50 protein-coding genes are annotated in these 57,671 nt (G+C 45.2%); 20 read left to right on the plus strand and 30 right to left on the minus strand.

The window, feature by feature from the left end; translation table 11 throughout:
- Positions 1-159: 159 nt before the first annotated feature.
- A complete protein-coding gene (locus tag R7P67_RS18505; protein ID WP_213867535.1) occupies positions 160-1,404 on the minus strand; it encodes an NADH:ubiquinone reductase (Na(+)-transporting) subunit B in 1,245 nt (414 codons plus the stop codon).
- 159 nt (positions 1,405-1,563) lie between these two features.
- Here R7P67_RS18505 and R7P67_RS18510 point away from each other — a divergent pair, with 159 nt between their 5' ends.
- The 3 genes from R7P67_RS18510 (at position 1,564) to R7P67_RS18520 (ending at position 4,540) form a co-directional block, all read left to right on the plus strand.
- Positions 1,564-2,952 carry a cytochrome ubiquinol oxidase subunit I gene (locus tag R7P67_RS18510; protein ID WP_258451747.1) on the plus strand — a complete coding sequence of 463 codons (1,389 nt, stop codon included), beginning with the start codon at positions 1,564-1,566 and terminating at the stop codon, positions 2,950-2,952.
- A 10-nt stretch (positions 2,953-2,962) separates the two neighbouring features.
- The gene (cydB, locus tag R7P67_RS18515; protein WP_054574502.1) at positions 2,963-3,961 is read left to right on the plus strand and encodes a cytochrome d ubiquinol oxidase subunit II; all 999 of its coding nucleotides are present in this window, start codon (positions 2,963-2,965) and stop codon (positions 3,959-3,961) included.
- A gap of 174 nt (positions 3,962-4,135) precedes the next feature.
- Positions 4,136-4,540 (plus strand): hypothetical protein, encoded by a 405-nt coding sequence (locus tag R7P67_RS18520; protein WP_064369498.1) that lies wholly within the window; start codon positions 4,136-4,138, stop codon positions 4,538-4,540.
- Between the two features lie 47 nt (positions 4,541-4,587).
- Here R7P67_RS18520 and lhgO read toward each other — a convergent pair whose 3' ends face one another.
- From lhgO to R7P67_RS18535, 3 genes are all read right to left on the minus strand, one after another.
- On the minus strand, positions 4,588-5,814 hold the full coding sequence (gene lhgO, locus R7P67_RS18525; RefSeq protein WP_213867533.1) for an L-2-hydroxyglutarate oxidase: 1,227 nt from the start codon (positions 5,812-5,814) through the stop codon (positions 4,588-4,590).
- Between the two features lie 8 nt (positions 5,815-5,822).
- Entirely contained in the window at positions 5,823-7,946 is a 2,124-nt protein-coding gene (locus R7P67_RS18530; RefSeq protein ID WP_318086032.1) for a TRAP transporter permease, read from the minus strand.
- A gap of 88 nt (positions 7,947-8,034) precedes the next feature.
- Positions 8,035-9,045, minus strand: a complete 1,011-nt coding sequence (locus tag R7P67_RS18535; RefSeq protein WP_005374185.1) for a TAXI family TRAP transporter solute-binding subunit — start codon at positions 9,043-9,045, stop codon at positions 8,035-8,037.
- Positions 9,046-9,881: 836 nt separating this feature from the next.
- Between R7P67_RS18535 and brnQ the strand changes: the two genes are divergently transcribed.
- Together brnQ and R7P67_RS18545 are read left to right on the plus strand one after the other, a co-directional pair.
- Positions 9,882-11,192 carry a branched-chain amino acid transport system II carrier protein gene (brnQ, locus tag R7P67_RS18540; protein ID WP_318086033.1) on the plus strand — a complete coding sequence of 437 codons (1,311 nt, stop codon included), beginning with the start codon at positions 9,882-9,884 and terminating at the stop codon, positions 11,190-11,192.
- 103 nt (positions 11,193-11,295) lie between these two features.
- The gene (locus R7P67_RS18545) at positions 11,296-12,504 is read left to right on the plus strand and encodes a GGDEF domain-containing protein (protein ID WP_182015785.1); all 1,209 of its coding nucleotides are present in this window, start codon (positions 11,296-11,298) and stop codon (positions 12,502-12,504) included.
- 43 nt (positions 12,505-12,547) lie between these two features.
- Here the strand turns inward: R7P67_RS18545 and R7P67_RS18550 are convergent, their stop codons facing one another.
- Complete coding sequence (locus R7P67_RS18550; RefSeq protein WP_318086034.1) at positions 12,548-13,897, minus strand: sigma-54 dependent transcriptional regulator; 1,350 nt, start codon at positions 13,895-13,897, stop codon at positions 12,548-12,550.
- A 177-nt stretch (positions 13,898-14,074) separates the two neighbouring features.
- Between R7P67_RS18550 and R7P67_RS18555 the strand changes: the two genes are divergently transcribed.
- The 3 genes from R7P67_RS18555 to R7P67_RS18565 all read left to right on the plus strand — a co-directional run bounded on the left by R7P67_RS18555 (position 14,075) and on the right by R7P67_RS18565 (position 19,070).
- On the plus strand, positions 14,075-16,147 hold the full coding sequence (locus R7P67_RS18555) for a sensor histidine kinase (RefSeq protein WP_318086035.1): 2,073 nt from the start codon (positions 14,075-14,077) through the stop codon (positions 16,145-16,147).
- 212 nt (positions 16,148-16,359) lie between these two features.
- On the plus strand, positions 16,360-17,487 hold the full coding sequence (locus tag R7P67_RS18560) for a conjugal transfer protein TraF (protein ID WP_318086036.1): 1,128 nt from the start codon (positions 16,360-16,362) through the stop codon (positions 17,485-17,487).
- Between the two features lie 191 nt (positions 17,488-17,678).
- On the plus strand, positions 17,679-19,070 hold the full coding sequence (locus tag R7P67_RS18565; RefSeq protein ID WP_167415769.1) for a glycoside hydrolase family 1 protein: 1,392 nt from the start codon (positions 17,679-17,681) through the stop codon (positions 19,068-19,070).
- A gap of 99 nt (positions 19,071-19,169) precedes the next feature.
- Here R7P67_RS18565 and R7P67_RS18570 read toward each other — a convergent pair whose 3' ends face one another.
- Positions 19,170-21,206 (minus strand): PhoX family phosphatase, encoded by a 2,037-nt coding sequence (locus R7P67_RS18570; protein ID WP_318086037.1) that lies wholly within the window; start codon positions 21,204-21,206, stop codon positions 19,170-19,172.
- A gap of 266 nt (positions 21,207-21,472) precedes the next feature.
- On the opposite strand from R7P67_RS18570, the gene R7P67_RS18575 reads away from it, so the two are divergent.
- On the plus strand, positions 21,473-21,811 hold the full coding sequence (locus R7P67_RS18575; RefSeq protein ID WP_318086038.1) for a YggL family protein: 339 nt from the start codon (positions 21,473-21,475) through the stop codon (positions 21,809-21,811).
- 1,331 nt (positions 21,812-23,142) lie between these two features.
- Positions 23,143-24,042, plus strand: a complete 900-nt coding sequence (locus R7P67_RS18580) for a LysR family transcriptional regulator (RefSeq protein ID WP_167415771.1) — start codon at positions 23,143-23,145, stop codon at positions 24,040-24,042.
- On the opposite strand, the gene R7P67_RS18585 is transcribed toward R7P67_RS18580, so the two are convergent.
- Together R7P67_RS18585 and R7P67_RS18590 are read right to left on the minus strand one after the other, a co-directional pair.
- Complete coding sequence (locus R7P67_RS18585) at positions 24,010-24,354, minus strand: DUF5329 family protein (RefSeq protein WP_025768060.1); 345 nt, start codon at positions 24,352-24,354, stop codon at positions 24,010-24,012. The two genes, R7P67_RS18580 and R7P67_RS18585, sit on opposite strands and share 33 nt — an antisense overlap.
- A 95-nt stretch (positions 24,355-24,449) precedes the next feature.
- Positions 24,450-25,463, minus strand: coding sequence for an MBL fold metallo-hydrolase (locus R7P67_RS18590; RefSeq protein WP_213879698.1), 1,014 nt, complete (start codon positions 25,461-25,463; stop codon positions 24,450-24,452).
- A gap of 155 nt (positions 25,464-25,618) precedes the next feature.
- Here R7P67_RS18590 and R7P67_RS18595 point away from each other — a divergent pair, with 155 nt between their 5' ends.
- From R7P67_RS18595 to R7P67_RS18605, 3 genes are all read left to right on the plus strand, one after another.
- Positions 25,619-26,233 carry a TetR/AcrR family transcriptional regulator gene (locus R7P67_RS18595; protein ID WP_130546492.1) on the plus strand — a complete coding sequence of 205 codons (615 nt, stop codon included), beginning with the start codon at positions 25,619-25,621 and terminating at the stop codon, positions 26,231-26,233.
- Positions 26,234-26,562: 329 nt separating this feature from the next.
- Positions 26,563-27,468 (plus strand): 30S ribosomal protein S6--L-glutamate ligase, encoded by a 906-nt coding sequence (rimK, locus tag R7P67_RS18600; protein WP_005374224.1) that lies wholly within the window; start codon positions 26,563-26,565, stop codon positions 27,466-27,468.
- A 65-nt stretch (positions 27,469-27,533) separates the two neighbouring features.
- A complete protein-coding gene (locus R7P67_RS18605) occupies positions 27,534-27,962 on the plus strand; it encodes an ATP-dependent zinc protease (protein ID WP_005384193.1) in 429 nt (142 codons plus the stop codon).
- Between the two features lie 66 nt (positions 27,963-28,028).
- Here R7P67_RS18605 and R7P67_RS18610 read toward each other — a convergent pair whose 3' ends face one another.
- Positions 28,029-28,754 carry an MBL fold metallo-hydrolase gene (locus R7P67_RS18610; protein WP_064354549.1) on the minus strand — a complete coding sequence of 242 codons (726 nt, stop codon included), beginning with the start codon at positions 28,752-28,754 and terminating at the stop codon, positions 28,029-28,031.
- Between the two features lie 323 nt (positions 28,755-29,077).
- Here R7P67_RS18610 and speA point away from each other — a divergent pair, with 323 nt between their 5' ends.
- From speA to R7P67_RS18630, 4 genes are all read left to right on the plus strand, one after another.
- Positions 29,078-30,988 carry an arginine decarboxylase gene (speA, locus tag R7P67_RS18615; protein ID WP_033906546.1) on the plus strand — a complete coding sequence of 637 codons (1,911 nt, stop codon included), beginning with the start codon at positions 29,078-29,080 and terminating at the stop codon, positions 30,986-30,988.
- 1 nt (position 30,989) lies between these two features.
- On the plus strand, positions 30,990-31,910 hold the full coding sequence (gene speB, locus R7P67_RS18620; protein WP_005374233.1) for an agmatinase: 921 nt from the start codon (positions 30,990-30,992) through the stop codon (positions 31,908-31,910).
- 409 nt (positions 31,911-32,319) lie between these two features.
- Positions 32,320-33,525, plus strand: coding sequence for a multidrug efflux MFS transporter EmrD (gene emrD, locus R7P67_RS18625; protein ID WP_005374234.1), 1,206 nt, complete (start codon positions 32,320-32,322; stop codon positions 33,523-33,525).
- A gap of 311 nt (positions 33,526-33,836) precedes the next feature.
- On the plus strand, positions 33,837-36,002 hold the full coding sequence (locus R7P67_RS18630; protein WP_081248202.1) for a S9 family peptidase: 2,166 nt from the start codon (positions 33,837-33,839) through the stop codon (positions 36,000-36,002).
- Between the two features lie 218 nt (positions 36,003-36,220).
- On the opposite strand, the gene R7P67_RS18635 is transcribed toward R7P67_RS18630, so the two are convergent.
- The 19 genes from R7P67_RS18635 to R7P67_RS18725 form a co-directional block, all read right to left on the minus strand.
- Positions 36,221-37,216: a porin gene (locus R7P67_RS18635; protein ID WP_017635534.1), complete on the minus strand. Its 996-nt coding sequence runs from the start codon at positions 37,214-37,216 to the stop codon at positions 36,221-36,223.
- Between the two features lie 215 nt (positions 37,217-37,431).
- Positions 37,432-38,301 carry a metal ABC transporter solute-binding protein, Zn/Mn family gene (locus R7P67_RS18640; RefSeq protein ID WP_318086039.1) on the minus strand — a complete coding sequence of 290 codons (870 nt, stop codon included), beginning with the start codon at positions 38,299-38,301 and terminating at the stop codon, positions 37,432-37,434.
- A 22-nt stretch (positions 38,302-38,323) separates the two neighbouring features.
- Positions 38,324-39,199 (minus strand): metal ABC transporter permease, encoded by an 876-nt coding sequence (locus R7P67_RS18645; protein ID WP_167415773.1) that lies wholly within the window; start codon positions 39,197-39,199, stop codon positions 38,324-38,326.
- Complete coding sequence (locus R7P67_RS18650; protein WP_017635536.1) at positions 39,199-39,927, minus strand: metal ABC transporter ATP-binding protein; 729 nt, start codon at positions 39,925-39,927, stop codon at positions 39,199-39,201. The genes R7P67_RS18645 and R7P67_RS18650 overlap by 1 nt, the downstream gene beginning before the upstream one ends.
- Entirely contained in the window at positions 39,927-40,853 is a 927-nt protein-coding gene (locus R7P67_RS18655; protein ID WP_005374249.1) for a metal ABC transporter solute-binding protein, Zn/Mn family, read from the minus strand. The genes R7P67_RS18650 and R7P67_RS18655 overlap by 1 nt, the downstream gene beginning before the upstream one ends.
- A gap of 22 nt (positions 40,854-40,875) precedes the next feature.
- The gene (locus R7P67_RS18660) at positions 40,876-41,427 is read right to left on the minus strand and encodes a DUF6162 family protein (RefSeq protein WP_005374250.1); all 552 of its coding nucleotides are present in this window, start codon (positions 41,425-41,427) and stop codon (positions 40,876-40,878) included.
- Entirely contained in the window at positions 41,424-41,744 is a 321-nt protein-coding gene (locus tag R7P67_RS18665) for a hypothetical protein (protein ID WP_005374251.1), read from the minus strand. The genes R7P67_RS18660 and R7P67_RS18665 overlap by 4 nt, the downstream gene beginning before the upstream one ends.
- Positions 41,745-41,786: 42 nt before the next feature.
- Complete coding sequence (locus R7P67_RS18670) at positions 41,787-42,617, minus strand: DUF4198 domain-containing protein (RefSeq protein WP_005374252.1); 831 nt, start codon at positions 42,615-42,617, stop codon at positions 41,787-41,789.
- Between the two features lie 15 nt (positions 42,618-42,632).
- Positions 42,633-43,172, minus strand: a complete 540-nt coding sequence (locus R7P67_RS18675) for a DUF2271 domain-containing protein (protein WP_017635538.1) — start codon at positions 43,170-43,172, stop codon at positions 42,633-42,635.
- A 21-nt stretch (positions 43,173-43,193) separates the two neighbouring features.
- On the minus strand, positions 43,194-43,823 hold the full coding sequence (locus R7P67_RS18680; RefSeq protein ID WP_005374254.1) for a PepSY-associated TM helix domain-containing protein: 630 nt from the start codon (positions 43,821-43,823) through the stop codon (positions 43,194-43,196).
- Between the two features lie 133 nt (positions 43,824-43,956).
- Positions 43,957-45,129 (minus strand): tetratricopeptide repeat protein, encoded by a 1,173-nt coding sequence (locus R7P67_RS18685; RefSeq protein ID WP_017635539.1) that lies wholly within the window; start codon positions 45,127-45,129, stop codon positions 43,957-43,959.
- A complete protein-coding gene (locus R7P67_RS18690) occupies positions 45,126-45,746 on the minus strand; it encodes an energy transducer TonB (protein WP_005374256.1) in 621 nt (206 codons plus the stop codon). The genes R7P67_RS18685 and R7P67_RS18690 overlap by 4 nt, the downstream gene beginning before the upstream one ends.
- Positions 45,746-46,150 (minus strand): ExbD/TolR family protein, encoded by a 405-nt coding sequence (locus R7P67_RS18695; protein ID WP_005374257.1) that lies wholly within the window; start codon positions 46,148-46,150, stop codon positions 45,746-45,748. Before R7P67_RS18695 ends, R7P67_RS18690 begins: the two co-directional genes overlap by 1 nt.
- Positions 46,147-46,701 (minus strand): MotA/TolQ/ExbB proton channel family protein, encoded by a 555-nt coding sequence (locus tag R7P67_RS18700; protein WP_017635540.1) that lies wholly within the window; start codon positions 46,699-46,701, stop codon positions 46,147-46,149. The genes R7P67_RS18695 and R7P67_RS18700 overlap by 4 nt, the downstream gene beginning before the upstream one ends.
- Positions 46,701-48,068 (minus strand): MotA/TolQ/ExbB proton channel family protein, encoded by a 1,368-nt coding sequence (locus R7P67_RS18705; protein WP_065275095.1) that lies wholly within the window; start codon positions 48,066-48,068, stop codon positions 46,701-46,703. The genes R7P67_RS18700 and R7P67_RS18705 overlap by 1 nt, the downstream gene beginning before the upstream one ends.
- On the minus strand, positions 48,069-48,836 hold the full coding sequence (locus R7P67_RS18710; protein WP_054574483.1) for a DUF3450 domain-containing protein: 768 nt from the start codon (positions 48,834-48,836) through the stop codon (positions 48,069-48,071). It lies immediately after the preceding gene.
- Positions 48,837-48,910: 74 nt separating this feature from the next.
- On the minus strand, positions 48,911-51,004 hold the full coding sequence (locus R7P67_RS18715) for a TonB-dependent siderophore receptor (protein ID WP_262652599.1): 2,094 nt from the start codon (positions 51,002-51,004) through the stop codon (positions 48,911-48,913).
- Positions 51,005-51,211: 207 nt separating this feature from the next.
- Entirely contained in the window at positions 51,212-52,585 is a 1,374-nt protein-coding gene (locus R7P67_RS18720) for a sensor histidine kinase (protein WP_136976329.1), read from the minus strand.
- A complete protein-coding gene (locus tag R7P67_RS18725) occupies positions 52,585-53,250 on the minus strand; it encodes a response regulator transcription factor (protein WP_005386018.1) in 666 nt (221 codons plus the stop codon). Before R7P67_RS18725 ends, R7P67_RS18720 begins: the two co-directional genes overlap by 1 nt.
- A gap of 229 nt (positions 53,251-53,479) precedes the next feature.
- On the opposite strand from R7P67_RS18725, the gene R7P67_RS18730 reads away from it, so the two are divergent.
- On the plus strand, positions 53,480-54,190 hold the full coding sequence (locus R7P67_RS18730; RefSeq protein ID WP_005374268.1) for a glycerophosphodiester phosphodiesterase family protein: 711 nt from the start codon (positions 53,480-53,482) through the stop codon (positions 54,188-54,190).
- A 35-nt stretch (positions 54,191-54,225) separates the two neighbouring features.
- On the opposite strand, the gene R7P67_RS18735 is transcribed toward R7P67_RS18730, so the two are convergent.
- A complete protein-coding gene (locus R7P67_RS18735; protein ID WP_017819702.1) occupies positions 54,226-54,708 on the minus strand; it encodes a murein L,D-transpeptidase family protein in 483 nt (160 codons plus the stop codon).
- 241 nt (positions 54,709-54,949) lie between these two features.
- On the opposite strand from R7P67_RS18735, the gene R7P67_RS18740 reads away from it, so the two are divergent.
- Both R7P67_RS18740 and R7P67_RS18745 read left to right on the plus strand, forming a co-directional pair.
- Positions 54,950-55,945, plus strand: coding sequence for a 2-hydroxyacid dehydrogenase (locus tag R7P67_RS18740; protein WP_054579202.1), 996 nt, complete (start codon positions 54,950-54,952; stop codon positions 55,943-55,945).
- Between the two features lie 85 nt (positions 55,946-56,030).
- Positions 56,031-56,387, plus strand: coding sequence for a YibL family ribosome-associated protein (locus R7P67_RS18745; protein ID WP_005374274.1), 357 nt, complete (start codon positions 56,031-56,033; stop codon positions 56,385-56,387).
- A gap of 163 nt (positions 56,388-56,550) precedes the next feature.
- Here R7P67_RS18745 and R7P67_RS18750 read toward each other — a convergent pair whose 3' ends face one another.
- Positions 56,551-57,582: a hypothetical protein gene (locus R7P67_RS18750; protein WP_005374275.1), complete on the minus strand. Its 1,032-nt coding sequence runs from the start codon at positions 57,580-57,582 to the stop codon at positions 56,551-56,553.
- Positions 57,583-57,671 lie beyond the last annotated feature (89 nt).

A 57,671-nucleotide genomic window follows, 5' to 3' on the forward strand; every position in this document is an offset into this window, starting at 1 on the left:
GGTTATACCAGAACGACAGCACCAAACGGCTATCGAGAATATCCTTTATTCTCATCGTCTTCGTCCTCCTGATAAAAATAAAAAGTCAGAAACCCTATGTCTCTGACCTTTTCAATATAGTGCAGTTTTCAATCAACTTTCAGTGAGGTCACCCTCATTTTAAGAAGGTCTCGCCCTTTTCATTCTGCGTTTGATATTACTTTCTTTGACTAGGTAATCGAAAAGTGGCGCGAATAAGTTAGCAAATAGAATCGCTAACATGATGCCTTCTGGATAAGCCGGGTTCAGCACTCGGATAAAAATCGTCATCACACCGATTAATAGTCCGTATGCCCATTTCCCGTTATTGGTAAAAGCTGCCGAGACAGGGTCTGTCGCCATGAAGAAGGTACCAAACGCAACCCCACCAATCACGAAGTGCCAGTAGAACGGCATGGAGAACATGGGGTTAGAGTCTGAACCGATCGCATTCAATAGTAATGAAGCTCCGATTAAACCGACCAACACGCCCGCAACAATTCTCCACGATGCAATCTTCATAAAGATGAGAACCAAGCCTGTTAGTGCGATCAACAACGTGGAGACTTCACCCATCGAGCCTGGTAAATTGCCAACAAAAGCATCTCCCCATGAAATTGGCTCTCCCGTCATATTATTTATCAAAGCACTTTGCCCTCCTTCATACCATTGGCTAAGTGGAGTAGCGCCAGAGTAACCATCAGCCGCGACCCACACGGCACCACCGGACATGTTGGCAGGATAGGCAAAGTATAAGAACGCTCGCCCTGCTAAAGCTGGATTTAGGAAGTTTCGTCCAGTACCACCGAAAATCTCCTTCGCCACAACAATACCGAAAGTGATACCTAAAGCCGCTTGCCATAGTGGAATTGTCGGAGGAAGGATCAGCGCAAAGAGTATAGAGCTGACAAAAAAGCCTTCATTTACCTCATGCTTTCGCACAATAGCAAACAGAACTTCCCAGAAACCACCAACGATAAACACCGTCGCATAAACCGGGAGAAAGTAAGTAGCACCAAGCCACATTTTACTTCCCCACCCCGCTTGTGAAACCGCATCTAACGAGCCCCATACCCAACTCAGTTGCCATGAAGAAACAAGCGCTTGCTGAGCTGAGGCTTGTTCCATTCCATACAACAAGGCATCACTCGCTTGCTGTCCTATGTTGTACATACCCCAGAACATGGCAGGGAAGACCGCCAACCACACCATGATCATAATACGTTTTAAATCGATGCTATCTCGAACGTGAGTCATGCCCTGGTTTACCTTACCAGGCGTGTAAAAAATGGTTTCGACAGCTTCGAAAAGTGGGTAGAACTTGTGATACTTCCCACCTGGACCAAACTTAGGTGTCGCTTTCTCAAAGTAATGTTTAAGGCTCATAACGCTCCTCCTTTATCTAAAAGATGGTACGCACATGTGTAAAAAGCGATCGTTTTTTAATCTCTTCGTCTTCCTTCTTCGTACTTCACCTTGTTCGCCACTCTTCTGTCTCCTCTTTAAATCCGGCGAACAGTTTATCCAACGAAAAAGGGACCGCTCATGGACACACTCGCCATTGACCTAGCTAGATTCCAATTTGCCTTTACTGTCTCTTTCCACATTATTTTTCCAGCTTTTACGATTGGTTTGGCAAGTTATCTCGCTGTATTAGAGGGCTTGTACTTAAAAACGGGCAACAAACAGTACATGCAAATCTATAAGTACTGGCTCAAAATCTTTGCCATCAGTTTTGGTATGGGTGTGGTGAGTGGCATCGTGTTGAGCTATCAATTCGGTACTAACTGGAGCGTGTTTGCCGACAAAACAGGCCCAATCCTAGGCCCGCTAATGGGTTATGAAGTTTTTACTGCGTTTTTCCTCGAAGCTGGGTTTTTAGGCGTGATGCTTTTCGGTATGGATAAGGTAGGTAAGAAGCTTCACTTCGCCGCGACTTGTATTGTTGCATTCGGGACGTTTTTGTCTGCGTTTTGGATACTTTCGGTTAATAGTTGGATGCAAACACCAGCGGGCTATAGTATCAACGAAGCCGGACAGTTTATCCCAGAAGACTGGTGGGCGATTGTCTTCAACCCTTCCTTCCCTTACCGGCTCGTTCATATGTTGCTCGCCGCTTACCTTACTACTGCCTTTGTTGTAGCCGGCGTTGCCGCTTATCACTTGCTAAAAGCAAACCATAACCCTCTAGCCAGAATTATGTTCTCGATGGCAATGTGGATGGCTGCCATCGTGACACCAATTCAAATCGTTGCTGGAGACATGCATGGATTAAACACCCTTGAACATCAACCCGCCAAAGTCGCCGCGATGGAAGGGCACTATGACTCTCACCAAGGCGCGCCATTGATCCTCTTCGGTATCCCTAACGATGAAGAAAAACGTATGGAATACGCACTGGAAATCCCCAAACTCGGTAGTTTGATTTTAACTCATGACCTCAACGGTGAAGTGAAGGGATTAGATGCTTTTCCAGAGGAGGAACACCCTCCTGTATCTATCGTTTTCTGGTCTTTCCGAGTCATGGTCGCGCTTGGTTTTGGCATGCTTGTTATTGGTTTGTGGAGCCTTTGGCTAAGAAAACGTCGCAAACTTTTTGATTCGAGGGCACTTCAACGTATTTGTGTGCTGTTTGCCCCAGCGGGGTTCATTGCAGTTTTAGCAGGCTGGATAACTACCGAAGTCGGTCGACAGCCTTACACCGTATACGGCCTTTTAACCACAGCCAATTCGGCATCGCCTATTGATGCCGCCGCGGTGAGCGTCTCCCTGACGGCGTTCATCGTGGTTTACTTTGTGGTTTTTGGAGCTGGCTTCTTCTATCTCCTACGTTTGATGCGCAAGTCTCCAACTCGATATGAAGAAGGTCTAGATAGCCGACTTCCTGATGGCACGAAAACTGATGCCATCACACATTCTAACCATCTAACCTAGGAGCTAACTCATGGATTACGCATTAATTTGGTACGCTTTGATTGGGCTCGCCGTTCTGATTTATGTCGTGTTAGATGGCTTTGATCTCGGTATTGGTATCCTATTCCTCAGCGCTAATGACGATGAAGAGCGCGACATGATGATGAACAGCATCGCTCCTGTTTGGGATGGGAATGAAACTTGGCTAGTTCTTGGCGGTGGTGGGCTTTTTGCCGTGTTCCCCCTCGCCTACGCGGTCATTATGCCAGCACTCTATGCTCCCCTGATTTTAATGCTGCTCGGGTTAATTCTGCGCGGGGTTTCTTTTGAGTATCGCTTCCGAACACAACGCGGAAAGTTTTTATGGGATAGCGCTTTTTTCATTGGTTCACTCACCGCGGCATTGATGCAAGGCATTATGCTCGGAACCCTGCTCCAAGGTATAGAGGTTAGTGAACGAGCATACGCAGGTGGATGGTTTGATTGGCTTTCACCATTTAGCGTATTTTGTGGCCTAGCGCTTGTTTGTGCTTATATTCTGCTCGGTTCATGCTGGTTATTAATCAAGCTTCCAGAAGAGCTGATGGGGCGCTATTACGTGGTCGCGCGACGATGGGGACTAGCGATGGTAGCCTGTATATTCATCGCCAGTTTGTGGCTGCCATTGAGCCAAAATATCGTATTTGAACGTTGGTTCTCATTACCAAACTCGCTACTGTTTTTCATTTTACCAATTATTACAGCGGCACTTATTTGGCAGCTATTCAAAGCCTTACTCGACCACAAAGCCGTCCGAGCCTACGTTCTTGCGATCGGCCTGTTTCTTGTGTCCGCGATGGGTTTCGGTGTCAGTACATTCCCTTACTTGGTCCCATTCGCACTCACTTATCAAGACGTCGCCGCGCCAGATAAGAGTTTGGCATTTTTACTTGCCGGTGCGGTGGTATTACTTCCTCTGATCATAGCCTACACGGCTTATTCGTACTGGGTTTTCCGCGGCAAGATGAAACGTGGAGAAGGATATCACTGATGAAACGAAAACCCATTTTGTGGTTCATTGGCATTTGGCTGGTAAGCGTGGTCGCCTTGTTTATCATCAGTTCGTTGATACGAACTGCGATATTGTAGGCCCAGAGTCTACTGCACCACATCTGAAGCCATTGAGGTCTATACTCAAGCAAGAGTAAAACAACGGAGTGTTTTTATGACCTTAAAGCGGTTTCTGGTAACTTTGATTCTTTTGACGGTTCCACTGTTTTCACCAAATGCATTGGCCGTAGACAAGCAGATGTCATCCGCCATGAAAAGTAAAATGCGGTCTATTTGCTCCGCAACAGACGAGCAGGGCCATTGGCAACTTGCTGAGGCAACTCCTGACGCCAGACGCTCACTCAACATGGTGCTTTATCAAATGAATGCCGATGATAAATTGAAAGCAATTCATGAGGTGAGAACGAAAATGGTCGGCGGCACCCATTATGCGTTTGAGTTCGAGTTGCAAGATGGTCAAGTCTGGAATGCGATTGTATTGCACAGTGCCCGAGGCGATTACATGATAGAAAGACACGCAAAGAAAGGGGAACTCTGCCCTAAAGATGGCGACTCCTAATCCCCAGATTCAAATAAAACAAAGGCGACAGTTGCGTCGCCTTTGTTTTATACCGTTTTCGCTTCTATCTTCTCATTCACTTTATCGCAAATGTACTCTCCAATAGGCATTGCAGATGTCGCTGCAGGAGAGGGGGCGTTGCAAACGTGTAAGCTTCTTGCGCTCTCGGCAAACAAGAAGTCATGAACCAAGGTTCCGTCGGATAACACTGCTTGCGCACGAATACCCGCAGGATATGGTTTGAGATCTTCTACCTTGATGCTTGGGCAATATTTGTTGACCAACTTGAGATAGCCCGGCTTCCACCACGAGTTCTTAAACTCATCCAATCCGGTTTTTAGATGCTTTTGTGTCACCTTCCAAAAGCCGGAGAAACTGAGCATTTGCATGGTATCTTGCAAGCTGAAGTTAACCTTGTCATACCCTTCTCGCTTCCAGCCTTGCACCGCGTTTGGACCAACGGTCACACTGCCATCAATCATGCGAGTCAGGTGGACACCTAAGAATGGCAAATCAGGGTCGGGAATTGGGTAAATAAGATGATTCACCACTTGGTCGTGTTTGCTATCTAAGCGGTAGTATTCACCACGATAAGGGATAATTTGGAAATCGGTTGGAATACCCATCATCTTAGTCATACGATCCGCCATCAAGCCGCTGCAAGTGACCAAGAATTTGGCATTGAGCTGCATGGTTTGCCCGTCTGAAATGCAGGTCAATTGAACTTCTTCGTCTTTCTCTTCGGCAGCCACCACTTTGGTTCTCAGGCTGATTTGACCTCCGAGCTTTTTGAACTCTTCCGCCATCTGCTCAGTGACCAAACGATAATCGACAATACTGGTGGTTTTGACATAAATCGCGCCCAAGCCCGTGATGTTTGGCTCAGCGAGTTTAAGCTGAACTTCATCGAGTAGCTTTACGTCGATGCCGTTGACATGGCAGCGCTCATAGAGGGCATTCATGCGTTCGACTTCTTGCTCATTGGTCGCAACCAGTAACTTGCCACAGTTCTCCACCGGAATATCGTGCTCAGCACAGAACGAAATGGTTCGCTCTACCCCACGCTTACAAAAGTCGGCTTTTAAGCTGCCCGGTGCGTAGTACACCCCAGCATGAATCACGCCGCTATTGTGTCCGGTTTGGTGCTTGGCAAAACCGGACTCTTTCTCAACCAATAAAATGGATTTGTCTGGGTGACGTTGCTGCAGTTGCCATGCCGTCGACACACCAACGATACCGCCACCAACAATGATGTAGTCATAGACTGATTTCATACGACCTCTTATAAAACCGATAGTTGAGATTGTTGCAATTTGAACTTGCGACCACTGTAAATGAACACCGCTACAAATACCGCACAGCTTGCCACACGAACCAACATTGGGATGTCGTGCCAAACCAGCAATGCACCCACCACTACCAACAAGAGACGCGTCAGAATGTTTAGAGGACCTTCCAAGTAGCCTTCAATCGCACCAATCAATGCATAGGTACCGATGATGGCAAAGAAGCCTACAGTAATCACTGACGTCACATCCCAACTGACTAAGCCTGTGTAAGCAATCAACAGCGGTACAAGATACAAACCTTTGGCGATTTTCCACGCCATCAAACCAGTGCGCATTGGGGGTGTTTTCGCGATAGTTGCCGCAGCGAATGCGGTCAAACACACTGGAGGCGTAACGTTACTGTCTTGCGATAACCAGAAAATGATGAGGTGAGCAGCCAGCAATGCCAAGCCTACTGCTTCTATACCCAAACTTTGCTCTAGTAGGGTTTCCATAAAGTCCGCAGGCACTAGCGCCACCATTTCTTTTGCGGTTTCCAACGCCATTGGTGCGTTAAGCAGTTCCAACTTTTCTGGCGCCGCCAACATGAAGATGGCTTTTGCTTGCTCTGGCAATTGACCTGACACCATCAATTCAAGCAATTGGTTTTCCGCAATCAACTTGTAAAGCGCAGGGGCAGACAGTGTGCCCAATACAATATACGCCGCTGTCACGGGTAAACCCATACCCAAAACAAGAGAAGCGAGTGCAATCAGAACGATCATGATGAACAAGTCGCCATTCGCCCAACCGTCGATCATCAGTGAGAAGGTGTTGCCGATACCCGTGGTGCTGATCACATTGATCACCAGACCAATACCCACCAGCAATACGGCTGTTGTCGCCATGTTCTTTGCACCTTGCGAAAGTGCTTCGATGATCGCTTTTGGTCCCATCTTGTGATCTTTCGAGAACCAAGACGCCACCACTACTGAAATGATCGATAGACCAGCAGCGTAAGTTGGTGTAAAGCCTTGAACCAACAGAGTAACCAATACCGCCAGTGGGATAAGGTTGTGCCAACCGCTGATCAGCACTTTTAATAGAGATTCATCACTGGTCGTGATCTTCTGAACGCCGCTGCGTTTGGCTTCGATACGCACAAAGAAGGCCACAGACAAGAAATAGATAAGAGCAGGAATGAAAGACACCGCAATGATATCGACATAAGGAATTTGCGTGTAAGACGCCATGATGAAAGCACCCGCCCCCATCACTGGTGGCATCAACTGACCACCTGTCGACGCTGCAGCCTCAACACCCGCCGCAAAGCGCGAAGGGAAACCTGCTTTTTGCATTAAAGGAATACTGATAACACCGGTGGAAACCGTATTTGCCACACTAGATCCAGATACTGAGCCCATCAAACCGGAGCCAATCACCGCAATAAAACCCGGACCACCGATGATTTTGCCAGCCGCAGCACGTGCCACATTGATGATATAATCACCGACACCAGAGCGAACAAGAAACGCACCAAACAGAATGAACATAAATACAAAAGTCCAACTGATGCGCGAGATAGAACCAAACATGCCCTCAGAAGAATAGAAGCTGCGGTAGAGCAAGGTTTCCATGCTCAAACCCGGGAAATGGAAAATACCTGTCGCCCACTTACCCCAAAGCACAACGTAGCTTAAACACACCACAATCAGCACGGGGATAAACCAGCCCATGGTGCGTCGGATCAGCTCAATCACAATCAGAATTGCCATGATGGCGAAGACCCAATCGCTGGTCACGAACTTAACACCACGTTCATACAGCGCATCTTCGGCATAGGGAATATAGAGTAAACATGCGACCGCGCCCATGGCAATTAACACATCGATACCGAGTGCAATCTTACTCTGCTTGAGAGAGATATGAGCCGGATACCAAAGCGCACAAATCACCGCAAAGCCAGCAAAGTGGGTCGCGGAAATCCATAACTCTGGTAACGTCGATAAGGTATTAAACCAAATGTGCAAAGCAGACAACACCACGCCAAACACTGTGATTGTGGTGGTTACCCACGGAAAATCAGTGCGCGTGGGCAGCTCAAACTTCTGTAATTCCTTTTCTATTGAGTCGCTCATCTCATACTCCAAGCTCTGGCGGCTTTTTCCATCTTAGAAATCGGTAGGGATAAAATGCCCCGAGCCGAAACTCGGGGCCAAGTTAGCGTTATTTCGCCATTAGGTCTGATGGGATTTCGATGCCCATTTCTTTGTAGTAACGCGCCGCGCCTGGATGAAGAGGCACTGGCAAGCCAGCGATCGCTTTCTCAATCGCCATTGCTTTTGTTGCTTTGTGGATACCTTGTAGAAAAGGCAGATTCTCGTAGATCGCTTTGGTTAGTTGGTAAACGTCTTCTTCCGAGATATCTTCACGAACTGCCAAGAAGTTAGGCTGTGCAATGGTGGTGATCGGCTTATCTAGACCCGGGTACGTGTTCGCTGGGATCTCGTACTTCGTCCATAGGTTGTAATTGCCGTTCGCCTCTTTGATTTGTTCGTCAGTAAACGAAAGAATCGAAATGTCTTTACCCAACGCAGCAAAAGCTTGAGTGACCGCACCAACAGGTACACCCGCTGGCGTGTTCATGCCGTCAATGGTGCCGTTTTGAAGTGCGCTCGCACTGCCGCCGTAACCCATGTAAGCAAGATTGAATTTATCAGGGTCGACCTTCAGACCTTTCATGATTTGGCGACCAGAGTTCTCAGTACCTGAGTTCTTCTTACCGATAGAGAACTTCTTGCCATCTAGGTTGTTCAGATCAGTCACTGTGCCCGTTTTTGCTAGGTCAGAGCGAACAATAAAGTGCTCAACGTTTTGCCAAAGCATAGAGACTGAGCGCAGTTGTTCTTGGCGACCGCTCTTCTCATAAGGACCTTCACCAGACCAAGCCCACGCACCGTAAAGACCTTGTAGAATCGCGAACTGTGCTTCGTTTTCATTCAGCAGTTTAACGTTTTCACCAGAGCCCGCAGAGCTGATTGCAGAAAGGGAGAAGTGGTGCTTTGGTGCCAACTTCACTTTGCTTAACGTCGCCAACGCTACGCCCACAGGGTAGTAAGTACCACCTGTCGATGCCGTTGCAAGAATATAGCTACGATCTTCTGCCGCAGCGTTAGCAGCAATACCAAAAGAAGTCACAGCGACAGCCAAAGCTTTTACCAGCTTATTCATTTTCATTATTACTCTCCGTGTAGTCGTTTCACGATTGGGGATTTACATCATGTTAAACCTTTATTAACAACACATTCCCTAGAGCAATTGAAATGCCAACTTTTAACCCTTTGTATTTATTGAACTAAGTACTGAAAGACATCAAAAATGAGCAAAATCATGCTGATTTGATAGCAAAGTAATGAGCAAGATCTTGCTCATTGAAGAGGAGAAGGTTGCACGCCTAGATCGCAAAAGGTTAATAAAATGTGATCAAGACAAAATAAATGCACGATTCACTAATAAGCAATATTTTGCCGATGCAATTTTGGATTGAATTGCAACTAATGAGCGTCTTAACAATAAGAAGAAAAAGCGCATCATTCTAAACTGCTCAATTTATCAGCTGAGGTTTATAGCCTAAACGACTACAAATAGCACAAAAATACAGCAAATAAAGCCATGTTACAGAAATGAAAAGTCATTTATTCCAATTTTGAATTTAAAAAGCAGCTCGATCCACCAGTTCAGAAACAAACATTGACCGTATCAACTTATTTTCTACTTCGGGGTTGTGCCAATGGCCCTATGTTCGTTAGTGTAACAACACACCAAGGCAAACGTATTCCTTGGTATTTTTTCGTCTTTAAGGATCACCCATGTCAGCAACTGCGCAATTACAATTCGCTTTAAAACGCCCATCTGGCGTTGCTGCTGCGATCCTCCTGCTCTCTCTGGAACTGATTCAGAGCTGACAGGCTATATCTAAACTTTCTGTCAGCTTGAGAAGAAGCTGACGGGAACACCACATACTCCTCCCATTCCTTTCAGTTTCTTCCAAGCGAAACATAAGAGGAATAACAATGTTAAGCGCACGCAATATCGCCGCTTTGGGCTTCATGACTTTCGCCATGTACTTAGGCGCGGGTAACCTGATCTTCCCTCCATTTTTGGGTTACCAAGCAGGTGAAAACTTTCTGAGCGGGATGTCTGGCTTCCTCTTGACGGGTGTAGGTCTGCCTGCGATGGCACTGGTGATAGTGGCTATCGTAAACGGTTCAGACAAATTAACCGCCGCCCTACCTAAACCTTTGGCGACCAGTTTTTGGGTGATGGTATTTATTGTGATTGGCCCTGCGTTCGTAATCCCACGTGCGATTACCGTGGCTTACCAATTCAGCTTTGCGCCAATGTTTGGTGATGCAGCTTTGGTTCCTTTCACTATTGCCTTCTGTGCTATCACCATTTTGTTTGCGCTATATCCGGGCAAACTGGTCGACAACCTAGGCAAGATCTTAACGCCTGCCTTGATGGCGATCTTAATCATCATGTCTGTGACGGCTTTGGTTTCTCCTGCAGGAGAGCTAACTGCCGCAACGGGACCATACGTATCTGGCGCATTTGCTGAAGGCTTGACCCAAGGCTACATGACCATGGATGCGCTAGGTTCTATCGGTTTTGGTTGGATTATCTTCCGCGCGATTCGCAGCATGGGTGTGGATTGTCCGAAAGCCACCGCAAAATACACGCTAATCGCAGCTTTGATGTACGCGGTTGCCATGGCGTTTGTTTACATCTCATTGGCTTACATTGGCTCAACAAGCTCATACTTGGGTTCTGAGTTCAGCAATGGTGGCGACATTTTAACGGCATTCACCTTCAGCCACTTCGGCGCATTTGGTTCACTATTACTAGGTGCCGTGATGGTATTAGCGTGTTTGACTACTGCTATCGGCGTAACCACCGCAGGCAGTGAGTTTTACGACAACACCTTCAGCAAAGTGAACTACAAAGGCTGCGTTATCACGACCATGGTATTGGCAGGTTTAATCGCCAACGTAGGTCTGGAGCAACTATTGGCTATCACATTACCAGCGGTTGTGGCGCTTCACCCAGTAGCGATTGCGTTGATGATCATGGCACCGGTGCGCAACAAGATGTCGCAAATCATGGTCGTCGCGACGGCGTTCACTGCTCTAACGTTTGGTTGTGTTGATGCGCTGCACATCCTAGGTTACATGCCAAGTTCCACTGATGAGTGGATGGGTAATTACATGCCTCTGTACAATGACTTTGCTAGCTGGATTGTGCCTAGCGTATTTATGATGATTGTTGGTCTGCTGTTTACGACGAAAACCAACCAAACCGAACAATTCGAGCTGGTGAATGAATAGCCGTTTAACATAAGACATCGCTCAATAAGTGCGTTACTATGTAGCTCGCTTATTGATATCAGGCAAAGGAGTTGCCTGAATGAAAGATTGATATGGGTCGCCTATGGATAATCAGTATCTAGACATCAGAACACTGAACTTTATCGTTATTCTGTTCTCTTGCATTTACTCTATTAGTCTGCTTTGTTATCAATACACTCAGGGTAGAGTCAAAGGCTTAAAAACCTTCTCGATATCACTACTGTTTATTGGTTTAGGCCCTTTTTTACTTGGCTTTAGAGGCTCTGCGCCAGACTGGCTGACCATCGTCATAGCCAACACTCTCATATTAGTCGGCTTCTTGCTTACGCTATATAGCGTAAGCATTTTTCGTCAATATCCTTTAAAATTGGCTCACTGTCTTACCTTGTTAACACCTGTTTTCAGTGGTTCATTTTACTATTTCACCTTCCATGACCCTTCTATCAAAAGCCGCATTATTTATCTGAGCATGTATATTTGTATCGTCACCTTCTTTAGTGGTGTCGCCATGCTTAAAGGTACCCAAAAGGACTTAAAGCTCCCTGTTAAAGCAATGGCTTACTCTTTCTTTGGATTTAGTTTTTTTATGGGATTTAGGGCGCTTTGGAGTACTTTTTCAGGTGAGTTACCAAGTTTTATGGTCGCAGGCCTTATCCATCAGCTGACTTTCTTATTTAGCATCTGCCTGATCGTTGCTTTGAGCTTTAGTATGCTGTGGTTAATTAACGGACGCTTGGTGCAATCCATAAATGCTCTCTCTCATTTAGATGCACTCACAGGGCTATATAATCGTCGAGCCATGGAAGAAATCGTTCCAAACTTGGTTAGTAAAGCACATAAAAAAAGCCAAGCAATCAGCATTATTATGACTGATGTCGACAAGTTCAAAGCGATTAATGATCACTATGGTCACACGGTTGGCGACTCCGTCATGGCAACGATCTCCACTATTTTTAAAAAGCATCTTCCTGAGTCAGCCTGCATTGTGCGATTTGGTGGTGACGAGTTCATGATTGTTTTGCTCGAAAAAGCACAACAAGCCAAAATTGTCGCAGAGCAAATTCGCCTTGCGGTCGAAACTGAAACCGCTTTGCAATCATTTAAAACTGAAGTAACCATGAGCTTTGGTATCAGTCAGTTATCTGAGGGGCAATCACTTCAAGAGGCGCTTGCTGAAGCAGACGAAGCGCTATATAGCTCTAAACATACTGGAAGGAACCTCGTTACCTTGTTTGGAGAAGGTAAAGACCTAAATTATAAGTTTGTCCCAGCTCCTGCCAAAAGCGCATAACATGTTTGTTATGCCAATGATTTTACATTAGCTAGAAATCGTACTAAGTATAGTCGGAGCGATTCAAACCAAACTTCTGCATCTTTTGGTTAAGGGTTCGACGTGGTAAATCCAACTCCTGCATCACCTCATTGATGCGTCCATGATGCCTGACTAAGGAATCATGCAGCACTTTACGCTCAAAGTTGTGTAACTGTATCGCCAACGGAACGCCTGCTTGTGTCTCTTCGGTTGTAGAAGAGGGTCGACTGGAGAGAATTTCCATTACGGAGACGGTTTCATCCAATGCAAAACGCATCGCGACATTCCTTAGCTCGCGCACGTTACCGGGCCAAGCGTAAGCAAGAATGGCTTTTCTATCAGCTTCACTCAGTGGACGACTCTCAGGGTTACTTTTCAAAGCAAAGTGTTCGAACAAGATCAACGCATCTTCTTCTCGCTCACGTAGTGGTGGCAAATAGATCTGCGCTACATTGAGTCGATAATACAAATCCTGACGAAACTCATCATGATCATTGAGATATTCTTTCGCGGCGGCGATCACTCTCAAATCAACTGAGATCTGTTGATTGCCTCCAACGCGCTCAACTGTATGTTCCTGTAATGAACGTAACACTTTCACCTGCATGGACAGCGGCATACTCTCGATTTCATCAAAAAATAAGGTGCCTTTATCCGCGTATTCCAATTTACCAATGCGCTTTTTACCCGCTCCAGTAAATGCCCCAGCTTCGTGCCCAAACAGCTCACTTTCAAACAGGTTCTCGGGAATCGCGCCACAGTTGATTGGCACAAAATGATGGGTTCTGCGTTGGCTTTCATTATGCAAACTGGTCGCCACCAACTCTTTACCACAACCTGTTTCACCGTAAATAATCACGTTAGTATCAATGCGTGCTAACTTGGCTACTTGTTCTCTAAGCTGTTGCATCACTCGGCTTCGCCCAATCAACACTTCTTCTAAGCCGCTAACGCTAGATAGGTACTCTTGGCGATCTTGAGTAGAAGTTTGTGCGCGATAGCTCTCTACCGCTTCGGTCACTCGTTGGGACAAGCGCTCAGGTTGAAAAGGTTTCTCGATAAAATCGAACGCACCGTTTTGTAACGCCCCTACCGCCATATCGACGTCACCATGTCCGGTGATCAAAATAACTGGCGTTGGAATGTGATTGGCAATCAGACTTTCTAGTATCGACAAGCCGTCGGTGTCCGGCAGACGAACATCACTGACAATCGCATCAAATTCTTGGCTAAGAATAGCCGCTTTGCCCTCTTCGCCTAGACTGAATGCGGTCACGTCAAACCCCGCCAGTTGTAGCCATTGGCTGGTAGCCTGACGAACAATGTCATCGTCTTCGATAAGTGCAATTTTAGGGGTGTCGTCAAAAGCCATGAGTTACTGCCTGCTTTATGGGGGGGAAAGAAATCGCTCTTTATTAACGGTAGCAAAAACCACTGAGGAGAAAAGGAGCTAGATCTCACTTCTTGCTTACAAGTCTTTAACATCCAACCAGTTAGGCGCACTCTTTAATGACTGTTGGTGAGAACGCACTAGCTGAATGGAGTCGGTATGCAGCGCAAAAGGAATGGCAAAACATGGCTTGTGGTCGCAATTGCGGCAGTGCTGATGTTGTCTTGCTATAGCGCCAGCAGAGAGGTGGCTCGTCAGTGGTTGAGCGTACAAACTCAAACCGAAGCTCAACAAAAACTGCTCGACTATATTGGTGAAGTTCGTCGTGCACTTAAACGCTTCTATCACCTGCCTTACCTCGTCACCAATAACCCAGAAACCATCGCTTTTGTGAAAGGGAATCTGACTTATTACGAACCGTTGCAAACCCAACTGACTCAACTCGATAAAGCCGCCAATACGGAAGGTTGGCTAATCCTGTCTAACTCTGGCGAAGTATTGGTATCGAGTTTGATCGAAGAGCGCTTTAGCCTGTCTGACCGAAAAGCGATTGTGGAACAAATTCACAATCAAGGGGGTGGGGTTTCCTTGGTAAACAAAACCAAAGGTTCGAGCCCGTTGTATTATCTTGCAGCGCCTATCTATGATGGTTTGGATATCGCAGGCATTGTGGTGGTGCAAATCAACCTTAGCTTGTTGACCGAACAGACCATTACTAGCCAAGACATCATCACGTTGCAGAATCGTCAACAACGTTTTTTCCTATCGAGTAGCTCGCTTTATAACGCTGACTGGTTTAACGAACCGAGCAACACCGTTCAGTTAGAAACGCAGCGCTTATACGACAACACCAATATCAGTGTGTGGACGCTCAACCAGCAACGCTATTTTGCGCACACCGTTAAATTGGATGATTTGAATTGGTACGTCAGCTACCTCACCCCTTCTAAGCCGATTCAACAAACCATCAACGTGATTGGTTGGAGCGTAGCGGCGCTGCTCTTGTTGGCTGTATTACTCGTCATCATTGGCTTACAACGTCGCCAAAAGCACATCAACCAACAACGAATTCAAGCTCTGTTGGAAGAGTCCCAACGCCGCTTGAAACAGATGATCAATAAGACCCACGTAGGTTTGTTATTGATTGATGAACAAGGGCAACTATTCGATCTCAACCCAATGGCGAAGCGTTTGTTCTGTTTACCAGAAAGCGTCAATCGACATGCTTTTGCTTGGGAGTTATTCGATGCAGGCAATCCCAATTCCACCACACTCAAGTTGCTTAAGGATTTACCTAAACATAAAGAGCTCGCAGAGATCAGTACGGTCGAAACCATTGCCAGACGAAGTGACGGTAGCGTCTTCCCTGTCTTGTTCTCACTGACCAGTTTCCCTTGGCATGGCGAGCAGTATTTCCTTGCGACGATCATCGACATCAGTAAGCGGAAAAAAGCCGAGCAATCACTGCAACAGGTCAACCAAGAACTGGCGCAACGGGTAGAAGAGCGTACTCAAGCGCTAAAAGAAGCGCAAAGCCAGTTAATTGAATCGAGCAAAATGGCCGCCTTGGGTCGCATGTCGAGCGCGATCACTCATGAGCTCAATCAGCCGCTGACGGGCTTGCGTACCCTGCTCACCACGAACGAGCTGCTAGCAGAACGTGGCGAAACCGAGATGATGAAAGCCAACAACGTATTGGTGCAGAAGCTGATTGATCGCATGGCAAGCATGACCAGCCAGTTAAAGACGTTCGCCTACAACAAACCAGAAAGCTTGCAAGTAATTTCTCTTACCTCCGCACTCGAAGAGACCTTACGCGTTTATCAATCCCAATTAGACAAGGTGGATGTGCGTGTTCGAGTTCCTCATGACTTACCTAACATCATGGGCGAAGAACAACGACTGCTTCAGGTGCTCGGTAATCTTGTCTCGAATGCGCTAGACGCAATGAACAAGACCACCAACCCGCAGCTCAACTTAATCGTCAATCCAACCGGCAATCAGGTCGAACTGATCGTCAGTGATAATGGCTGCGGCGTATCGGATGAGATGCTTGAATCCATGTTCGAGCCCTTCCAAACCTCAAAGAAAATTGGTGAAGGCTTAGGGCTGGGTTTAGCGATTACGGCCAACAATATGCGTGATATGCAAGGGAAAGTCAGCGCACAGCTCAACACTACTGAAGGAATGTCCTTCATCTTAGTATTTAAACTCGCTCCTCACCGAAGCTGACCTAACTTCTCCCATCTCTCAATCCTTTTCTCTCAATAAGAGAGCAATATAAACCCTGTTCAACTTTATAAAGCGAGTTGCCTAACCTACGCTTAACTTGATGAATCGCCACATACCATTCATCAGAACAATTTTTGGTGGTTGACACCAGTTTTAGCTCCCACCGTCTAATTTAATGATAAGTAATTATTTAAAATAAGAATGGATGCGTTATGAGAAAAATAACTTTAGCTGCAGCAGGAGCGCTTTTTATATTATCACCTCACGCTTTTTCTGCACCTTACGCTGCCGACGCTCGAAGTCATGGTATGGCAAATACAGGCGTCGTTTCTGCTGACTATTTGACCGCGCCCCTACATAACCCAGCCTTGGGGGCCCTCTATCGAGAAAATGATGATATCGGTCTGCTCATTCCGGCTGTCGGGGTTAATGTCCACGACGAGGATAAAGCGTTGTCAGCCGTAGATGACGCCCAAGACCTTTATGATAGTATTCAGGGCATTCCTACTCCAGCGAACGAGGCCGAGCTTAATCGCCTCCTCGATCAGTTGGATAAGAGCGTCCCAGTTGTCATTAACGGAGGGCTAAGCCTCGCAATTGCTATTCCGACGCGCTACATGTCTGTAAACCTGTTTAGCACTGGTTATGTGGAGATACTTGCTGCACCCGATATCTCAGATTCAACAAACACCGCAGATCGATACCTCAATTCTGCCGTTAACCTAGCTGCTTTCGGTAATGTGGAATATGGTATTGCTCTATCTCGTGCTTACACTATAGGCGAACAACAATTCGCATTTGGTATTACACCAAAATACCAACAACTTAAAACCTACACACAACGTACAACACTAGACGACTTTGATATCGAGGATTACGACAAAAGTGAAGTATCAAAGAATACTTTCAATATGGATCTTGGGGTCGCTTGGTATCACAACGCATTTAGAGCAGGCCTTTCATTAAAAGACGTCTTCGAGCAAGATATTGAAACAAAACTGGGCAACTATACCTACGAACTCACACCACAAGCGACAGTTGGCATCGGTTATGTCGGGAACTATGTAGCTCTGAGCTTAGACGCCGATCTCACCAAACAAAAGCGCTTTAAAGAGCTCGACGATGACACTCAGTTTATTCGTGTCGGTATCGAGGGGAATGCTTGGGGGTGGGCACAACTTCGCGCTGGTTATGAAATTGACCTAGAAAATAATCTCGATAACTCAGTGACAGGTGGCATTGGCATCAGTCCTTTTGATGTGATCAGTTTAGACCTCGCTGGCTCTTACGCTGGCGATAACCAGTTTGGCGCGGCGGCGAATTTAGCATTTACGTTTTGAATATGAATGCCAATCTAAATTCACTTAGGTTGGCATTGTTAACAACCATCCTATATATCAATGTTTATCATTACTGACGTTTGGTGATGAACTGATAAAAATACGATCTCGATACAAGTATCGAGGTGTCTCCTACACTATTCTCAAGCAATAAATCCACAAACATTTCCTAAATATAAAGAGTGAGAAGCATGATTAAGTTTCCTGAACATTTTCTTTGGGGTGGTGCCATTGCTGCAAACCAAGTAGAAGGGGCGTACAACCTTGGGGGTAAAGGGTTATCGACATCAGACATGCTGCCAAACGGTATTTTGAGTCCGCATCAAACCCGTGAAGAGCGTACACCGGGTATCAAAGACGTGGCGATCGACTTCTACAATCGCTACCCAGAAGACATCGCGCTGTTCAAAGAGATGGGCTTTAACTGTCTGCGTCTCTCTTTGGCATGGAGCCGCATCTTCCCGAACGGGGACGAACTAGAACCTAACGAAGAAGGTTTGGCGTTCTACGATAAAATTTTTGACGAACTTGCCGAGCACAACATCCAACCTTTCGTGACCTTATCTCACTACGAAATGCCTTACGCACTGGTTGAAAACTATGGCGGTTGGGGCGATCGTCGCGTCATCGAATTCTTCGAACGTTATGCTCGCACCGTGCTGGGACGCTACAAAGACAAAGTGAAGCTGTGGTTAACCTTCAACGAAATCAACATGTCTCTACACGCACCATTTACTGGTGTTGGTTTGCAAGAAGACGCCAATGAACAAGAGATTTACCAAGCGATTCACCACCAGCTAGTCGCAAACGCAAAAGCGGTAAAACTGTGTCAGAAAATCGTACCAAACGGCAAGATTGGTAACATGCTGCTTGGCGCAATCAACTACCCATACACCTGTAACCCTGATGACGTGCTTGCTGCCATGCATGAAAACAACAAGTGGTTGTTCTTCGGTGATGTGCAAACACGTGGTCAGTACCCTGGCTACATGAAGCGTTACTTCCGTGAAAACGGCATCGAAATTCAGATGGAAGCAGGCGACTTAGAAGAAATTGCATCGGCAAGTGTCGATTTCATCTCATTCAGCTACTACGCAAGTGGCTGTGCAAGTGCGGATCCGAAACAGAAGGAAGTGGGTAACATTGTCGATAGCGTACCAAACCCATACCTTGAAAAGAGCCAGTGGGGTTGGTTGATCGATCCAAAAGGCCTTCGCGTTCTGCTGAACTTCCTTCACGATCGCTACCAAAAGCCACTGTTCGTCGTAGAAAACGGCTTAGGTGCACGTGATGAAATCGATGAAAACGGTGAGATTCAAGATGATTACCGCATCGCTTACTTGAACGACCATCTTGTACAAGCACATGAAGCAATTTTGGATGGCGTTGAGCTGATGGGCTTCACCAGTTGGGGACCAATCGATTTGGTCGCGAACTCAACCGCTGAGATGAGCAAACGTTACGGCTTTATCTATGTCGATCGTCATGATGATGGGCAAGGAACGCTAGAACGTAAACGTAAGAAAAGCTTTTTCTGGTATCAAGACGTGATTCGTACTTCAGGCGGTTCATTGAAAAGCTAAGCCTGTTGTTTAGGTACAAAGTGCAACTAGGCATTCGCCTAAACCATCAAGCCCTGCAATTGCAGGGCTTGAATTTTAAGGTGTTTATTCATTTAGAGATTAAACTGCAATCTCTCCACCGTCTTCACGGCGAATAACCACTGTCGCCGCTCGTGGGCGCACAGAAACACCAGCAGGCGTTTCTTCGGCTGCATCTTCACTGTATGGCCAGTTGCCTGGGTGCTGAATATTCACAAACAATGATTTGTAATCAGGGCTGATGGTAAAGCCTGTTACTTCACAACCATTTGGTCCGACAAAGAAGCGTTTCAATTCAGCTTGATTATCCGCACCAATCACAGCTTGATCACCATTCTCATCTGTTAGCTTAGATGGCACAACAGCCAACATTTGATCATTGGTGTAAGATGTAACTTCATCTGCGCCGTTATCAGTCTGAATCCACAAAATACCACGGCCATCAAACGCTAATCCGTCTGGACTCGCAAACTGGTTTAACTCATTCAAGCCAGAACGGTTGGTATCTGCATCACCATTTGCTGGCGAACCAAACACAAAGATATCCCAATTAAAGTCAGTTGCTGAAGCACCTTCATCCCAACGAATAACATGACCAAACTTATTATTCAAACGTGGATTCGCAGGATTGGTTTCATCTGTACGGCGCGTATTGTTCGTCAATGTTAAATATACTGAACCCGTGAATGGATCAACCGTACACCACTCTGGTCGATCCATTGGTGTTGCCCCAACTAAATCCGCCGCACCCGCAGTATTGATGATAATTTCAGCCAGTGAATCAAAGTGATCCGCTAATGTACCACCAGCGGTTGTTACGCTATCAAGCGTTAATGGTAACCAAGTACCTGTGCTGTCTTCATTGAAGCGCGCCACATACAGTGTGCCTTCGTCCATGTACTTGTCACCCATCGCCAAGCGGTTATCAGGGTTAGCATCTGCTGGATCCCACGCTGCCGCAGATTCAAATTTGTATAGGTATTCAAAGCGAGAATCGTGACCAGAATAAAATACCACTGGTTTGCCTTCTTCAAGCTTACCGAAAGTACAGCCCTCGTGACGGAAACGACCTAGCGCAGTACGTTTCTTCGCACGTGAGTTTTGCGTGTAAGGGTCAATCTCGACAATGTAACCGTGACCATTGGCTTCATTACGGTAATCATCCATCGCACTTGCTCCTGTTGGAGCCACATTAAAGCGAGAGAACTCATCAAGACGCTCTTCTGAATTTCCTGCTAATGTCTCCCACAAGTAGCGTGTACTTTGATCATCGACACCAATGCGATCTTGCTCTTCTGTACGAGTCCCGGCATTAACAAAGTAACCTGGCCAGTTCTCTTCACACGTTAAGTACGTGCCCCACGGCGTGTAGCCGTTGCCACAGTTGTTTAACGTACCACGCGCTTGGCTGCCATCTGGCGAGAAACGAGTGACAGTTAAAGATGTGTGGGCCACCGGGCCAGACAAATCCATGACTGTCGCACCAGTATAACGACGGTTTAGTGGATCGGTATCAACCAACTTCCACATGTTGTCTTCCAGTTGAATGCGAACCACTGACACACCGTGCGCGTTAATCTCTTTGCGCACTTCATCTACAATGGTACGTACGCCATTTTCAACCGTCGGACCATTTGGATGCAGTGCTGATGTGTCGATGTACTCGTGGTTAATACATAGCAAGCCATCTGTAGTGCTATCGTTCAATGGGAAAAAATGCATGCCGTCATGGTGCATGCCTAGCGCATTTAACTGATCGGTACTGGTGTTGGTACCATCATTTTGCCATGCGCTGCCTTGTGCATTAAGTGGTGTTCCCCAAGGTACTAGTACTTGTGCGGTGTAGCCTTGTGGAATTGAAACTGCGTCAGTGAGTGAGCCAGGGATAGATTCAAAGTTAAGAACGGCTTTAGATGCGCCCGAACCACTGCTTACTGTACTCCCTGAGTCAGACGAGTTACAACCAGCCAATCCGAAAGCACCAAACGCTGTCATCGCACTGATACCTAAACCACCTTTCAGAATGCTGCGTCGAGATAGGCTCGCTTCTAATACTTCTTCAAATGGTTTGTTTTCACTTTGGTTATAACGCGTCGCGTCAAAGGTTTCCTTGCTCATTTTTACTTTCCCGATCTTATAGTTTAATTAATAAATAAGTGATTAGTTGAACGGCAAGAAGTTTGGATAAGAAAAATGACAAAAGTGCTTAAAACATATGAAACTTGTGTTTCAACAATACTGCAAACCAACCAACACAGCTAACGAAGCAATTAAATTCTGGTCACATAATCACCAACTGTATCGCTTCATTCTGATTTTACTTGGGCTAAAGTGTGATAGAAGGTATAAGGTGTACGAAATCAAATCATCTACGAGAGATAATCATGAAATTAGACAAGATCGATAACAAGAGCCGTCGTATCCGTAAAAAGCTGTTCTTAGGTGAGTTCGCAATCCTAGGTTTCGAGATCAGCTGTGAAACAGACATTAACGACTTCGACCGTTACGATGCATTCGTTGATGACTTTATCGACTACATTGACGAGCTTGATCTTTGCTTCGGTGGCGGTGGTCTAGAACTGTTTGAAGGCTTCCTATGTTCTACTGACCGTTACGGCAGTGCGACTGAAGAACAGAAAGCGCAAGTTATCAAATGGTTAGAAGCACGCCCAGAAGTGAAAAGCGCGCAAGCGGGCGAACTAGTTGACGCCAACTACCTGTAACTAAAGGGCAACCTGTAATACGCAGAGCTCAATAAATGGTAGAGAAAGCTGGTCTTAAGACTGGCTTTTTTATTTTTTGAAGAATGTGATATTAAAATTGGGTGCTTGGGAAGTTGCGCGGAGTGATTGTGGCATTTTTGAGCTGGCAATCAACGGGAAACTGCGTTCCACAGCCAGCTCGTGCCTTTAGGTATAATTAACTATGATTTTTTAGCTGGGGCGTCTTTCGTGTCTTTCCAGTATTGAATACGCACACGATGTAGCTGAGCTCTTCTAGTCTTTTTCATAGTAAAGTCCCTCATCTTATATAAGTAACGCTCCTCATGGAGCTTATTGTCTAAGGTCGTATCCCCTTCAATCTATAAGGGAATCAATCATTTAACCGTGACCAATTTCACAACATAATGATAATTACCGATTTCTTGCAGCCTGTTTTTACTGGCAAACGGCATATTATCTATCTGACACAGTTAACTTACTCACCAGATATGACAGAAAAATGGCAATCAAGTTCCCTACTTATACTGTCATTGAATCTTAATAAGGATTAACAAGGTGGGCATTTCAGATTTACCATACTGTTTATAAAAACCGCAAGAATTTTTATTTCTTTTCAAACAAATCTCTACTCAAGATCAATTCACTTTCATCTTTATCGTCTCCCTTTTAACGCATTGTGATCCAGTTCAATCCACAGAACTCGGAACAAAAAGCGCACATTAATACATTCACCACCAAACTTGTGCGAGATCTCTTACAAGAGTTGTAAGCAAATAGATTAATCACCTCTAAGAGCAATGCCAGAAAAAAACATTAAACATATGATTTAAAAGTAATATTTAAATTCACTTAAAATAATAAGTAAAAATAATTTAGAAAAGTTAATTGAGTCAAATCAGCAAAACATCAATACTCAACTTGTCGACAGGATGTTGGCGGGAACAGGAAAAAAGCCTAAAGGATTGGGTATCTTCAGGATGAAGATTTGATAGCTTAGGATGAGTTGTCAGCAAGGAAGTAGTTAAGCTCTAGGATAGAGTTCGCCCGTCAGGATGATAGGCAAGAATGGACACCGCTAGGAAGGCGATGAACAAGGAACTCGGTTAAAGGACTTAGCCACAATCAAGGATAGATGCAGGGAGCACCTATTAGTAGCTGGATTGCTGCGAAAAAGAATAAGCCCCGTCTGGGAAACCAGGCGGGGTTTTATTTTGTCTGTAATGTATTGATAGCGATTCATCTTTATCGTTTAAGTCTTCTCTGTTTTCATAAAACACCGTGCTATCATTTTCTTTACGTCTCCCAACAAAGCTCTCAGAAAATCACACACTATGCTTAATCCTGTTTGGTTACATACATTTAAGACATTGATTGAAGTCGGTCATTTTACGCAAACGGCAGAAAAACTTTTTATGACTCAGCCTGGCGTCAGCCAACACATCAAAAAATTAGAGCAAAGTTGTCAGCATGCCTTGATCAAGCGCGAAAACAAAAGCTTCGAATTAACCGAACAAGGCAGGATTGTCTACGCATATGCGCTCGAGTTAGAAGATAGAGAGAAGAAGCTGCTCGAAGAGCTCAGTTTTGATGATGCGTTTTCAGGCCACTGTAAACTGGCTTGTTCTGGTGCAATGGCGTTAATGTTGTATGGGCCCATTTTGGAGAAGCAAAAACAGCACCCGAGCTTATCGTTACATTTAGAAGCCGCGCCAAATCAATCTATTCTCAACGCCATAACGCAAGGGCACATCGATATTGGTATCGTGACTGATGTTCCCAACAAAGGTCTGTTTCACAGTGAGCGAATTGGTAAAGAGAGGTTGTGCTTGGTTCTGCCAAAGCATTATCAAAATAAGCAGATAACGCCACAACTCTTGCATGACTGTGGTGTCATTAGCCACCCTGATGCCGAGCATTACATGACGCTGTTTTTTGACCAGTGTGAAGAACCACAGCTCCAAGAAATTAAGATGAGCGATTTACCATTATCCGGCTACGTAAATCAATTGAGCCAAATTTTGCTACCTGTCAGCAAAGGACTTGGCTTCACCGTGCTGCCTCAAAGTGCGGTCGACAATTTTCCGCTAAAAGACACGTTACACATTGCTCAACTGAAAACCACTGTATGTGAAGAGCTATTTCTAGTTCGTAAGCGCAGTCGTGCTCTACCTCTGCGCTATCAGACCATCAAAGAAGTATTATTGGATGTGATCGGTGGTGCGCATCAATGATGTTAGCCACTCTTCGCTGGTAATGCGTTTGTCTTGGCAATCCACCCAATATGGTTTGCCAGATAACCAGCTCTTTGACGCGACCTCTTTTATAAACACATCCACGGAATCAACGTCATCTTTGGCGTAATCCCATTTATTGCGCATGTGTTCTGCCGCTTCTTGATTAGTGTACGCCTTGCCGTTGCGGATAAAGGTGCAAGAGGATTGCTCAACTCGTTTTATCAACGTCGAGATATCTTGCTCTACCCCTGCTAGTGCAAAGGTCGGCAGAATGCTTAATGTAAGTAACAACGTCCACTTTGCTTTCATCGCACCTTTATCCTTATCCCTGACCACATAACTACTAATAGTAACTACTGATAAGTGACTTAACTATTCTGGTGTTTGACTGTTTAGCTCAGCAATTATTGCCACCATGCCTGAGCAGGCTGAGGCTCCGCAATCGCCAAGCGTTGACCAATCTCAGGGCTCACTAACGTTACACCGCGCTCTTCACTAATATCTAACGCGCGTTGCATTGGCTCATTCCAATCGTGCATTGATAAATCAAACGTGCTGTTATGGATCGGCATCATCACTTTGCCCTGCACATCGATGTGTGCTTGAACGCTTTGCTCTGGGAACATGTGAATGTCTGACCAGAGTTCATTGTACGCACCTGTTTCAATCATGGTGAAGTCAAACGGACCGTACTTTTCGCCAATCTCTTTAAAGCCATTGAAGTAACCAGAGTCACCACTGAAGAACACTTTGTGTTGTTGTGCATTGATAACCCAACTGCCCCACAGCGTCGTATCGCGGTCTGTCAAACCTCGACCAGAGAAATGCTGAGTCGGAGTTAGTGTATATTCAATGCCGTCAACAGAGTGTGACTCCCACCAATCTAGCTCGATCACTTTCTCCTTCGGCACACCCCAATTCACCAGTAATTGGCCAACTTTTAACGGCACCAAGAAAGTGCCCACCTTGTCGCCTAGCACTTTAATAGAAGCTTTATCTAGGTGATCGTAATGGTCATGACTGATCACCACCACATCGATAGTTGGCAAATCTTCTATCGTGATGGGGGTTTGGTGAAAGCGTTTTGGCCCTGCCCATTGTACAGGAGACGCGCGATCACTGAATACAGGGTCGGTCATCACCAGTTTTCCATCGAGCTTCATTAATACGCTTGAGTGACCCAGACGATAGATGACGTCATCTTGCTCTTCTAACAGTTGCCGCGCTGTGATCGCATGCACTGGAATTTCAATCGTTGGTGTTGGGTTAAGGCGCTCAGTCGTAAAATACGCTTTCATGATTTCGAACATGTCGCCCAAACCGCTTTTGTATTCCAACTCTGTATTTGCAAATTTGTCCGGGTATGTTGGCGCTTTTTCAGTATCAACATTAGAACAAGAAATCATTGATGTACCCATCGCGAACGCTCCTACTGTGGCTAGCAAAGTTTTTTTCATAAAAAGTTAACCCGAACAAAAGTAAACTACACGGTGCAGTTTACATTCTAATTATCAAAAGTAAACTGCTTAGTGTAAAATAGATCAAGAAATGATCTTCTTAACTTAGCAAGCTTATGAATGTAAAAAGAAAAAGTCGTAGCGAAACCAAAAGAGAAGCCATCTTGTGCGCGGCAAGGCAAGCGTTCCAAGAGTTTGGGGTGCAAAACACCAGCATGGATAAGCTCTCTGCAATCGCACAAGTCTCTAAGCGCACGGTCTATAATCACTTCCCTTCTAAGGAAGCGATCGTGACGGAGTTGCTGACTGAGCTTTGGCGTTCGTCAATGATGGAAAGCGATATAAAACGCTTGGCCACTCTGCCACTCAAAGATCAATTGATTGAATTACTCTACAGCGAGATCATTGTGGTAACGGCACCAAACTATATTGAGCTGGCAAAAGTGGCATTTGGGCACTTCTTATTTAAGCCGGAAGATCTCAAAGAACAAGCAGAACAAATGTCGAAACAGGAAACCGCCCTGTACCGCTGGCTTACTGAGAAATCGAACAGTGGCGCTTTGCAAATTGATGATGTACATATAGCAAGCACTCAATTGCACAACTTACTTAAAGGCAGTGCATTCTGGCCGCAGTTAATGGGAATTCGCCCCTCTTTGTCGAATGAAGAATCTAGGCTGTTAGCTACCCAAACGGCGGAACTTTTTTTAAGTCACTATCAAAACAGCTAAAAACAGCGGTCAAATTGGCCGCTTTTTTAAGCGATAATTCGTGACAAAGCGATGAAATTTTTGCTCAATTTTATTTATCTCACCCTTGACAGTCTCATACCGCAAGGCGTGAGCGTTCGATAAAATATTTTTGTCGTGTCGACGATGCTTTTTCGTTTTCATCTCACAAAAAAACGCCCTAAGGTGCGCACCTCTGACGACGTGGTTGTTCAACCACAATTCTAAATCGTTGAAGTAAGTAGGTTATGTCATAACATGATCACCTGCCTACTGCATTCTATGCTCTATACTTATATTTTAATTTGGTACTGACTTACTAAGGAATTGCCATGCGTATTGCTATTCTCTCTCGTAATGAGAATTTATATTCAACCATGCGCCTAAAACAGGCGGGTGAAGAACGTGGGCATCAAATCGATGTGATCGACACGCTTCACTGTTATATGGACATTACGAGCAACAACCCTAAGATCCGCTACAAGGGTGAAGAATTACCGCAATACGATGCTGTTATTCCACGTATTGGGGCATCTATTACGTTTTACGGCACTGCTGTTGTACGTCAGTTTGAAATGATGGGTACATTTTGTGTCAACGAATCTGTCGCGATCAGCCGCTCTCGTGACAAGTTGCGCTCATTACAACTGCTATCACGTAAAGGCATCGGTTTGCCACGCACTGGCTTTGCTCACCATCCTGACAACATTCAGGACGTGATCAAAAACGTTGGTGGCGCACCTCTAGTAATTAAATTGCTAGAAGGCACTCAAGGCATTGGTGTTGTACTTGCTGAAACAAATAAAGCGGCAGAAAGCGTGATTGAAGCTTTCATGGGTTTGAAAGCTAACATCATGGTGCAAGAATTTATCGAAGAAGCAAAAGGCGCGGACATCCGTTGTTTTGTTGTCGGAAATAAAGTAATCGCCGCAATGAAGCGCCAAGCAAAAGAAGGCGAGTTCCGTTCTAACCTTCACCGTGGTGGCTCTGCACAACTCGTGCGTTTGAGCAAAGAAGAGCGTGCGACCGCTGTAAATGCTGCGAAAGTGATGGGCTTGAACCTTTGTGGTGTGGATATCCTTCAATCTAAAAATGGCCCAGTGGTAATGGAAGTGAACTCTTCCCCTGGTCTAGAAGGCATCGAACTAGCAACTGGTAAAAACATTGCAGGTATGATCTTCGATTTTATCGAGAAAAACGCTAAGCCAAATTCAAACCGTACTCGCGGTAAAGGTTGATTTTTGTTTAACGCACAAGAGAGCCAAAAACCGGCTCTCTTGTTACTCGTCGCTAGGATGACACTATGAATCAGAAAATGATCATTGGGAATGCCGAAGCTATTTGCTTGCCAGAGTTAGGGATTACTCACCTTGAAGCGCGTATTGATACAGGCGCTCAAACCTCTTCATTACATGTAGACAATATTGATTGCTTTGAAAAAGATGGCCAGTCTTATGTTGCATTCGATCTGCACCCAGATGTATACCATTTAGAACAAGTGGTTCGCTGCACAGCGAAACTAAAAGCAAACCGTAAGGTTAAATCTTCTAACGGTACTTTTGAGCACCGCTGCGTGATCACGACGATGCTGCGTATGGGCGACCAACAATGGCCAATCGACATTACGTTGACTAACCGTGAAAAAATGACTTACATGATGTTGTTAGGTCGTCAGGGTATGGCAGACAAAGTGCTCGTTGATCCTAGCCAATCTCACTTATTGGCATCTTAACCCCGTAGCTTCAGATGAGTGATCGAACGTTTTTGTTGAGCATCACTCGTCTGGCTTTATCTTCGCCTACTTCCTACGAAATAACGCAAACAACAATCCCTTCGCTTTAACTTTTGTCACTCGCCAGTGCGTCATTGGCTTAGTTGGCGCTGTATTCAAAATGTGCTGATACGCTTTTTCATCCAAAGTCACCTCTCCCCCATGTGCCAAAAGCAAACATTGCGGATTCATCTCAAACACACGCTTTAATGATTGCCGATATTGATTCGGATGAAATATGGGAAACGGCGCAATCAGATGCTTTTTCACCTGCACCATTAAATCCGCCACATACAACACATCTTGTTCAGAATGATAAACCGACAGATCTCGATCAGTATGCCCTAGCGTTTCTAGCACCTGCCAATCATCAAATCCAGGAATAAACTCTCCATCAATAAGTTCAATATCTGGCTTTAACTTGCGGGAATACCACAGGTTTTGCTTTGGTTTACGCATCCGATTCGCCATCCAGCGTGCTAACATTAAATCGGTCAAATGCATTAGCCAACCGTCTACACCGCTATACCACTGGCTCTCTCGCTTTGCGGCCAATAGCTTACATCCTGTTAAATCACGTAGTTTGTGCGCACCACCAGCATGGTCTGGATGCATGTGGGTCACAACAACCAACTTTAGGTCAGAAAAAGGACGATGGAGTTGATGTTCAATAAAGTCTTTAAGATGAGGAATGTCTGCTCGACTGGCACCATCAAGCAACAATAATTTATCGGGATATTCGGCGAGATACATGGTCTGAATGTACCCCTGAATTCTGTGCAGCTGCAAAATATGTCCTTATTTTAGTGAGATGCTTCATGACCGAACCCTTACTGGTCAGACCAACTATAACAGCAGAATGGACGCTTCGGTAAACAAATATTCACACGTAGCGACGACAACAAATCATAATCGAGATGATAGATTTTAATCATTAGACTCAAAGGCACTTTTATCCGTTAATGCGCGCACACGGAGTTCGTGTCAGGGTATGAGGTAAATGCCTCATGATTTGCTTTTTTGTACTTTTCCTTCTAATTAATTAAGGAGTTAAGTACATTTTTGTGAGAATCGAGTTGGAAAAAGCAACTAAATTAGACCGCATCCGCGCGGACTACAACGTTCACTACTGGAGCCAAGGTTTCTACGGCATTGATGACCAAGGCGAAGTATATGTATCACCACGTAGTGATCGTGCACATCAAATCCCTTTCAGCGCTATTGTAAATGAGCTAGAAGCGAAGCAGTTAAATCTGCCTGTATTAGTACGCTTCCCGCAAATCGTGCACCAACGTGTGCATGGTATTTGCCACGCATTCAACCAAGCAATTGAAGAATACCAATATCCAAACAAATACTTGTTGGTGTACCCAATTAAAGTAAACCAACAACGTGAAGTGGTGGATGAAATTCTAGCGAGCCAAGCTCAACTAGAAACCAAGCAGCTTGGTCTTGAAGCGGGTAGCAAGCCAGAATTGTTGGCGGTACTTGCATTGGCTCAACAAGGTAGCTCCGTGATCGTGTGTAATGGCTACAAAGACCGTGAGTATGTGCGTCTTGCACTGATCGGTGAAAAGCTGGGTCACAAGGTATTCATCGTACTAGAGAAGCTTTCTGAGCTGGATCTGGTACTAGAAGAAGCGAAAAGTTTGGGCGTAAAACCGCGCCTTGGTTTACGCATTCGCCTCGCCTCTCAAGGCGCAGGGAAATGGCAAGCAAGTGGCGGTGAAAAATCGAAGTTTGGTTTATCAGCATCGCAAGTGCTTAGCGTTATTGAACGTCTTAAACGCGAAGGCAACCTAGACGCGATGCAACTGGTTCACTTCCACCTTGGTTCACAGATGGCAAACATCCGTGATGTACGCAATGGTGTGAACGAGTCTGCACGTTTCTACTGCGAACTACGCGCACTCGGTGCAAACATCGAGTACTTCGATGTGGGCGGCGGCTTGGCAGTGGATTATGACGGCACACGCAGCCAATCATCGAATTCGATGAACTACGGCCTTGCAGAATACGCACGTAATATCGTCAACACAGTGGGCGATGTGTGTCTGCAATACGAACAACCAATGCCAGTGATCATTTCGGAATCGGGTCGCTCGCTAACAGCGCACCACGCTGTGTTGATTTCTAACGTAATTGGTACCGAGTCGTACCTACCGGAAGAAGTACATGAGCTTGATGATGACGCTCCGCTTTTGCTACAAAACATGTGGCGAAACTGGGAAAACTTGCAAGATGGTACAGACGCTCGTGCGTTAATTGAGATTTACAATGATACCCAAAGTGATTTGGCAGAAGTGCACTCTCAATTTGCTACAGGTGTGCTTAACTTGGAACAACGTGCGTGGGCAGAACAATTGTCACTACGCATTTACTTCGAATTAAGCCGCAAGATGAGCACTAAGAATCGCTTCCACCGTCCGATTCTGGACGAGTTGAGCGAACGTCTTGCGGATAAGTTCTTCGTGAACTTCTCTCTCTTCCAATCTCTACCAGATGCTTGGGGTATTGATCAGGTGTTCCCTGTTCTGCCACTTTCTGGTCTTGGCGAGGCGGAAGAGCGTCGTGCAGTGATGTTGGACATCACATGTGACTCTGATGGCGCGATCGATCACTACGTTGATGGTCAAGGCATCGAGAGCACGCTACCTGTACCAGCTTGGAGCAAAGACAAACCGTACCTAATGGGCTTTTTCCTAGTAGGCGCATACCAAGAAATCCTTGGTGACATGCACAACCTATTTGGTGATACCCACAGTGCTGTAGTCAATGTTGATGAACATGGTCAATTTGAGATCAGTTACATCAACGAAGGTGATAGTGTAGAAGACATGATGCGCTACGTTCATATCGACGTGGATGCGATTCGTGACAATTATAAACAATTGGTTTCACAGCGAGTTGAAGCCAATGAACAAGCACAAATCCTAGCAGAACTAGAACAAGGTCTAGCAGGATACACCTATTTAGAGGACTTCTGATATGAATGATTTGTTTACTAAAACTGATTATTCGCTTTACTCCAACTCTATGTCGTTTTTACGTCTGCCGTACATTCGTAACCCGGTATCGGCAGACGCAGACGTTGTGGTGTTGGGAGTCCCTCTGGACATGGCAACATCTGGTCGTCCAGGTGCGCGTATGGGTCCAGATGCAATTCGCCGTGCCTCAGTCAACTTGGCATGGGAAGGTAAGAAGTTCCCGTGGAGCTTCAACGTATTGGATAAACTGAAAGTGATCGACGCAGGTGATCTCGTGTTCGATTGCGGTGATGCGGAAGATTTTACTTACCGCCTTGAAGCGGCAACCAGTGAAATTCTAAAAAGTGGTAAAACCATGTTGGGATTGGGCGGTGACCACTTCATCACGCTACCTATCCTACGTGCCTATGCGAAGCATCATGGCCAAATGGCTTTGATTCACTTTGATGCTCATACGGACACCTATGCAAATGGCAGTTCATACGACCACGGTACGATGTTCTACCATGCGCCGAAAGAAGGTTTGATCTCAGCGAAGAACTCAATACAAATCGGCATTCGTACGGAGTACAAACAGCAAGATCACGGCTTCAATGTGATTAATGCGATGCAAGCGAATGACATGTCGGTGAACGAGATCCTAGAAGAAATTCGTCGCACCGTCGCAGACAAGCCAGTATATGTCACTTTTGACATCGACTGCTTAGACCCGGCCTTCGCACCGGGAACTGGTACACCAGTTTGTGGTGGCTTGAACTCAGACAAAGCGCTGAAAATTATTCGTGGTTTAGCCGGCATGAATATCGTGGGTATGGATGTTGTCGAAGTATCGCCTCCATACGACCACAGTGATGTTACCGCACTAGCGGGAGCAACCATCGCACTAGAAATGCTTTACGCATACGCATCTGAGCGCGAATAGACATAATCATTTCTAAGGGAGCTTCGGCTCCCTTTTCTTTCTGATGCCTTCCTCTACCTTTTATTCACTCGTTTCATCTTGAACTCAGATCAACCGATCAGACGCTTTATTTTTGCACTTTAACCATTAAAACCAGTTACCTATAAGGCTCATTCTATTCACGAAAAGTAAAAGATTTAACGTAATTAGACAAAGAAATGCACCGCTTTTTGAAAACAAAATCGGATTAGTTTTTCTAATTGAAATCATAGATTTTTATCTTGCTCAACTTCACACTTTTCGATTGCTAATTATACAAGCAAGCACTATTATCTCGCGCAAATACCCCCGCAACACAAGAAGTCAGTTGGCACTCTGTAAAAGAGCGCTAAGGGTTTTTACGTCTTAAATTTTTTGGAGAGATACGCAAATGTCTGCTTCGTTTCCATTAGCGAAACTTACCTTTTTAATCGCTATATTGACTGCCGTGGGTCAAATGACCCAGACAATGTACGTGCCTTCAATCGGTCATATGGCGGGCGAGTTTTTGGTATCTGCGTCATCACTTCAAGCTGTGATGGCTTGTTACCTAATCCCATATGGCTTGTCGCAATTTGCGTATGGCACACTATCGGACCGCTTGGGACGCAAACCGATCATCATCGTCGGGCTGCTTATCTACATCGCGGGTACACTGGTAGCATTATTTGCACATCAATTTGAATGGTTCTTGATTGGTAGCTTTATCCAAGGCTTAGGTATTGGCTGCGGCGGTGCGATGTCACGCACTCTGACTCGCGATTGCTTTGAAGGCTCTGATCTACACAGAGCAAACAGCTTAATTAGCATGTGTGTGATTTTCTCACCATTAATGGCACCAGTATTAGGCGGTTACCTAACAGAAGCTTTCGGATGGCGGTCGAGCTACTTGTTCTTAGCGCTATTTGCTATCGCGGTTGTGATCACCATGATGACAAGCATGATGGAGACGCTACCAAAAGAGAAACGCAAATTCGAACCAGTAGCCAAAAGCTACAAACACGTTTTGTCTGACCGTCGCTTTCAAGGCTTTTTGATTTGCCTGGTTGCAACATTCGCTGGTGTGGGTGTATTCGAAGCAGCGGCTGGGGTGTTGTTGGGTGGGGTATTAGAATTACCTGCAACAACGGTAAGTTTGCTGTTTATATTGCCGATCCCAGGTTACTTGGTGGGCGCAGGCTTATCTAGCTACATCGCAAGACGTCGCTCTGAGCGTCGTGCTTTAAACGTAGGCTTGGTCTCTATTTTTGTAGGCTCTGCTATTGTGCTCATCCCAGGCTTGTTTGGTTTAACCACGGCATTAACGCTAGTTGGAGGCGCAACCGTGTACTTTTTGGGTGCGGGCATTCTCTTCCCAGCAGCAACAACTGGAGCGATTGCGCCATTCCCATACCATGCAGGAACAGCAGGCGCGACATTGGGTGGCATGCAAAACTTGGGGGCAGGTGTCGCAACTTTGCTCGCGTCACTATTTCCAGCGCATAACCAGATGCCTTTGGGCATTTTGATGATGGCAATGTCGGTAATTGCAATGCTTGGGCTAATGTGGGTGAATCGAGCACACAATCACTCAAACGAAGTACCGCAAGTTATCTGATCATTATCAGCTTACTTTCAAAATCCAAAAGGGACACACTCAACAAGTGTGTCCCTTTTTTCATATCACACTATATCGATTTCCCGATGAGAATGATTTAACTTTCGAATTGATATTTGTTAAAAATAACAGCTGCTTACACAATGTGTTTTCAGCTCCCTTCAAATTGAGTATCCAACTCGGAAATATTGAGGATTCTCACTTTTTCGGTATACCCCATAACAAAGAATGGACAACTGAAAACCACTGACAAAATGAAAGCCCAGCCCTCAGGATGAGGCCACTTGGGTGTACAATAAGGATAAAATCAGATGCGTTTCACTTTAGCTACGTTGGCCGTCTCGGTCGCGCTTGTCGCCGGATGCAGCAATCAAGGAATCCCCAGCATGACTCAATACTCCCAAACACAGATCGTTGCTCAACAAACTCAAGCTCCGGTTGCGAAAAAAGTCCCTCACGCGATGACTATTCATGGCGATACCCGCGTTGATAACTACTACTGGATGCGTGACGACGAACGTAAAGACCCTGAAATTTTACAGCACCTAGAGAAAGAAAATCAGTACGCAGAAACCGTTCTAAAGCACACTGAAACACTTCAAGATACGCTATTTGAAGAAATTAAAGGGCGCGTCGCAAAAGACGACAACTCAGTACCGGTTCGTAAAGGCAACTACTTCTACTCCAGTGAAGTGACCGGAGATAACGAGTACGAAGTCCATTTGCGAGCTAAAGACTTTGCAGGCAAAGACAAACAAATCATTTTAGATGTCAATGAACTAGCAAAAGAACATGAATTTTTCAGTATCGGCGGCCTATACGTTAGTCCGAATGAAAACTTATTGGCGTATGGCGAAGACACATTAAGCCGCCGCGTGTACACCCTTAAGATCAAAGACCTGACAACAGGCAATTACCTACAAGATGAAATCGAAGGGGCCTCAAGCGCTGTCGCATGGCAGAACGATAACAACGCCTTTTACTACATCAAAAAAGATCCTCAGACCTTATTGGGCTACCAAGTTTATCGTCATGTATTGGGCACACCACAAAGCAACGATGAGCTGATTTTTGAGGAAACCGACAGCGCCTATTACACCTCACTAAGCAAAAGCAAAGATGGCGAAGATATTTATATCTGGCATTCGAGTACAGAAACCAGTGGGGTCTCTATCATTGATGCGAACAACCCTAAAGCAAAGGCGAAACCGTTCTATCCTCGCGAAGATGGCATTGAATACAGTATTTCTAAGCTAGGCGATTGGTACTACATTTATACTAACTATCAAGCCGTCAACTTCCGTTTGATGAAAGTTCATCAAAATGACATGCATGACCGCTCTAAATGGCAAGATGTGATTGCCGCAGACGACAATACTCAACTTGTCGACTTCGAGTTATTCGATGATCACATCGTCTATGAGCAGCGCTCTAACGGCCTAGCAAGCGTCACTGTACGTCAGCTTTCAACAGGAAAAGAATTCCCCCTCACATTTAATGACGATGCGTTTGCTGCCTATTTGACAGGTAACCTAGAGCTGGATAACGAGAAAGTTCGTATTTATTACAGCAGTTTAACCACTCCAGGAACCTACTACGATTTCGATCTAAAAACGGGCGGGTCAGAAATCATGAAGCAAACACCTGTACTTGGTGATTTTAATCCTGACAATTACCAATCAGAACGCATCATGGTCACAGCCCGTGACGGTAAAGAAGTACCCGTTTCTTTGGTGTATCGTAAAGACTTATTTAAGAAAGATGGTACGAATCCACTCTACCAATATGGTTATGGATCTTATGGCGCAACCATTGAGCCAACTTTCCGCTCGACACGTTTGAGTCTATTGGATCGCGGCTTTGTTTACGCCATTGCTCATATTCGTGGATCTGAAATGCTTGGCCGCCCTTGGTATGAAGACGGTAAAAAACTAACCAAGCAAAACACATTCAACGACTTTATTGATGTGACTAAAGGTTTGGTTGAACAAGGCTATGGCGCGAAAGATAAAGTCTTCGCTGTTGGTGGCTCTGCAGGAGGCCTCTTAATGGGGGCTATCATCAACCAAGCACCAGAACTGTATCGCGGTATCGGCGCTCATGTTCCGTTTGTGGACGTGGTAACCACTATGCTCGATGAATCAATTCCATTGACCACCAACGAGTATGATGAATGGGGTAACCCAAATAACAAAACATACTATGACTATATGTTGAGTTACTCGCCTTACGACAACATCAAGGCGCAAAACTACCCGAACATGTTGGTAACGACTGGCTTGCACGACTCTCAAGTACAGTACTTTGAACCAATGAAGTGGGTCGCCAAACTTCGTGAAATGAAGACAGACGATAACGTCTTGTTGTTCAAAACCGATATGGAAGCCGGACACGGCGGCGCATCTGGTCGATTTAAACGCTTAAAAGAAGATGCGCTAGAGTATGCCTTCTTCCTCGATTTACTCGATAAAAAATAAGCGTATTAATAGAACTGCATCTCTTCTAACAACAAAAATGCCCGCAAGTTGCGGGCATTTTTTATAGACGCACTCTCTAAACAAAGAGTGGGGTTACCTAAGCACAGAATGACTAGCGTCTCTTATAGCCAAAGGATAGCAGAAAGAAAAACGCCTACTCACAACGAGTAGGCGTTAACACAATAAATGTGTTTAGGCAGTAGAAACTGGCCTATTTACTAGAAGTAGTAACGAGCACCTAGAGTCCAGTAGTCGTTCTCTTCATTGTTGTAGTCGTTACCTAGATCAAACTGGTAAGCTGCAAACGTTACGAAAGCAGGAGTTACAGCGTACTCTGCTTGTAGCGCAGTTTCGCTTGAAACTGTCTTATTGTCTTCTTCGTCTTCTACGCCTTCGTAGTTAACGCTGAATGTCCAATCGTTTACGCCGTATGCCAAAAGAGCTTCAAGTTGAGAAGTGTCTTTACGCATTTGGTAGAAGTACTCGTTCATACCGTATACTACTGCTGCGTATAGACCTGAACCGTACTGACCGTAGTTTACAGAGAATAGGTGTGATTCAGCGTTCTTAGTACCTAGAGTCGCGTTTTTAACATCACCACCGCTGTATACGTAGCCTAGACCAAAGCCAGCTACAGAACCGCTCAATGCAACTTGACCACGTTGCTCGTATGTTGTTGCATCTGAAGTTTGCTCACCTTGCCAACCTAGACCTAGGTTGAAAGCAAAACCTTCACCAAATTCAAAACCTTTACGGTAGCTAAGCATTTTATCAGCACGAGCTGAGCCTAGGTTGCCGTGGTTGTCGTACAAAAAGTCGTTCGCAAACGCGATTGGTAGATCCGCAACGCCAGCGACATCGTAGTAAGGTGACCATTGAGTACCTGCTACTAAACGGCCAAACTGCTCATGAGTAGCACCGATGTAACCTAGACGAGTTTTGAACGATTGCTCGCCACCGTTTAGGTAGTTAAGCGCCCATTCACCTTTAGCGTCGATAGTAATACCGTTGCCAATGTCTTTCTTACCCGCAACGTTAATACGTGGAGACACTTGGTGAACTTTTACATCTTCTTCGAAATACTCACCCACGCCAACTGAAACGTGACCGCCGATCGATAAAGATGTACCATCGCTGTTGTAAACTTCTGCTGCGAAGGCCTGTGAACCACATGCTAGTGCCGCCACTGCAACGGCTAGAGTTTTCATTTTCATTGTTAACATCCGTATAGTTGTTTGTACCGGTTCGCTTAGAAACAGATTAAATCCGAATCAATCGCAACGAACACATAACAAAGTAGTAATGAAATAGAAATGAAACAAACACTTTCTTATGCAACCAGTGGTATTAATGCTCACATTTTGAACTGAGTCACAAAAAAATAGGGAACTTTTCATTCCCCATCATAAAATCTGTGGCTTTTTACGTGTCACATCTCCCAACGTGCGAGTGGCTTCTCAGTTTTGATACCCTTACTGCCCCAGCGGTCAATAACATCAATTTGCAGTATGCGGCTCGGTTTAATAAGCGATGTCAAGGTTTTCGACGGTCGTTTATCCGTCACTAACCATAGCGTTTTATCTTGTTCAAACTGAGCTTTTAAAGATAATTTGTCTTCTTCTGTCCACTCGAGTTCCGGCTTAAATTCGCGCCCAACCACAAACAATTGGTTGCCAGAGGCAAAGTCCTCTAATGACTCACTCATCAGTACCACTGAATCGATGCCTTTATCGAAGATCTCTGCCTGTTGTTGGTTGATCAGTTCACGCACATTGAGCATAAGAGCCTGTTGATTCGTTTGAATAGCCTTTTGGTGTTCAGGATATACACGTTGTAGATCCTCTCCAACAATGCCCGCCATTCGGATTAAGTTTGTAGGGTTCAGCCATGCGTACTTCGATGTTGACCCGTTTTCCAATGTCAGTACTGCAACTCCTTGAGCTCTAGGAGAAATGGCCTGCGATGCATCGATTTCAATCAAGTGAATGTTGCCCTGTCGAGCGTAAACATAAGTCGGGTCTTGTTTCCAAATCGCACCAAGAGTAACAGCAACCGTCGCGGCTTGACCCGCTTGCTTAACTTGCTCTGTACCTTTATTTGCGAACCAGTTCTCAAGACGCTCAACGCCGTAACGCTTTGGAGGCAGATACTGAGTCTCTATCCCTGTACCTTTCATGAGTTGCTCAGACAACATGTACGTGACGGGAGTGCTGGTTAAAACGTCTTTGGCGCCTGCCAACGATGGAAGTGTCGTCGCTATAACCAAACCAAAAGTTATCGCTAATTTTTTTATCTTCATGTTCATTACTTTATAAAAAGGGTTACGCTTTTTGGATAATTCGGTAAACCGTTGCTGTTAGGAAAAATGCCGCAGAAACAATGATGATGGATGCGCCTGATGGCACTGGTAGCTCAAGCTCCATCGGCAGTATGGTTCCTACTAAACACGCAATGGTTGCCAATAAAGAAGAAAGGAGAACAAAACTGCCCATGCGTTTAGTCAATAACCTAGCCGTTGCACCAGGAATCAGTAGCAATGCACCAACCAATACCGCGCCAATAATCTTTACCGCGGCAATGGTGACCAAGGTGATCATCATGACAAATAAGTAATCATAAAAGCTGGTATTAAAGCCGCGTACACGTGCAATATCCGGGCTGATACAAGTTAGCAAAATGCGGTTAAACGTTGGAATAAGAAGCAGTAATATGATCAAACAACTGATCGCTAAAATAAGGATATCGTTGTCCGTCACAGTCAAGATCGAGCCAAACAACACGTTCTCCAACATGTGAATGTTGATCTTGCGAGCAACGTACATTAACAGCGCAGCACCAACCGCTAACGCTAGTGCAAGAAAAACCCCAACCAGTGTGTCGTAAGGTACATTCGTACGATTACGAACAAAGTGAAGCAACAGCGCAAAAATCATACAAAAGCTAAACAATCCGATGATCGGATTCTCTGGCGGCTCACCGAGCAACACACCAATCGCGATTCCGGTAAGCGCAGCGTGCCCAACCGCTTCAGAGAAAAAAGCCAGTCGCTTGGCGATGACTAATGTCCCAAGACCACCAAGTAATGGTCCTAATATCAGCGCTGCCACAATTGCGTTCACCATGAAAGCATAAGAAAAGCTATCTCTTAACCATCCAGCTTCAACGCCGCTAACCGCTAACTCTCGCAACCAATCCATTATGCAGCCTCCACTTTTGCTGTGTAGTGCTTAAATAATGTTTCTATACGATCAGGGCTTAGCACATCTGAATGGTGACCTGACGCCACAATTTGACGATTTACGACATGGACCTGCGCATCTAAACGGCGCACTGCGGTCACGTCATGATGTACTGCCAGCACCGTTTTGCCTTCTCCAACGACTTCATGAATCAAACCTTCAAGATATCGAACACCTTGCTCATCCATGCCAGTTGTAGGTTCGTCTAAAACCAATAAATTGGGCTCATCCAGTAAAGCTTGCGCAAACAAAACACGCTGTTGCTCACCGCCAGAGAGTTGCCCCATACGACGGTCGCTACGCGTTGCCATACCCACGCGATCCAGCTGGGCCAGGGCATGTTGAGTTTGTTTCGTTTTACGTCGCCAAAATAGAGGGATACGAGTTTGGTTAAGCAGTACAAAATCCATCACGGTTAACGGGAGGCTTGCTTCAAACATCGCTTTTTGTGGCACATACCCTATCTTCCCCGATGCAGCTGATGGTTCTGGCCAATTGAGCGCTATGTTTCCCGAAAATGGCGTGAGTCCAAGTACCGAACGAAGCAAAGAGGTTTTACCACCGCCGTTCGGTCCCATAATCACGTGACATTTCGCGTTCTCGAATTCGGCGCTGATGTTCTGCAAAATGATATTGTCGGCGTATTTTAGGCCCACGTTACTTAAAGAAACGGAAGGTCCAGTCATTACGCCTTTTCCCCTGCTCGCTTACTCGCCACAAATTTCATGGCTTCGATTAGTGTTTCCACATTATCTCGCATCTCAACCTCGACTTTATCAGCCTCATACTCACCGTGAGTCATGTGAGAAAAGCGATAAAGCTGCACCCCAGTCGCCTCTTCGATGGTATCAACAAAGCGATTCGGCATATTGAGCTCATAAAACAGAACATCAATGCCCGATTCACGAATTTTCTCTATCGTTTCCTGTAGCTGACTTGCACTTGGTTCAACGCCATGAGCAGGCTCAATGACAGCGGCAACGTCAACACCAAACTCCTGAAGGATATATCCGTAAGCATTGTGGGTTGTCGCCACCTTCATACCAGCCGTGTCCAACTCACCAAGAGACAACATTGCATCACGCTTCATCAGGCGAAATGTTTTCGCGTATTTACGAGCATTTTGGCGATAGAACGTAGCATTGTCTGGGTCCAATTGGCTTAGCTCACTCGCGATGGTGTAAACCTTTTGAATGGTTGTTGATAGACCGACAAAGGTGTGAGGGTTCACTGCTCCTTGACCAACAGACTGCCCCATAGCGGGCAATAAAGGCACTTCTTTGTTCGCTTCGATAACCACGAGATCATCACGCTGAGAAGCCTTGATCACTTTCAGTGCAAAATCGTCATGACCAATACCATTGATCACTATTACGTCCATTTCATTTAAGCGCTTAAGATCATTAGGTTGTGGCAAATAGTTATGAGGATTAAAACCAGCATCAACCAAAGGAACGATGTCCGCCTTCTCACCAACAACGGCTTTAACATAGCTGTAATAAGGTTGAAGCGTAATACCAATACTGAGTTTATCGGCAGCAAAGCCAGTAGAAGACACCGTCAATAACGCGGTGGCTGTAAGAATACGACGTAAAAGAGAGCGTTTGATCATAGTACTTATCAATTATGTTGTCTTAATGGGCGTGAGAATGAGAGGAAGAGTCTGACAGAACGATTTGTTTCCACCCGAAATCGTGGCGTTTAGCTAGATCGCTTAGTCCCTCCACATTTAACGAACGGCTAGAATCATTAAACCAAATATCAGCTTGAGAACTGCGGCTATCCAACAGCATGGAAGCAGAGCCTTGGGCACTGGTCTTCACGCCAATGTAGACACCGTCATCAATTCGTTGCCACTGATGAGAACCTTTACGCTTCCAGTTTTGGTCTTTCACGAACGGAGCAATCCAAAGCACCTCCATATCAGAGATCTCAGGCCAAGTTCCGGTATCTAACTGCAAATCACGAATCTCTTCATGAGCGAGCTTAAGCTCAGCGATCAACCCCAACTCATTTTGATGTAAATCCGTGATTAACACTTGATGAGACTGCATGTCTGGCTTTTCAGTCGCGACCTGATGGTAGGGCATAAGTATGGCTGCTGAACTGAGAATTGCTGCGATTGTCAGTGCGACCCACTTTCCTTCTCGGTTACCATCATCAGGGCGAACTTTCTGTACACTCATTTCTCTTTCAGCTCAACGATATCCACTTCCACCGGGCTTTCATGTCCGGCATCAAATACCAAATAGAAATCTGTTTCAGGGTGAGTAAATTCTGCGATGGAACGCTTATCTGTTTTTTCTTTGGCGATCAGATTGTCGTCGTAATCGTACATTTCGACATCGTAGTCGACCGCTGTCGATCCATCCGAGTAGCCCGCTTCACAAATCACTTTATCTTGCGCCAAGTGACAGCTCATCAGAGGAAAATGTGCAGCAGCGTGAAAGGACGCAAATCCAGAAAAAAGCAAAACCGCTTTTAGAAGAGAAGTGTTATTCATGATAATTCCAAAATGGCCCAGCAATTGCTGAGCCTAATTCGATTAGTTAAGTTGAGTTTCAAACGTAAGATGAACATTGGCACTCGCTTTATCCGCCAATGGATTATCTTTTAATTCACCTTTGTAGTTCGCTTTCATTAAGTAGCGCCCAGCGACTTCTGGCGTGAAGATCACTTTGCCATCTTTATCGCTCACCACATCGATTTGTTCTTGATGGTTTCGGTACATGGTACCTTCACGTGTAATCTCAGCAGTAACGCCCTCTTGTGGCTCTCCGTTAAAGAAAAACTGGAAAGTCACAGGCTCACCTTCAATGATGTCCGATGGATGCGTGATCGGTTTCATCTCCAGCATTTTGCCTTCAATCTCCAACGCTTTGTCCGTTGGCATACCAACCGTAATGTAGCTTTCTGCTCGGGTGTAACTTAGTTGAGTAACCACATCACGCGCTTGCTCAGGAAGCACGTCACCACGCTCAGCTTTGTTTGCTCGCGCCCATTTCACCGTATCACGACGGCCCGCTTTGTATTGTGTGTAGTAGCTCGGCTGATTATTAATCGCGACTTTGTGCGTGCCTTCTTCTGTAAAAAAGAAATCAAACATAGAGCGACGCTTGCCACGAACAACAAAGTTAGGACGCTCAGAGCGGCCATCCGGCATCACCACAAATGCCTGATCACTACCCGCAGGCTTATCAAAAACAAACGTTCCGTGAGAGGCAGTAACATCAAATGTCAGCCAGTCACCGCCTTCTTTAGAAACCGTAAAGTGAGAGGGCAGAACCCAACGTGGATGTGCTTGTGCGGTGGTGGTTACAGCCAATCCCATTGCCATTACACTCGCCAATGCCACTGCTTTCATTTTGGTTTTCATTGTTGTGTCCTTTAATCACTTAACTTGATAATTGACGGTGATGACACCCGTCTCTTGTGTTGGTTTAAGCTCATAGCGCACGTCACTGTCCGCTAGCGTTATTTTTTGACGTAAGTAGTTTCGCCCACCGTGTTCACGAACGACCTCGACGTACAACGTGTAATTTCCTTGTTCCAAACGCTCCCCTGCGTCATTGGTTCCATCCCAGACAAAGCGGTATTGACCAGCAGGACGTGTTGCAGAAGTCACCGCATCAACAAGTTCACGATCATAACGACCCGCTTTTCTCCACCAGCTGCGTAGATCTTTTAACCATTCGTCTTTCCCTACCCATAACTGGATGGTTTTAACCGGTTTACGCTGATCGTTTTCAACCCAAACCGCCACATAAGGGCGTGCATACATTGAGGTATCTATCTTTGGAAGTTCGAGTTCGAAGTCGACCTTCGCGTTATCTGGTAGAGGCGCCGCGGAAAGAGAGAAAGGAGTAAAAGCCGCGATCAAAGCGGCTTTACAAAAGTGATTACGGCGGAAAAATCTTCCTGTGTTCAACATAAGTGTTCTCTAAAAAAGCTGTTATGGAACAGCAACAAAATAAATTACGAGCGACAGTAACGTACCAAAGCTCATCCATTGCATTGACGTTCTGAGCGTCTTCTTCTTAGGCAGTAACAAGCACACGCCTGTAAGAACAAAAAACACCATCAAAAGCGCAGTGACGTCGATAAACCACTTCCAAATCCCACCACTGTTGCGTCCTTTATGTAGATCGTTCAGCAGCGCAACAATACCGTAGTGCGTCGTTTCGACGTCTGCCGCACCAGTAGTCATATCAATAAAGACCGTAGCGTTATAACCCGGGCCTTTAAAATCCATAGAAAGCTCTCCGAGTAACAACTCACCTTGCTCAACTTCGGTATACACATCTAGTGCGGAGGGAGTGCCGCGAAGCTCGGTTTCTTTAGTCAAGAAAGCCACCAGCCCTTCACGATTAGGTTGAAAGGTATCTGAATGTGAGAATAGAACTGAGTGCGGAACCGTCAGAGTATGTTGTTGAATGATAGGTTCACTGCGTTCAAACAATTCGGGGCGATTGAGGGTAATACCAGTTACTGCAAAAAACAGCGTAACTAAGAGAAGAGCCATCGAAATATAGATATGTAGGCGGCGAGCCCAAGTTTGAACACCTTTGCTTTTAAGCAACATAGAAACAATCATCACCAATAAATGTGGGACATAATTTAGGTGATAATCATTCGTATTGGCATTTAATTTACATTGTTTACTTTAAACAAAAAAATACCCGAGACTGAGCTCGGGTATTTAATAAAAATGTTCGCTATGAGTTCTGCGTCGATTCTACTTTGCGTAGCTGAGATAGATACTTAACCCAACTTTTTGCCTGATTCGATGGCTTAATCTCATTCGCTCTTTTGGCATTAGCGAGCGCATCGTCAAACCGCTTAAGTTTGTAGTAAGCGCGAGTTTTGATAAGTGCAACATCCGCTTTACGACCTCTGACCTTATCGAGCGCGGCAATGGCATCTTTATAATGGCCTTCTTGCACCAACAGTTGAGAATAGTTCCAGTAATACTGCCTATCTAGCTGAGCTGCAATACGCCAGCTATCAATAGACTCTTCCCACTCTTTTGCCATTTGCCAATATGTTGCTTGCTGAGCTTTTAGCTTACTATTCGAGTTTACATCCTCTAGCTCGTTCATCACCAACGCAGCTCTCTCAGGAATACCTCGTTTCGCGTACAATTGTGCCAGAAGCTTTAAGTCATCTTGGCTAAGTTGTAACCCTTTCAGTTTTGCCAACGCCAAAGAGTCTAGGGCACGTTTGTTGTCATCAACCCGCAGGTATAGAGCAACAAGCTGACGCCACCATTCAATTCGCTCAGGTTCAATCACGATTAAGCGTTTGATGGTCGAGATTGCCGGCTTCCACTTTTTCAGTTCTAGCTCAGCAGAAAGCTTTATCGACAATGCGCCAAGCTTGTCTGGCTGACCAAACTTCTCATAACGAGCCATTGCTGAAAGCACTTTTTGCCACTGACTCAGTTGATAATGAGATTGGGAAATACGCAGCCATAGCTCATGCGCTTTTTGACCTTTAGGAATGTTTTTGCTCAAGGCATAGTAATGAGGTAACGCCTTAGAAAAACGTTGCTCGTTCAGTAGTATATCAGCCAACATTTTTCGGGTTTGCCATGCTTGCTCATCTTGTAGCAAACCACTATTGACTGCCAACTCAAGTTGCTTAATCGCCGCTTGAGTTTGCTCGTTCTGCCAGTAAAAAATACCCAACATTCGAGCGACATAAGCTTGGTCATATCCACGAGAAAGCTCCATAGCTTCAAGAGATGAAATCGCTTCTTTCAGTTTCTCCTCTTGAGCCAAGTTGTGTGCTCGTTGAACTCTCGCTGCGGTGTATTGGCTTAACTCACTGGCAATGGTTGAGAGTGCACTCAGGCTTAATACCGTACCGATTAAGAATTTTTTCATCATTTGGCTAACTTGAACTCCACTTTAGCGGTTTGTCCGAACTGCTCAATTGACACACCATCCTCAACTTTTGGCTGATACTTCCATTTTTTAAGCGCACGGATTGCTTCCCTTTCAAACATGCGCTCGGGCTCAGCCTCGATCACTTCAATATCTTTTGGTCGTCCAGTTGCATCGATCGTGAAACGCATAATGACATAACCTTCCACTCTACGTTTCAGCGCCTTACTTGGATAGCGAGGATCAACACGATACAACGGCAGTGCTTGCTGGTTGCCCATTGTTCCCTTCAAGTTTGGGGCGCTAATCGCGATGCCTTCAAGGGCAGTGTTTAAACCTAAAGCACTGACTGGCGTCATCTGACTCATTGGTTCCATTTGAGTGTCAGCTTGAGACAGATCCATTGGCTCCGGCGCTTGAGGTGGTTCTGGTTGCTCCGGCACTGAACGTTGACGACGCTGCACGTCTGCTTCATTCTCTACCATCACCATATCAAAACGAACGGCTTCTGAAGCTTCTGGTGCACGCTGGTTGCCTTTATCAACCATCCACGCCATAAAGCTAAACAAGCTCACAGAAATTAACAGTGATGCTGGTAGTGCAAGTAACAGCCTGCCCATTAAGGTTTCTCCGCCGCCAATGCAATGTTCTTCACACCTGCTGCCTTTGCAGCGTCCATCACTTTCACGACAGTGCCATTGTAAGCATGCTCGTCAGCTTGGATAACTAACGAAGCATCAGGCTGATCAAGTAACAGGTGCTCAATAGAGGCCTCAACACGCTCAATATCAACCACTCGTTTGTCAATGTACACATCATTCGCTGCCGTTACTGCGATAAAAATGCCCGCGTCTTTTTGACTTACTACATTAGAAGCCTGAGGGCGATTCACTTCTACACCGGATTCACGTACAAACGAACTGGTCACAATGAAGAAGATCAACATGATGAAGACGATATCAAGCATCGAGGTTAAATCGACTTGAGCTTCATCTTGTTGGTTAGGTCTGCGTCCGAGTCTCACTTTTGACTCCTTAAAGATTGTTCTAACTGGATAGCTTTTCGTTCACACACTTTGCTAAGGCGAGCATGAATAAACATGCCCGCAAGCGCTGCTACCATACCTGCCATGGTTGGCAGCGTAGCAAGTGAGATACCAGAAGCCATCAATTTCGGATTGCTGCTGCCTTGCGATGCCATTACGTCAAACACCGTAATCATGCCTGTCACCGTCCCTAACAACCCTAGCATTGGGCAAACCGCCACAAGTAGCTTAATAGTCGATAGGTTTTGGCGCAGTTCGATTTGCGCTTTTGCAATCCATCCTTCACGGATTTGATGCGCGTACCAAGAGTGGTGCTCTGATCTTGCTTGCCACTGCTCACAAAGCTGTTTTTTTACCCCAGGGAAAACCGTTGTGAGATAAATAACTCGCTCCATAACCAACAGCCAGCACACCGCCACGACGGCGGCCAGCCACCATAGGATTTGACCACCTTGCTGCATAAAGCTCATCAAGGTTGTGGCCCAATCCTCACTGATCAAACCCAATGTGCTGAGTAGGATCTGCTCCATTACGCTGCGTTCTCCGCTAAGGTGTTAGAGTGACTTTTGTTACTCGGCATATCACGCTCAGCTTGTTCTGCAACTAAACCGATGCCTTGTTTTTCTAAGATACTGCGAATATTTTCTGCTTGAGAGCTCAATACGTTGTGCGCTAATAGCAAAGGCATGGCTGAAACAAGGCCAAGTACGGTAGTCACAAGTGCCATTGAAATACCACCCGCCATTACTTTCGGATCACCATTACCAAATTGAGTGATGACTTGGAAGGTTTCGATCATACCCGTTACCGTGCCTAGTAGGCCAAGCATAGGAGCTAGAGCAGCAAGAAGCTTAAGCATCGACAACCCTTTTTCTAGGTGGGTTTGCTCATCAACAACAGCTTCCAAAAGACGTAGTTCTAACGCTTCTACGCTGCGATGCTTGTCTTTCTGGTATACCGCAAGCACGCGACCCAAAGGGTTGTTTCCTGGCTGCGCTGGGGTTTTCAGTTGCTTCATGATTTTCTGGCGCGAAATCATCAGTGATGCACCACGTACGAGCGCAATCAATAGGCCGATAGCCAATAAACCAAGGATTATTTTACCGACAACGCCACCCGCATTTAGGCGATCAGCCAAAGTCGGTGAGTTTGCAAGCTGTTCAAGAAGAATGCCACGTGATGGATCAATGACAAGTGCATCAATGTCACCAGAGGAAATAGTATTCGCTGTTGGACCGTTCTCAGGCTGACGAAGATAGTTTACCGCGTCTCCGCGTTGACCATTCCACTTAACGTAGCCAGTCTCATCCAGCAGCGCCATAGAACCAAGACGAACACCATTAACCGTTTGTTCACGACCTTCGCCATTTAGCAGTGTGAAAGAGACGTTTGCCATTTCACCGCTTGCTTTGATTTGTTCTTCCATGCTGTGCCACATCGCCTGAAGTTGGGTCAACGTTGGCAGTGATTTAGCCGCAACAATAGCATCGATATCTTTCTGATATGAGTTTGCATCTACACCCGTTACTGAGCTCTTGAGCTCTGACTCTAGCTCTTTTGCGTTCTGGCGAACGACGCCAAATAGCTCACCTAAGCTCCCGGTTTCTAGACGTAGCTTTTCTTCTAGCTGCGCCAGTTCCGCTTCGTTTTCACCGAAAGTAACACTTAATGAATCCGCTTCTGCTTGAAGAGCAGCTCGCTCTGCGGCCAATTTATTCTTTATAGCCTGTAGCTCTTGCTCTGTTTTCTTAAAACCTGATTCACGCGTGACATTGTGCGATTGCTGTTGACGATTTTCTTGCTGCGCCTTTTGTAACAACGCATCACTAGCAACAGTTGTATGAGGCATTAATGCGGCTGTCGAGATTAGTGCAACCGATAACCATTTTTTCATCATTTATTTGCCCTCCGCAGCGGTTAACGACACTGGCAGAGTTAACATACTCGGCGCGATCTGTTTATTCGCCATAGCGAACGCTTTATCTAGCTCTGATTTTTGCTCAGAACCCACTTGTTGCCATGCTTGTTGTTGCTGTGACCAGCTCCAGAATGTCTCACCAGATAAGCTACGTGCTACCAAAGACAAACGCCCTAAATAGAGAATGTCCGCCTCCACAGCTTCATTGTCACCCAGGTTAATCTTGCCTTGGTAAACGCCAAGCTTGGTGCCGTAATCCATTTCAATTTGGTACGCTTCTAAAATACGACGAAACTTCTCTGCATCCGCAACGTCTGCACGCGTCATCATGGAATCCAGCTTTGCAATTCGTTCCTCACGTTGCGCTTTGCGTATAGGTTTGTCGTTAGCAACGAGCGCTTTTAAGCCTTCAAGCATGTGATACATCAAAGGCACGACACCTTGACGAGTTTGAGCAATCTGCTCAATTTGCTCGTTCAAGCTATCAACTTCTTGATTTTGGCTCTCAACAAGGCTTGCAAGATGATCGCGATAAATCTTCAAGTTACCGACTTCCTCTTGCAGCTGCTCAATTTCAGCTTCTAGAGTAAGTGATTTTTCTGCGCTTGCATCAATACGTTTTTGGCTTACCGCCGACGACTGGTTTGTTTTACTCTGCACAGCTTGTGCATCGTTTAAGTTCGCCGCGTGAGCGGGAATCAAAACCGATGATATCAACAGAGCGATACTTGATTTCATTAGATTCATACGAGTTATATTTCTGTGTTCCAAAAACGACCAAAGGGGAAGACTACCCTTCCCCTTTAATAATCAAATTGTTATCAGTACTTGAACTGGATTGTTGCCATGTAGTTGCGGCTTTCTCCAACCACAACCCCACTCGCACCTTTTTGCTCGCCATTCGTGCTACCACCACCTGCGAAGTAGTCGGTATCGAATAAATTCTCGACATTGAATCGAGCGATGATATCCAAGTTTTCATCGTACTTATGTTTGTATGACACGCCCATATCAACGCGAGCGTAGCCATCTTTCTTGAAGGTGTTTTTTGCATCACCGTAGCGATCACCTTCATAAATCAAACCAAGGTTTAAGTTAGTGTTGTCTTGAACCTTGTAGCTAGACCATAGGCTTGCCGAGAACTCTGGCACGTCTACAGGGCGGTTGCCCTCATATCTTTCTGCCTTCTTAAGCTCTGCATCCAAATACATTGCAGAAGCGGTTAGCGACAACTCTGGGGTCACAAAACCTTGAGCCATTAACTCAGCGCCTTTGTGAACTTGCTCACCACCTTGCGTTTTCTTGTGTAGGAGATTGCCGCCCGCGTCTTTGCCGCTTTCAACATCCAGCGAGATGTTCTCTAACGTGATATCAAACACAGCACCAGATACAAATAAACGCTGATCAAACAGTTCCCACTTCGTACCGATTTCATAAGAGATACCACGCTCAGCGTCGAGTTTCTCACCTTCATTGATGTAGGTACGACTACCGTTGCTGACTTCACCTTGAGGCATGAAGCTTTCAGAATACTGAACGTAAACCGAGCCATTCGTCGATGGGTGGAAAATGACACCAAATTTTGGAGAAACCTGGTTTTCGGTCAGTTCATCATCACGCTTTTCGTCATAACGAACACCTGCAAGCACTTGCCAGTAATCATTAATCGTCATCATATTTTGCGCGTAGATACCCCAAGTATCGTACTCAGCAGTTGGTGATTTCTTCGAACTACGATAGCTAGGCTTAGGCACCGTTTCTCCTGGCGCAATACTCGCCTCATTATGAAATGCCATTAAGCGATCATAACTGTAATCTAAGTAGTTAGCGCCCACTAACAACGTGTTTTCCGTACCGAACAAAGTAAAGTCCGTCGTCACATCTATATATGCAGTATCAAATACCCAATTATCGGAGCGATCGTTGCCTCGATGCTTAATCGTATTTAACTCTTCATACTGATCAAACTTAGGGTAAGACTCTACATCAAAACGCTTAAAGTCTTGGCGGTTGTAACCTGCTTTTACGTTCACGTTATCCGTGACTTGCGCATTAATATCGACACCGTAGTTTTCTACTTCGTTATCAATTTCAGACCACTGCGCATCCCAAATGTACTTATCACCGCGAACCGCTTTGCCATCAACAATGTATGCGCCAGAGTCCACGCTACCATCGTCTTTCGTGCGATCGTAATGAGCCGATACCATAAAGTTGTCTGTGATATCGTACTCAACCACTAGGCCCGCAACCGTACGATCCGTTTCTGGCTCGGTGCCATCACCGTACCTGCGCCAAGAGCCGTAGCTTTCTTTGGCAAAAATTGCGCGCGCTCGCAGTGTCTCTGCATCATTTAGCGCGCCACTCACATCAAGCACAGTGCGTGAGTGATCATTCGAACCTAGATCTTGACTCAAACTTGCTTGTGTTTGAGTTGTTGGTTTTTTCGAAACCATGTTTACCAAGCCACCTGGCTCAGATTTACCGTATAGCAGACCTGATGGACCTTTAAGCACTTCAACACGCTCTAAAAGCTCAATTGGCTGACGGTAGTGTGACCAGTGTTGACGACCATCACGAAGAAAACCGTCTGAACTGCTAAGTTCAAAACCACGTAGAGAGAAACGTTCGCGGTTACGGCTTGTACCACCCGCGCTAACACTTGCATCGTTACGTAGCACTTCACCAAGTGTACTTGCACGCTGCTCATCAATTACCGTTTCATCGATAACCGCTACTTGTCCCGGCGTTTCCAGCTGCGTCATTTCCATGCGCATTGCTGTACTGTTTGTATCTGCCTTGTAGCCGAACTCTCGACCTTCTACAACTACATGTTCGTCTGTTTGAACTTCCGCCACTGCAGGTGTTGCTAACACTGCACCGATCACTAACGCCAAATGGCTCTTAGTAAACATATCCTTTCACTCCGATTATTATTTTTCGGGTCACATACTTGTTGAATGCGATTCCCTCTTAATTATTTCGCGGGTGAATATAAGTGATAAGTATTACCATTTGCATTAAATTTACATTCTTTGCATTTGCAAACTTTTGTAAAGTACTCTCTGATGATGCGCTATGATAATGTGATATTAATCACAAAAATTACGACTTAATCATACTTATTGCTTGAACACTAAAGTAACCCTCAGACCACCTTGCTCACGGTTTTTCGCCGTAACTGCTCCACCCATAATACGCATGGATTCTTTGACAATCGCAAGACCTAAACCGTAGCCACCAAGCTTTTTATCTCTAGAAGCATCTAAGCGTGTAAACGGATCAAAAATATCGACCAGCTTGTTATCTGGAATACCAGGCCCATCATCAGATACTGACATTATGGTGAACTGCTGCCCTTCTTTGACATAATTTTCCAGAGAAACTTCTATCTGAGATGCTTGTCCTGAATATTTAATGGCATTACCAATAAGATTGTTCAAACAACGAATGACCAGCGTTTCTTCACAAATGGCTTTAGCACATACAGCTTCTGAGCGGAAAGACAACGTCTGTTCTGACTTCAAATCTATTTTGCAACGTTCTACTTGCGGGGAGAGCAAAACTTCTAAATCACAGCGTTTCGTGGCTTTGTCGAAGCGCGCATTTTCCAAGCGACTGAACTCCAATATATCGCTGATCAAATGGTTTAGCTCTTTTGCTTCATCTTCTAGCCTTGTCACTAGGCTTTGCTCACTTTCTCCAACACGCTTTCGCAAAAGATGCAGAACCAAGTTCTGCCTCGCTAACGGCGTTCTCAATTCGTGAGAGACATCTCTTATAAGCAGTCGCTGCTTTTCAGCGAGAGAATGAATCTGTTGCGTCATGTGATCGAAATCTTGCGCTAACTCGTTAAACTCACGCGTGCTCGACTTCAGCTCTTTCACGACACTGACATTAAAATCGCCATTAGATAGCTTTTTGCTTGCTTCTCTCAATCGATCCAATGGTTGCTGTAAGTTACGTGCCATTAGCAGCGAAAAGAGCGCCAAAATAACCACTGCAATCACGACTTTGAGAATAGAGAAATACAGAATGAAGTCATTTGCAGGGTGCAGTCGATGTGGCAATTGAATCACTAAAGTATTGCCATGAACTAAAGGAATATTGATGATGGGGCGATTCACTTTCCCCTCAAGTTGATCATCAATGCTTCTCTTAAATTGAAGTTTGAACTCGAAGTGCGGATGCATCAGACGGTGCGTAACTGGTTGCTGATGTTCATTCAACACAAATAAATAAAAGTTTTGCGCATTTGCCCAGTCAGCAAGTTCGTCCATGTCTCCGTGCTCAATCAATACATTGGCTTGATGTGCAAGGTCTAGCATTTCTTCTCGCACACTATCGGGCACTTTCAACATGGCTTTCACCAGAGCTTGTTCCGCTAAGGATTGCACGACCAAAATACTAATTACAATTGCGGTCATGCAACTAAATAACTTGAACGCTAAGCTATCTTTACGTTTTGCAATAAAAGGTGGACACCGGAGCTTCATTAACGGTTTACAGCCTCTAAATAACTGTAACCTTTGCCACGGAAGGTTTTGATATGTTGCTTGGAAAGCCCCGCTTCAACTAACTTGCGACGTATGTTACTGATGTGCATATCAAGGTTGCGATCAAAAGGACTCAGCTCTTTCTTTAACACTTCGGTTTGAAGCTCTGCTTTTGAAATCACGACTCCTTGGTTTTTTACCAAGTAGCTCAATAGTTCAGCTTCCGTACTTGTGAGGGGTAAGCTATTAAGCTGGTCACTGATCGTTTGAACGGTACTACACATCGTCTGACGTTGACGTTCCAAGCCGACACGACGAAGAATCGCTTTGATGCGCATTAGAAGCTCAGCGACATTAAAAGGCTTTCCGATATACTGATCGGCCCCCGCTTGGTAACCATCAAGCATCGAGTTTTCATCGTTGAGAGCGGTAAGCATTAGGATAGGTGTCGCGAAGCGCTGACAGATCCTACGAGCAACTTGCATGCCGTTAAGGTTTGGTAACATGACATCAAGCAATACAAGATCTACAGGCGTTTTTTCCATATATTGCAGCGCACTTTCACCGCAATGTACAGAAGAGACGATGTAGCCCTCCTCTTGCAAAACCGCTTCTAACAGCTCACACAAAGGAACGTCATCATCGACTATCAAAACTCGTGACATTACCACTCACCATTCAAATAAAAATGGTTCGCATTTTATTACTCATTTACCAATTAAACAACTAACACTCTAATGCTTTAAGTCCACAGGACTCAGTCCAAGAAGCAGCAACGTGCCATTAGAGTTTAATGTTCACTTTTACTAAAGGTTCCTAACAATATGCACCTAGATATATCTTCATAGAAAAAACGAGTACAATCTGGCAACCGCAAAGCAAAAGATAAAGCGAATGGAAACGTTATTAATTGGTCACCGTGGCGTGGCAGGTTCATACCCTGAGAATACAAAAATAAGCATTCAGGCAGCCATTGACCTGGGGTTGAAGTGGGTGGAAGTGGATATACAGCCTACCAAAGATAATGTTTTAGTGGTTTGCCATGATCATACCGTCAATCGATGCAGCAATGGACAAGGGCGTGTTGATGAGCTCACCCTGGAAGAGTTAAAAGCATTAGATTTCGGTAGTTGGTTTAGCACAGACTTTTCAGGCGAGAAGATCGTGACACTAGATGAACTGCTCACTTTAGCTACTGAGAATAAGCTTAACTTGAATATCGAAGTTAAAGTAGACAACCATCCAGCGGAAGAAGTGGCGCAGACTCTCGCCAATGCGTTAACAAAAAGTCCAATGCCGCAAGAGAATGTACTCCTATCGAGCTTTAGTCATGACGTCATTAGAGCGATGCACAAATACTGCAGTGGCTACCGATTGGGTGTGTTAAGTGAATTCTTTACGAGAAAAGATAAACGCCTTTTGGAAGAAGTTAGTGCCTATAGCTGCAACCTAAACATTAACTGGGTTCGCACTCGCCAGATAAACAAACTCCAACAAGCCGGTTACAAAGTGATGTGCTATACGGTGAACAATCCAAATAAACTGAAATACCTGCCTCAGTTAGACGGTATTTTTAGTGATCATCCACAGCGCTTTATGCCATAGCCTATAAGAGCCAGAACATTAAAGGGGACCTTTTATTACCACTCAATCTGAATTGGTGTCCCCATCTCGACAAGCTGGATAAATTCGTCCATCTCCTCGTTGGTAATCGCAATACACCCATTAGTCCAATCAAAACTTTGGATGTAAATCGGCAACTGACTCTCACCGTTTTTTAAGCCATGAATTTTGATGTTCCCTCCAGGGGACACACCTCGGCGCTTCGCTTCCAACGTATCAATCGCATCAGGGTAACTGATATGCACAGAACGATAAAAAGCAGAGTCCTCTATAACATAATCTAGAGTGTATTCGCCCTCTGGTGTGCGATTGTCTCCCTCTTCTTGTTTATGTCCTTGAGGGTTCGCTCCTAAAGCAATTCGGTATTCTTTTAGCACTGCTCCTTGCTCCATCAAATACATTCGACGCTTAGACTTGTCGACTTTAACGAGGTCAACAGCTGCGTGAGTGCCAGAAGCAAACACACAACACAAGAACATAGAGCACCATTTTACTGACATTGTTGTAACGCCTAAGCTAATAAAGTGAACAAGAAAAGAGCGATAATGCTAGTCAGTTAATGCTCGTAAAGCAAACAGTATCTAATGCGGAACCATAAGATAGACTCGCTGAAAGGCGTACTTCTTATCGTTGTTTGATACAACAAAAGTCAAAGAGAAGATTTCTCTATTCATTGCGGCTAAGTTGCATTACTTTATAAGCATATTTATTTATAAAGTCCGCACTTTTTGAGAGGGAACCATGATTAACATTGCTTTTTTTAGTGCAAAATCCTACGACGAAGCCTCTTTTAATAAAATTAAAAATAACCGCGATTTTGAATTTCACTATCACGACTTCCGACTAACCGAAAAAACAGCCAAGATGGCGCACGGCAGTGATGTCGTATGTGCGTTTGTTAATGATGATCTTTCAGCTCCTGTCCTTAAACAGCTTTCTCTGGGCGGGACCAAGCTTATTGCTATGCGCTGCGCGGGATATGATAAAGTTGATCAACAAGCAGCCAAAGAACTAGGCTTACAAGTGGTTCGAGTTCCTGCTTACTCACCAGAAGCAGTGGCAGAGCACACGGTTGGTTTAATGATGTGCCTAAACCGCCGCCTTCACAAGGCCTACCAACGGACACGTGACGCCAACTTCTCGCTAGAAGGTCTTGTTGGCTTTAACTTTTTCGGAAAAACCGTTGGTGTTATTGGTACGGGTAAGATTGGTATCGCGACGATGCGTATCTTCAAAGGGCTTGGCATGGAACTGCTTTGCTACGACCCCTACGAAAACCCATTAGCGCTAGAAATGGGAGCCCGTTACTGTTCGCTTGAAGAAATCTACGCTAATGCGGATATTATCTCTCTCCATTGTCCAATGAGTGAAGAAAACTATCACTTATTGAACGAAAAAGCCTTCGCGCAAATGAAAGATGGTGTAATGATCATTAACACCAGTCGAGGCGAGTTGCTAGATTCACTAGCGGCGATAGAAGCGTTGAAACAAGGTAAGATTGGTGCGCTTGGCCTAGACGTGTATGACAATGAAAAAGACTTATTCTTCCAAGATAAATCTAACGATGTCATTGTAGATGATGTTTTCCGCCGTTTATCGGCTTGTCATAACGTGCTGTTTACTGGCCACCAAGCATTCTTGACTCACGAAGCACTGAATAATATTGCCTCTGTGACGCTTGATAACGTCGAAGCCTTTTTCTCTGGTAACGTATCGGGCAATGAACTGATTAACTAAAGCCAGACAATCGAGAAGTATAGTAGAGCGTGTGATCTCAGCTATGCTATACTCCTCGACTATTTAAAATTTGAGCCAAATTACCATGAGCATAAAAACTGATATTCAAAAGCTGCACAACCGTTTAGATACATGCCAACGTAAACTTGATGCGGCACGTTCTCGTGGTGATCACGAAATGATTACAAAGTTCACGGATGAAGTAGAACAGCTTACCAAAAAGCTTAACCAGTTAAAGCACAAGCAAAACTATGAGCTGAACAAAGAACGTAAAAGCTTACTTGATATGCCTTTCTCTCGTGAAATCACCAAAGCAGAACAAGCGGACATCGGCAAACTGAAAAAACGCGTACGCGGCTTAGTAATCGTTCACCCATTAACAAAAGTTGGTAAAGAACTTCGCCTTGATGTGATGACAGGCTTTGCGCCAAAAGAGTTTTAAAACTCGCATTAACATTTATGGAGCCCAAGCATTTGCTTGGGCTTTTTATTTTGTACTGCTTCATTAGATTTCATCGAAATATCAATCCATAAGCTATTAAAAAGGCCAGCGACAAAAGCCACTGACCTATTTCGACCAATATCGTCCGCATTACATCTCAACGTTACGACAGTTGCTGCAACTTGTGCTCCACAACGGGATCATTCGGAACCAACTGCTGAGCGACTTCCAAAAGCTGTACTGCATCTTGCGGGTTATCATACTCATGCTTAAGTGCAATATCAACAAGTGGCTGAATATCGATTTGTGCTTGATGCTCCTTCACATGTTCTTTCTTTTCTTCAATTAACACATTATGAGCGGTACTCAGTAAGTTTAAACGATGCTGTGAGCTCGCATTCGCCTTGTTAAGGCACTGATAGTAATCTTCTTTTAAGCGCAACGTTTTGGTCTGATGACGAAACTGCGCTATATCTATCTTCTGATAACGTATAAAGTCTACGGCCACTTGCTTATAAAAACCGAATTTATTCAAATACGTCGCGTGGGTACCATGTCCCATCCCGAAGACTCTTAAGTGAGTGAGCTCTGGGTAGCGTTTGGCGTGAAGGCGGTCGATTTCATTAGTTGGATCATAAATGATGTAGCCTTTTGCATCGCCAAGGTCAAGGTCGTGATACTTTCCTTCCCAATCAAATTGTTGGGCTAGTTCAGTACTTGGCCTATCATCCCATGGCACCAAAACTTTGTTTTTTGTGCTGACCGGGTGAAACATCAATACTTGATCCAACTTTAATAGATTAGAAAAGGCACCAATAGCAAAACCACCGCGGCTAAGTCCATAGCCTAAACGACATTCAAAGGGCTCAAGTAAAGTCGACAGTTGCTCTAGAAAGAAAATTAAATTACGGCTACGAAACCAGTTACTTTTCCCAAGGTGCTGAAATGAAATAATATTTACTTTTTGTTTCTGGGCTAAGCGATAGCCCCAAGGCGCAAAGTCTGAGTGTAAGTCCTGTACTTGTAGATTCGTACCAGCAGGGGAAAAGGTGAACAACAGTGGTTTATTTCGGTCGACAAACTCATACTTAACAAACACATCATCAAGTAAGTCCTCCCCGGACATCGGTAGCCTGGTTTGCTGTTCTTCACGAGAAAGAGCCAGCCATTCATCCAACCAGTACAGTAACTTCATTAATCCTCCATCTAAATTGCGCCTAGCAATTGTGTTAAAAATCTAGTTTTTAGTGTGTGATCATCTCCCCCTGGTTACAGGGGACTCTG

Source organism: Vibrio sp. Vb0937 (genome assembly GCF_033338855.1).

Bases quoted from the DNA above. Each gene is read 5' to 3' on its own strand.
- R7P67_RS18505 (WP_213867535.1), bottom strand. From the start codon at position 1,404: ATGAGCCTTAAACATTACTTTGAGAAAGCGACACCTAAGTTTGGTCCA.
- R7P67_RS18510 (WP_258451747.1), top strand. From the start codon at position 1,564: ATGGACACACTCGCCATTGACCTAGCTAGATTCCAATTTGCCTTTACT.
- cydB (WP_054574502.1), top strand. From the start codon at position 2,963: ATGGATTACGCATTAATTTGGTACGCTTTGATTGGGCTCGCCGTTCTG.
- R7P67_RS18520 (WP_064369498.1), top strand. From the start codon at position 4,136: ATGACCTTAAAGCGGTTTCTGGTAACTTTGATTCTTTTGACGGTTCCA.
- lhgO (WP_213867533.1), bottom strand. From the start codon at position 5,814: ATGAAATCAGTCTATGACTACATCATTGTTGGTGGCGGTATCGTTGGT.
- R7P67_RS18530 (WP_318086032.1), bottom strand. From the start codon at position 7,946: ATGAGCGACTCAATAGAAAAGGAATTACAGAAGTTTGAGCTGCCCACG.
- R7P67_RS18535 (WP_005374185.1), bottom strand. From the start codon at position 9,045: ATGAAAATGAATAAGCTGGTAAAAGCTTTGGCTGTCGCTGTGACTTCT.
- brnQ (WP_318086033.1), top strand. From the start codon at position 9,882: ATGTTAAGCGCACGCAATATCGCCGCTTTGGGCTTCATGACTTTCGCC.
- R7P67_RS18545 (WP_182015785.1), top strand. From the start codon at position 11,296: ATGGATAATCAGTATCTAGACATCAGAACACTGAACTTTATCGTTATT.
- R7P67_RS18550 (WP_318086034.1), bottom strand. From the start codon at position 13,897: ATGGCTTTTGACGACACCCCTAAAATTGCACTTATCGAAGACGATGAC.
- R7P67_RS18555 (WP_318086035.1), top strand. From the start codon at position 14,075: ATGCAGCGCAAAAGGAATGGCAAAACATGGCTTGTGGTCGCAATTGCG.
- R7P67_RS18560 (WP_318086036.1), top strand. From the start codon at position 16,360: ATGAGAAAAATAACTTTAGCTGCAGCAGGAGCGCTTTTTATATTATCA.
- R7P67_RS18565 (WP_167415769.1), top strand. From the start codon at position 17,679: ATGATTAAGTTTCCTGAACATTTTCTTTGGGGTGGTGCCATTGCTGCA.
- R7P67_RS18570 (WP_318086037.1), bottom strand. From the start codon at position 21,206: ATGAGCAAGGAAACCTTTGACGCGACGCGTTATAACCAAAGTGAAAAC.
- R7P67_RS18575 (WP_318086038.1), top strand. From the start codon at position 21,473: ATGAAATTAGACAAGATCGATAACAAGAGCCGTCGTATCCGTAAAAAG.
- R7P67_RS18580 (WP_167415771.1), top strand. From the start codon at position 23,143: ATGCTTAATCCTGTTTGGTTACATACATTTAAGACATTGATTGAAGTC.
- R7P67_RS18585 (WP_025768060.1), bottom strand. From the start codon at position 24,354: ATGAAAGCAAAGTGGACGTTGTTACTTACATTAAGCATTCTGCCGACC.
- R7P67_RS18590 (WP_213879698.1), bottom strand. From the start codon at position 25,463: ATGGGTACATCAATGATTTCTTGTTCTAATGTTGATACTGAAAAAGCG.
- R7P67_RS18595 (WP_130546492.1), top strand. From the start codon at position 25,619: ATGAATGTAAAAAGAAAAAGTCGTAGCGAAACCAAAAGAGAAGCCATC.
- rimK (WP_005374224.1), top strand. From the start codon at position 26,563: ATGCGTATTGCTATTCTCTCTCGTAATGAGAATTTATATTCAACCATG.
- R7P67_RS18605 (WP_005384193.1), top strand. From the start codon at position 27,534: ATGAATCAGAAAATGATCATTGGGAATGCCGAAGCTATTTGCTTGCCA.
- R7P67_RS18610 (WP_064354549.1), bottom strand. From the start codon at position 28,754: ATGTATCTCGCCGAATATCCCGATAAATTATTGTTGCTTGATGGTGCC.
- speB (WP_005374233.1), top strand. From the start codon at position 30,990: ATGAATGATTTGTTTACTAAAACTGATTATTCGCTTTACTCCAACTCT.
- emrD (WP_005374234.1), top strand. From the start codon at position 32,320: ATGTCTGCTTCGTTTCCATTAGCGAAACTTACCTTTTTAATCGCTATA.
- R7P67_RS18630 (WP_081248202.1), top strand. From the start codon at position 33,837: ATGCGTTTCACTTTAGCTACGTTGGCCGTCTCGGTCGCGCTTGTCGCC.
- R7P67_RS18635 (WP_017635534.1), bottom strand. From the start codon at position 37,216: ATGAAAATGAAAACTCTAGCCGTTGCAGTGGCGGCACTAGCATGTGGT.
- R7P67_RS18640 (WP_318086039.1), bottom strand. From the start codon at position 38,301: ATGAAGATAAAAAAATTAGCGATAACTTTTGGTTTGGTTATAGCGACG.
- R7P67_RS18645 (WP_167415773.1), bottom strand. From the start codon at position 39,199: ATGGATTGGTTGCGAGAGTTAGCGGTTAGCGGCGTTGAAGCTGGATGG.
- R7P67_RS18650 (WP_017635536.1), bottom strand. From the start codon at position 39,927: ATGACTGGACCTTCCGTTTCTTTAAGTAACGTGGGCCTAAAATACGCC.
- R7P67_RS18655 (WP_005374249.1), bottom strand. From the start codon at position 40,853: ATGATCAAACGCTCTCTTTTACGTCGTATTCTTACAGCCACCGCGTTA.
- R7P67_RS18660 (WP_005374250.1), bottom strand. From the start codon at position 41,427: ATGAGTGTACAGAAAGTTCGCCCTGATGATGGTAACCGAGAAGGAAAG.
- R7P67_RS18665 (WP_005374251.1), bottom strand. From the start codon at position 41,744: ATGAATAACACTTCTCTTCTAAAAGCGGTTTTGCTTTTTTCTGGATTT.
- R7P67_RS18670 (WP_005374252.1), bottom strand. From the start codon at position 42,617: ATGAAAACCAAAATGAAAGCAGTGGCATTGGCGAGTGTAATGGCAATG.
- R7P67_RS18675 (WP_017635538.1), bottom strand. From the start codon at position 43,172: ATGTTGAACACAGGAAGATTTTTCCGCCGTAATCACTTTTGTAAAGCC.
- R7P67_RS18680 (WP_005374254.1), bottom strand. From the start codon at position 43,823: ATGTTGCTTAAAAGCAAAGGTGTTCAAACTTGGGCTCGCCGCCTACAT.
- R7P67_RS18685 (WP_017635539.1), bottom strand. From the start codon at position 45,129: ATGATGAAAAAATTCTTAATCGGTACGGTATTAAGCCTGAGTGCACTC.
- R7P67_RS18690 (WP_005374256.1), bottom strand. From the start codon at position 45,746: ATGGGCAGGCTGTTACTTGCACTACCAGCATCACTGTTAATTTCTGTG.
- R7P67_RS18700 (WP_017635540.1), bottom strand. From the start codon at position 46,701: ATGGAGCAGATCCTACTCAGCACATTGGGTTTGATCAGTGAGGATTGG.
- R7P67_RS18705 (WP_065275095.1), bottom strand. From the start codon at position 48,068: ATGATGAAAAAATGGTTATCGGTTGCACTAATCTCGACAGCCGCATTA.
- R7P67_RS18710 (WP_054574483.1), bottom strand. From the start codon at position 48,836: ATGAATCTAATGAAATCAAGTATCGCTCTGTTGATATCATCGGTTTTG.
- R7P67_RS18715 (WP_262652599.1), bottom strand. From the start codon at position 51,004: ATGTTTACTAAGAGCCATTTGGCGTTAGTGATCGGTGCAGTGTTAGCA.
- R7P67_RS18720 (WP_136976329.1), bottom strand. From the start codon at position 52,585: ATGAAGCTCCGGTGTCCACCTTTTATTGCAAAACGTAAAGATAGCTTA.
- R7P67_RS18725 (WP_005386018.1), bottom strand. From the start codon at position 53,250: ATGTCACGAGTTTTGATAGTCGATGATGACGTTCCTTTGTGTGAGCTG.
- R7P67_RS18730 (WP_005374268.1), top strand. From the start codon at position 53,480: ATGGAAACGTTATTAATTGGTCACCGTGGCGTGGCAGGTTCATACCCT.
- R7P67_RS18735 (WP_017819702.1), bottom strand. From the start codon at position 54,708: ATGTCAGTAAAATGGTGCTCTATGTTCTTGTGTTGTGTGTTTGCTTCT.
- R7P67_RS18740 (WP_054579202.1), top strand. From the start codon at position 54,950: ATGATTAACATTGCTTTTTTTAGTGCAAAATCCTACGACGAAGCCTCT.
- R7P67_RS18745 (WP_005374274.1), top strand. From the start codon at position 56,031: ATGAGCATAAAAACTGATATTCAAAAGCTGCACAACCGTTTAGATACA.
- R7P67_RS18750 (WP_005374275.1), bottom strand. From the start codon at position 57,582: ATGAAGTTACTGTACTGGTTGGATGAATGGCTGGCTCTTTCTCGTGAA.